Source organism: Bacillus sp. CGMCC 1.60114 (assembly GCF_042676365.1).
Lineage (GTDB): Bacteria > Bacillota > Bacilli > Bacillales > Bacillaceae_G > Bacillus_A > Bacillus_A rhizoplanae_A.
Genome location: NZ_JBHTHG010000117.1, coordinates 56534 through 112650 on the forward strand (window position 1 = coordinate 56534; position 56117 = coordinate 112650).

The 56117-nt window shown below is 36.2% G+C and carries 66 protein-coding genes and 2 riboswitches (1 of these 68 cut by a window edge); of the genes, 41 read left to right on the plus strand and 25 right to left on the minus strand.

Annotated features, from left to right (window positions below; all coding sequences use genetic code 11):
* The 3 genes from ACFQZ1_RS18820 to corA form a co-directional block, all read left to right on the plus strand.
* A protein-coding gene (locus ACFQZ1_RS18820; RefSeq protein WP_377883723.1) for a purine-nucleoside phosphorylase crosses the window boundary here: on the plus strand, positions 1-265 show its end. It extends 557 nt beyond the left edge of the window; 265 of the gene's 822 nt are visible here — the last part of the coding sequence; its start codon lies off the left edge, out of view; the stop codon is at positions 263-265.
* A 7-nt stretch (positions 266-272) separates the two neighbouring features.
* Positions 273-1577: a pyrimidine-nucleoside phosphorylase gene (locus tag ACFQZ1_RS18825; RefSeq protein WP_377883724.1), complete on the plus strand. Its 1305-nt coding sequence runs from the start codon at positions 273-275 to the stop codon at positions 1575-1577.
* 236 nt (positions 1578-1813) lie between these two features.
* Positions 1814-2764, plus strand: coding sequence for a magnesium/cobalt transporter CorA (gene corA, locus ACFQZ1_RS18830; RefSeq protein ID WP_377883726.1), 951 nt, complete (start codon positions 1814-1816; stop codon positions 2762-2764).
* A 31-nt stretch (positions 2765-2795) separates the two neighbouring features.
* Here corA and ACFQZ1_RS18835 read toward each other — a convergent pair whose 3' ends face one another.
* Both ACFQZ1_RS18835 and ACFQZ1_RS18840 read right to left on the minus strand, forming a co-directional pair.
* A complete protein-coding gene (locus ACFQZ1_RS18835; RefSeq protein WP_377883727.1) occupies positions 2796-4085 on the minus strand; it encodes an NCS2 family permease in 1290 nt (429 codons plus the stop codon).
* Positions 4086-4220: 135 nt separating this feature from the next.
* Positions 4221-4880 (minus strand): SIMPL domain-containing protein, encoded by a 660-nt coding sequence (locus tag ACFQZ1_RS18840; protein ID WP_377883728.1) that lies wholly within the window; start codon positions 4878-4880, stop codon positions 4221-4223.
* A 161-nt stretch (positions 4881-5041) separates the two neighbouring features.
* Between ACFQZ1_RS18840 and ACFQZ1_RS18845 the strand changes: the two genes are divergently transcribed.
* Entirely contained in the window at positions 5042-5461 is a 420-nt protein-coding gene (locus ACFQZ1_RS18845; protein ID WP_336481501.1) for a MarR family winged helix-turn-helix transcriptional regulator, read from the plus strand.
* A gap of 124 nt (positions 5462-5585) precedes the next feature.
* Entirely contained in the window at positions 5586-6131 is a 546-nt protein-coding gene (locus ACFQZ1_RS18850) for a hypothetical protein (RefSeq protein WP_377883729.1), read from the plus strand.
* Between the two features lie 73 nt (positions 6132-6204).
* Here the strand turns inward: ACFQZ1_RS18850 and ACFQZ1_RS18855 are convergent, their stop codons facing one another.
* The 5 genes from ACFQZ1_RS18855 to ACFQZ1_RS18875 form a co-directional block, all read right to left on the minus strand.
* Positions 6205-7959, minus strand: a complete 1755-nt coding sequence (locus ACFQZ1_RS18855) for an adenine deaminase C-terminal domain-containing protein (RefSeq protein WP_377883730.1) — start codon at positions 7957-7959, stop codon at positions 6205-6207.
* A gap of 324 nt (positions 7960-8283) precedes the next feature.
* A complete protein-coding gene (locus ACFQZ1_RS18860; protein ID WP_377883731.1) occupies positions 8284-9354 on the minus strand; it encodes an ABC transporter permease subunit in 1071 nt (356 codons plus the stop codon).
* Between the two features lie 52 nt (positions 9355-9406).
* Positions 9407-10492: an ABC transporter permease subunit gene (locus tag ACFQZ1_RS18865; RefSeq protein ID WP_377883732.1), complete on the minus strand. Its 1086-nt coding sequence runs from the start codon at positions 10490-10492 to the stop codon at positions 9407-9409.
* On the minus strand, positions 10482-11363 hold the full coding sequence (locus ACFQZ1_RS18870) for an ABC transporter ATP-binding protein (protein WP_377883733.1): 882 nt from the start codon (positions 11361-11363) through the stop codon (positions 10482-10484). The genes ACFQZ1_RS18865 and ACFQZ1_RS18870 overlap by 11 nt, the downstream gene beginning before the upstream one ends.
* The gene (locus ACFQZ1_RS18875; RefSeq protein WP_377883734.1) at positions 11329-11748 is read right to left on the minus strand and encodes a GntR family transcriptional regulator; all 420 of its coding nucleotides are present in this window, start codon (positions 11746-11748) and stop codon (positions 11329-11331) included. The genes ACFQZ1_RS18870 and ACFQZ1_RS18875 overlap by 35 nt, the downstream gene beginning before the upstream one ends.
* A gap of 165 nt (positions 11749-11913) precedes the next feature.
* On the opposite strand from ACFQZ1_RS18875, the gene ACFQZ1_RS18880 reads away from it, so the two are divergent.
* The 12 genes from ACFQZ1_RS18880 (at position 11914) to ACFQZ1_RS18935 (ending at position 21000) form a co-directional block, all read left to right on the plus strand.
* The gene (locus ACFQZ1_RS18880) at positions 11914-13092 is read left to right on the plus strand and encodes a D-alanyl-D-alanine carboxypeptidase family protein (protein ID WP_377883735.1); all 1179 of its coding nucleotides are present in this window, start codon (positions 11914-11916) and stop codon (positions 13090-13092) included.
* Between the two features lie 244 nt (positions 13093-13336).
* On the plus strand, positions 13337-13687 hold the full coding sequence (spoIIAA, locus tag ACFQZ1_RS18885; protein ID WP_098914605.1) for an anti-sigma F factor antagonist: 351 nt from the start codon (positions 13337-13339) through the stop codon (positions 13685-13687).
* Positions 13688-14128 carry an anti-sigma F factor gene (gene spoIIAB / locus ACFQZ1_RS18890; RefSeq protein WP_377883736.1) on the plus strand — a complete coding sequence of 147 codons (441 nt, stop codon included), beginning with the start codon at positions 13688-13690 and terminating at the stop codon, positions 14126-14128.
* 12 nt (positions 14129-14140) lie between these two features.
* Positions 14141-14899, plus strand: coding sequence for an RNA polymerase sporulation sigma factor SigF (gene sigF / locus ACFQZ1_RS18895; protein ID WP_377883737.1), 759 nt, complete (start codon positions 14141-14143; stop codon positions 14897-14899).
* Between the two features lie 91 nt (positions 14900-14990).
* The gene (locus ACFQZ1_RS18900) at positions 14991-15611 is read left to right on the plus strand and encodes a stage V sporulation protein AA (protein WP_377883738.1); all 621 of its coding nucleotides are present in this window, start codon (positions 14991-14993) and stop codon (positions 15609-15611) included.
* On the plus strand, positions 15604-16020 hold the full coding sequence (locus ACFQZ1_RS18905; protein WP_377883739.1) for a stage V sporulation protein AB: 417 nt from the start codon (positions 15604-15606) through the stop codon (positions 16018-16020). Before ACFQZ1_RS18900 ends, ACFQZ1_RS18905 begins: the two co-directional genes overlap by 8 nt.
* Positions 16021-16031: 11 nt before the next feature.
* Positions 16032-16493: a stage V sporulation protein AC gene (gene spoVAC / locus ACFQZ1_RS18910; RefSeq protein WP_377883740.1), complete on the plus strand. Its 462-nt coding sequence runs from the start codon at positions 16032-16034 to the stop codon at positions 16491-16493.
* A gap of 208 nt (positions 16494-16701) precedes the next feature.
* Positions 16702-17715 carry a stage V sporulation protein AD gene (spoVAD, locus tag ACFQZ1_RS18915; protein WP_377883741.1) on the plus strand — a complete coding sequence of 338 codons (1014 nt, stop codon included), beginning with the start codon at positions 16702-16704 and terminating at the stop codon, positions 17713-17715.
* A 3-nt stretch (positions 17716-17718) separates the two neighbouring features.
* Positions 17719-18069 (plus strand): stage V sporulation protein AE, encoded by a 351-nt coding sequence (gene spoVAE, locus ACFQZ1_RS18920; protein ID WP_377883742.1) that lies wholly within the window; start codon positions 17719-17721, stop codon positions 18067-18069.
* A 5-nt stretch (positions 18070-18074) separates the two neighbouring features.
* On the plus strand, positions 18075-18653 hold the full coding sequence (gene spoVAEA, locus ACFQZ1_RS18925; RefSeq protein ID WP_377883743.1) for a stage V sporulation protein SpoVABEA: 579 nt from the start codon (positions 18075-18077) through the stop codon (positions 18651-18653).
* Positions 18631-20103, plus strand: a complete 1473-nt coding sequence (locus ACFQZ1_RS18930) for a spore germination protein (RefSeq protein WP_377883744.1) — start codon at positions 18631-18633, stop codon at positions 20101-20103. Before spoVAEA ends, ACFQZ1_RS18930 begins: the two co-directional genes overlap by 23 nt.
* Before the next feature lie 90 nt (positions 20104-20193).
* Complete coding sequence (locus ACFQZ1_RS18935; protein WP_377884148.1) at positions 20194-21000, plus strand: Cof-type HAD-IIB family hydrolase; 807 nt, start codon at positions 20194-20196, stop codon at positions 20998-21000.
* A gap of 26 nt (positions 21001-21026) precedes the next feature.
* On the opposite strand, the gene ACFQZ1_RS18940 is transcribed toward ACFQZ1_RS18935, so the two are convergent.
* Entirely contained in the window at positions 21027-21893 is an 867-nt protein-coding gene (locus tag ACFQZ1_RS18940; protein ID WP_377883745.1) for a DUF1002 domain-containing protein, read from the minus strand.
* A 208-nt stretch (positions 21894-22101) separates the two neighbouring features.
* On the opposite strand from ACFQZ1_RS18940, the gene ACFQZ1_RS18945 reads away from it, so the two are divergent.
* From ACFQZ1_RS18945 to ACFQZ1_RS18955, 3 genes are all read left to right on the plus strand, one after another.
* Complete coding sequence (locus tag ACFQZ1_RS18945; RefSeq protein ID WP_377883746.1) at positions 22102-22539, plus strand: peptidylprolyl isomerase; 438 nt, start codon at positions 22102-22104, stop codon at positions 22537-22539.
* Positions 22540-22708: 169 nt separating this feature from the next.
* Positions 22709-22831: a hypothetical protein gene (locus tag ACFQZ1_RS18950; protein ID WP_377883747.1), complete on the plus strand. Its 123-nt coding sequence runs from the start codon at positions 22709-22711 to the stop codon at positions 22829-22831.
* A 179-nt stretch (positions 22832-23010) separates the two neighbouring features.
* Positions 23011-23376 carry a GNAT family N-acetyltransferase gene (locus ACFQZ1_RS18955; protein WP_377883748.1) on the plus strand — a complete coding sequence of 122 codons (366 nt, stop codon included), beginning with the start codon at positions 23011-23013 and terminating at the stop codon, positions 23374-23376.
* A 124-nt stretch (positions 23377-23500) separates the two neighbouring features.
* Here ACFQZ1_RS18955 and ACFQZ1_RS18960 read toward each other — a convergent pair whose 3' ends face one another.
* Together ACFQZ1_RS18960 and ACFQZ1_RS18965 are read right to left on the minus strand one after the other, a co-directional pair.
* Positions 23501-24019 carry a DUF309 domain-containing protein gene (locus tag ACFQZ1_RS18960; RefSeq protein WP_377883749.1) on the minus strand — a complete coding sequence of 173 codons (519 nt, stop codon included), beginning with the start codon at positions 24017-24019 and terminating at the stop codon, positions 23501-23503.
* An 88-nt stretch (positions 24020-24107) separates the two neighbouring features.
* Positions 24108-24203 (minus strand): YjcZ family sporulation protein, encoded by a 96-nt coding sequence (locus ACFQZ1_RS18965; RefSeq protein ID WP_336481478.1) that lies wholly within the window; start codon positions 24201-24203, stop codon positions 24108-24110.
* Positions 24204-24372: 169 nt separating this feature from the next.
* Here ACFQZ1_RS18965 and ACFQZ1_RS18970 point away from each other — a divergent pair, with 169 nt between their 5' ends.
* The 3 genes from ACFQZ1_RS18970 to ACFQZ1_RS18980 all read left to right on the plus strand — a co-directional run bounded on the left by ACFQZ1_RS18970 (position 24373) and on the right by ACFQZ1_RS18980 (position 26745).
* A complete protein-coding gene (locus tag ACFQZ1_RS18970; protein ID WP_377883750.1) occupies positions 24373-25104 on the plus strand; it encodes a segregation/condensation protein A in 732 nt (243 codons plus the stop codon).
* Between the two features lie 88 nt (positions 25105-25192).
* Positions 25193-25765, plus strand: a complete 573-nt coding sequence (gene scpB, locus ACFQZ1_RS18975) for an SMC-Scp complex subunit ScpB (protein ID WP_377883751.1) — start codon at positions 25193-25195, stop codon at positions 25763-25765.
* Positions 25766-25842: 77 nt separating this feature from the next.
* On the plus strand, positions 25843-26745 hold the full coding sequence (locus ACFQZ1_RS18980; RefSeq protein WP_377883752.1) for a ComEC/Rec2 family competence protein: 903 nt from the start codon (positions 25843-25845) through the stop codon (positions 26743-26745).
* A 59-nt stretch (positions 26746-26804) separates the two neighbouring features.
* Here ACFQZ1_RS18980 and ACFQZ1_RS18985 read toward each other — a convergent pair whose 3' ends face one another.
* Positions 26805-27281, minus strand: a complete 477-nt coding sequence (locus tag ACFQZ1_RS18985) for a hypothetical protein (RefSeq protein ID WP_377883753.1) — start codon at positions 27279-27281, stop codon at positions 26805-26807.
* 192 nt (positions 27282-27473) lie between these two features.
* On the opposite strand from ACFQZ1_RS18985, the gene nagA reads away from it, so the two are divergent.
* The 3 genes from nagA to phnF are packed head-to-tail and all read left to right on the plus strand — an operon-like array spanning position 27474 to position 30070.
* Entirely contained in the window at positions 27474-28616 is a 1143-nt protein-coding gene (gene nagA, locus ACFQZ1_RS18990; RefSeq protein WP_377884149.1) for an N-acetylglucosamine-6-phosphate deacetylase, read from the plus strand.
* 4 nt (positions 28617-28620) lie between these two features.
* The gene (locus tag ACFQZ1_RS18995) at positions 28621-29409 is read left to right on the plus strand and encodes a glucosamine-6-phosphate deaminase (protein WP_377883754.1); all 789 of its coding nucleotides are present in this window, start codon (positions 28621-28623) and stop codon (positions 29407-29409) included.
* Complete coding sequence (gene phnF, locus ACFQZ1_RS19000) at positions 29339-30070, plus strand: phosphonate metabolism transcriptional regulator PhnF (RefSeq protein ID WP_377883755.1); 732 nt, start codon at positions 29339-29341, stop codon at positions 30068-30070. Before ACFQZ1_RS18995 ends, phnF begins: the two co-directional genes overlap by 71 nt.
* A gap of 128 nt (positions 30071-30198) precedes the next feature.
* On the opposite strand, the gene ACFQZ1_RS19005 is transcribed toward phnF, so the two are convergent.
* Complete coding sequence (locus tag ACFQZ1_RS19005) at positions 30199-31014, minus strand: HAD family hydrolase (protein ID WP_377883756.1); 816 nt, start codon at positions 31012-31014, stop codon at positions 30199-30201.
* Positions 31015-31179: 165 nt separating this feature from the next.
* Here ACFQZ1_RS19005 and glcT point away from each other — a divergent pair, with 165 nt between their 5' ends.
* The 4 genes from glcT to ptsP all read left to right on the plus strand — a co-directional run bounded on the left by glcT (position 31180) and on the right by ptsP (position 36538).
* Positions 31180-32028 (plus strand): glucose PTS transporter transcription antiterminator GlcT, encoded by an 849-nt coding sequence (gene glcT / locus ACFQZ1_RS19010; protein WP_377883757.1) that lies wholly within the window; start codon positions 31180-31182, stop codon positions 32026-32028.
* Between the two features lie 334 nt (positions 32029-32362).
* Entirely contained in the window at positions 32363-34426 is a 2064-nt protein-coding gene (ptsG, locus tag ACFQZ1_RS19015) for a glucose-specific PTS transporter subunit IIBC (protein WP_377883758.1), read from the plus strand.
* Positions 34427-34562: 136 nt separating this feature from the next.
* On the plus strand, positions 34563-34826 hold the full coding sequence (gene ptsH, locus ACFQZ1_RS19020; protein WP_020059386.1) for a phosphocarrier protein HPr: 264 nt from the start codon (positions 34563-34565) through the stop codon (positions 34824-34826).
* Positions 34826-36538 carry a phosphoenolpyruvate--protein phosphotransferase gene (gene ptsP / locus ACFQZ1_RS19025; RefSeq protein WP_377883759.1) on the plus strand — a complete coding sequence of 571 codons (1713 nt, stop codon included), beginning with the start codon at positions 34826-34828 and terminating at the stop codon, positions 36536-36538. The genes ptsH and ptsP overlap by 1 nt, the downstream gene beginning before the upstream one ends.
* Positions 36539-36679: 141 nt before the next feature.
* Here ptsP and ACFQZ1_RS19030 read toward each other — a convergent pair whose 3' ends face one another.
* The 3 genes from ACFQZ1_RS19030 to ACFQZ1_RS19040 form a co-directional block, all read right to left on the minus strand.
* Complete coding sequence (locus ACFQZ1_RS19030) at positions 36680-36997, minus strand: DUF3915 family protein (protein WP_377883760.1); 318 nt, start codon at positions 36995-36997, stop codon at positions 36680-36682.
* A 223-nt stretch (positions 36998-37220) separates the two neighbouring features.
* Positions 37221-37439, minus strand: a complete 219-nt coding sequence (locus tag ACFQZ1_RS19035; protein ID WP_098310509.1) for a hypothetical protein — start codon at positions 37437-37439, stop codon at positions 37221-37223.
* A 223-nt stretch (positions 37440-37662) separates the two neighbouring features.
* Complete coding sequence (locus ACFQZ1_RS19040; RefSeq protein ID WP_377883761.1) at positions 37663-38280, minus strand: nitroreductase family protein; 618 nt, start codon at positions 38278-38280, stop codon at positions 37663-37665.
* 340 nt (positions 38281-38620) lie between these two features.
* Between ACFQZ1_RS19040 and ACFQZ1_RS19045 the strand changes: the two genes are divergently transcribed.
* The 4 genes from ACFQZ1_RS19045 to ACFQZ1_RS19060 all read left to right on the plus strand — a co-directional run bounded on the left by ACFQZ1_RS19045 (position 38621) and on the right by ACFQZ1_RS19060 (position 42383).
* Positions 38621-39913 (plus strand): GGDEF domain-containing protein, encoded by a 1293-nt coding sequence (locus ACFQZ1_RS19045; RefSeq protein ID WP_377884150.1) that lies wholly within the window; start codon positions 38621-38623, stop codon positions 39911-39913.
* 95 nt (positions 39914-40008) lie between these two features.
* A complete protein-coding gene (locus ACFQZ1_RS19050) occupies positions 40009-41157 on the plus strand; it encodes a serine hydrolase domain-containing protein (protein WP_377883762.1) in 1149 nt (382 codons plus the stop codon).
* Between the two features lie 4 nt (positions 41158-41161).
* Positions 41162-42046, plus strand: coding sequence for an NAD(P)-dependent oxidoreductase (locus ACFQZ1_RS19055; RefSeq protein WP_377883763.1), 885 nt, complete (start codon positions 41162-41164; stop codon positions 42044-42046).
* Between the two features lie 4 nt (positions 42047-42050).
* Positions 42051-42383, plus strand: a complete 333-nt coding sequence (locus ACFQZ1_RS19060) for a DUF3909 family protein (RefSeq protein ID WP_377883764.1) — start codon at positions 42051-42053, stop codon at positions 42381-42383.
* 28 nt (positions 42384-42411) lie between these two features.
* Here ACFQZ1_RS19060 and ACFQZ1_RS19065 read toward each other — a convergent pair whose 3' ends face one another.
* The 6 genes from ACFQZ1_RS19065 to ACFQZ1_RS19090 form a co-directional block, all read right to left on the minus strand.
* Positions 42412-42690 (minus strand): hypothetical protein, encoded by a 279-nt coding sequence (locus tag ACFQZ1_RS19065; RefSeq protein ID WP_377883765.1) that lies wholly within the window; start codon positions 42688-42690, stop codon positions 42412-42414.
* Positions 42691-42933: 243 nt separating this feature from the next.
* Positions 42934-43446 carry a 1,2-dihydroxy-3-keto-5-methylthiopentene dioxygenase gene (locus ACFQZ1_RS19070; protein WP_377883766.1) on the minus strand — a complete coding sequence of 171 codons (513 nt, stop codon included), beginning with the start codon at positions 43444-43446 and terminating at the stop codon, positions 42934-42936.
* The gene (locus ACFQZ1_RS19075; RefSeq protein WP_377883767.1) at positions 43424-44062 is read right to left on the minus strand and encodes a methylthioribulose 1-phosphate dehydratase; all 639 of its coding nucleotides are present in this window, start codon (positions 44060-44062) and stop codon (positions 43424-43426) included. Before ACFQZ1_RS19075 ends, ACFQZ1_RS19070 begins: the two co-directional genes overlap by 23 nt.
* Positions 44059-44718, minus strand: a complete 660-nt coding sequence (locus ACFQZ1_RS19080; RefSeq protein WP_377883768.1) for a 2-hydroxy-3-keto-5-methylthiopentenyl-1-phosphate phosphatase — start codon at positions 44716-44718, stop codon at positions 44059-44061. The genes ACFQZ1_RS19075 and ACFQZ1_RS19080 overlap by 4 nt, the downstream gene beginning before the upstream one ends.
* On the minus strand, positions 44715-45959 hold the full coding sequence (gene mtnW, locus ACFQZ1_RS19085; protein WP_377883770.1) for a 2,3-diketo-5-methylthiopentyl-1-phosphate enolase: 1245 nt from the start codon (positions 45957-45959) through the stop codon (positions 44715-44717). The genes ACFQZ1_RS19080 and mtnW overlap by 4 nt, the downstream gene beginning before the upstream one ends.
* Positions 45960-46024: 65 nt before the next feature.
* Positions 46025-46131, minus strand: a riboswitch (SAM riboswitch).
* 52 nt (positions 46132-46183) lie between these two features.
* Positions 46184-47374, minus strand: coding sequence for a pyridoxal phosphate-dependent aminotransferase (locus ACFQZ1_RS19090; RefSeq protein ID WP_377883771.1), 1191 nt, complete (start codon positions 47372-47374; stop codon positions 46184-46186).
* A gap of 103 nt (positions 47375-47477) precedes the next feature.
* Here ACFQZ1_RS19090 and ACFQZ1_RS19095 point away from each other — a divergent pair, with 103 nt between their 5' ends.
* The 4 genes from ACFQZ1_RS19095 to ACFQZ1_RS19110 all read left to right on the plus strand — a co-directional run bounded on the left by ACFQZ1_RS19095 (position 47478) and on the right by ACFQZ1_RS19110 (position 50111).
* Positions 47478-48257 (plus strand): carbon-nitrogen family hydrolase, encoded by a 780-nt coding sequence (locus ACFQZ1_RS19095; RefSeq protein ID WP_377883772.1) that lies wholly within the window; start codon positions 47478-47480, stop codon positions 48255-48257.
* Positions 48258-48332: 75 nt separating this feature from the next.
* A riboswitch (SAM riboswitch) is annotated at positions 48333-48478 on the plus strand.
* A gap of 87 nt (positions 48479-48565) precedes the next feature.
* Positions 48566-49750, plus strand: coding sequence for an S-methyl-5-thioribose kinase (gene mtnK / locus ACFQZ1_RS19100; protein ID WP_377883773.1), 1185 nt, complete (start codon positions 48566-48568; stop codon positions 49748-49750).
* On the plus strand, positions 49747-49890 hold the full coding sequence (locus tag ACFQZ1_RS19105; protein WP_377883774.1) for a hypothetical protein: 144 nt from the start codon (positions 49747-49749) through the stop codon (positions 49888-49890). Before mtnK ends, ACFQZ1_RS19105 begins: the two co-directional genes overlap by 4 nt.
* Positions 49891-49958: 68 nt before the next feature.
* Complete coding sequence (locus tag ACFQZ1_RS19110; protein WP_377883775.1) at positions 49959-50111, plus strand: YvrJ family protein; 153 nt, start codon at positions 49959-49961, stop codon at positions 50109-50111.
* A 271-nt stretch (positions 50112-50382) separates the two neighbouring features.
* Here the strand turns inward: ACFQZ1_RS19110 and ACFQZ1_RS19115 are convergent, their stop codons facing one another.
* From ACFQZ1_RS19115 to ACFQZ1_RS19130, 4 genes are all read right to left on the minus strand, one after another.
* Complete coding sequence (locus tag ACFQZ1_RS19115) at positions 50383-51159, minus strand: 3-hydroxybutyrate dehydrogenase (RefSeq protein ID WP_377883776.1); 777 nt, start codon at positions 51157-51159, stop codon at positions 50383-50385.
* A gap of 525 nt (positions 51160-51684) precedes the next feature.
* Positions 51685-52302 (minus strand): ImmA/IrrE family metallo-endopeptidase, encoded by a 618-nt coding sequence (locus ACFQZ1_RS19120; RefSeq protein ID WP_377883777.1) that lies wholly within the window; start codon positions 52300-52302, stop codon positions 51685-51687.
* Positions 52303-52356: 54 nt separating this feature from the next.
* Positions 52357-52653, minus strand: coding sequence for a hypothetical protein (locus tag ACFQZ1_RS19125; protein ID WP_377883778.1), 297 nt, complete (start codon positions 52651-52653; stop codon positions 52357-52359).
* A gap of 40 nt (positions 52654-52693) precedes the next feature.
* Positions 52694-53371 carry a hypothetical protein gene (locus tag ACFQZ1_RS19130; protein WP_377883779.1) on the minus strand — a complete coding sequence of 226 codons (678 nt, stop codon included), beginning with the start codon at positions 53369-53371 and terminating at the stop codon, positions 52694-52696.
* Between the two features lie 547 nt (positions 53372-53918).
* Between ACFQZ1_RS19130 and ACFQZ1_RS19135 the strand changes: the two genes are divergently transcribed.
* The 3 genes from ACFQZ1_RS19135 to ACFQZ1_RS19145 all read left to right on the plus strand — a co-directional run bounded on the left by ACFQZ1_RS19135 (position 53919) and on the right by ACFQZ1_RS19145 (position 56113).
* The gene (locus ACFQZ1_RS19135; protein WP_377883780.1) at positions 53919-54212 is read left to right on the plus strand and encodes a DUF3928 family protein; all 294 of its coding nucleotides are present in this window, start codon (positions 53919-53921) and stop codon (positions 54210-54212) included.
* A 130-nt stretch (positions 54213-54342) separates the two neighbouring features.
* Positions 54343-54792, plus strand: a complete 450-nt coding sequence (locus ACFQZ1_RS19140) for an NUDIX hydrolase (protein WP_377883781.1) — start codon at positions 54343-54345, stop codon at positions 54790-54792.
* 145 nt (positions 54793-54937) lie between these two features.
* Positions 54938-56113 (plus strand): acetyl-CoA C-acetyltransferase, encoded by a 1176-nt coding sequence (locus tag ACFQZ1_RS19145; protein WP_377883782.1) that lies wholly within the window; start codon positions 54938-54940, stop codon positions 56111-56113.
* Positions 56114-56117 lie beyond the last annotated feature (4 nt).

Consider the following 56117-nt stretch of genomic DNA (forward strand, 5'->3'; position numbering starts at 1 on the left):
GACAGGTCCTGTATACGAAACACCTGCAGAAATTCGTATGATTCGTACAATTGGCGGTGATGCAGTTGGAATGTCAACTGTACCAGAAGTTATTGTGGCTGGTCATGCTGGTATGAAAGTACTTGGTATTTCTTGTATTTCAAATATGGCAGCTGGAATTTTAGATCAGCCGCTTCATCATGATGAAGTAATTGAAACAACAGAGCGTGTAAAAGCAAACTTCTTAGCGCTTGTGAAAGAAATTGTAAAACAAATGAAGGGGTGAGTTCACAATGAGAATGGTGGACCTAATTGCAAAAAAACGTGATGGTAAAGCTTTAACGACAGAAGAAATTAATTTTATCATTAAAGGTTACACAAATGGTGATATTCCAGATTACCAAATGAGTTCACTTGCAATGGCAATTTTTTTCCAAGATATGAATGAGCAGGAACGTGCTGATTTAACAATGGCAATGGTAAATAGCGGCGATACAATTGATTTATCAGCGATTGAGGGAGTAAAAGTTGATAAACATTCAACAGGTGGTGTTGGTGATACAACTACGCTTGTGTTAGGTCCATTAGTTGCTGCTTTAGGTGTACCGGTTGCGAAAATGTCTGGTCGCGGTCTTGGACATACAGGTGGTACGATTGATAAATTAGAAGCAGTTCCAGGATTTCATGTAGAAATTGAAAATGAGGAATTTATTCGCCTTGTAAATGAAAATAAAATTGCTGTTATTGGTCAAAGTGGCAACTTAACACCTGCTGACAAAAAGTTATATGCACTTCGTGACGTGACGGCAACGGTAAACTCTATCCCGTTAATTGCAAGCTCTATTATGAGTAAAAAAATTGCAGCTGGTGCGGATGCAATCGTTCTTGATGTTAAAACAGGTGCGGGTGCATTTATGAAAACGGACGAGGATGCGAAGCAATTAGCTGAAGCAATGGTTCGCATCGGTAACAATGTTGGACGTAAAACAATGGCTGTTATTTCTGATATGAGTCAGCCGCTTGGTGAGGCAATCGGCAACGCTTTAGAAGTGAAAGAAGCAATTGATACATTGCAAGGAAAAGGACCAAAAGACTTAGAAGAGTTATGTTTAACGCTTGGAAGTCAAATGGTATACCTAGCTGGACAAGCTTCTTCCTTAGAAGATGCGCGCGAAAAGCTAATCGAAGTTATGAACAACGGAAAAGCACTAGAATCATTTAAAACGTTCTTAGCAGCACAAGGCGGTGACGCTTCAGTTGTGGATGATCCTTCTAAATTGCCGCAAGCACAATATAAGATTGAAGTAGAGGCAAAAGAAGATGGATTTGTATCTGAAATTGTTGCAGATGAAATTGGTACAGCAGCAATGCTTTTAGGAGCAGGTCGTGCAACGAAAGAATCTGAAATCGATTTAGCAGTTGGACTTATGCTTCGTAAAAAAGTGGGCGATAGTGTGAAAAAAGGTGAATCACTTATCACAATTTACGCAAACCATGAAAATGTAGAAGATGTAAAACAAAAAATTTACGAAAACATGAAGGTATCTGCAGAACACGTAGATGCACCAAAGTTAGTACATGGCATCGTAGAGAAATAAGATAAAGTGAAACTTTCATCAGTGGGGCTTCATCCCTCACTGATGATTAGTAGAACCAATCGGGCTCTTACGGACAGTTCCCTCACCTATCTTCTTCGCTTTCTCTGAATCTCGTGGAGGATTTACTGTCCGAAAGTAGCGGGATAAAGTGACAATTTGTCCACTAATTGCGAGATAAAAAAGCTAAGGAGTTTTCTCCTTAGCTTTTTTTGCTTATAATAATAACGGGTGAAACTATGATAAGAATTTGTGCAGTAACAAAAGAAAATGAAGTATTATATGATTTGTCATTAGAAGAAACAAAGCGAGAAGATATTGTGTGGTTTTGGCTAGATTTATGTAAACCGACAAAAGAAGAGTATACATATATTTTACAAGACTATTTCAAATTCCATCCTCTTGCGATTGAAGATTGTTTAGAATATGTACAGAGGCCGAAAGTTGACTTTTATGAAGGGTATAATTTTTTAGTTCTTCATGCTTTTAGTGAAGAGGGATTAGAGCCACATGAAATTGATTTATTCGTTAGTGATCATTTTGTTGTATCCTTTCACTTTTCGCATAATAAGGCAATTGAACGAGCGTGGAATAAACTTGGGGAAAAACAGCGAATAAAGAGAAGTACTCTTCATGTGACCCATATGATTATTGACCAAATTGTCGATGATTATTTTGCTCCAGTATATTATATTGAAGATCATTTAAATGCAATTGATGATAATTTAACAGGAAATATAGCAAGTACTGTATTAGAAGAAGTATTTGATATTCGTACTGATTTATCAAAATTACGAAGAACAATTGTACCAATGCGTGATTTATTGTATCGTATTTTAAACTCAACACGTTTTTATGGTGGGAATGATCATGAAATTTATTTTAAAGATATTTATGATCACTTGTTAAAGTTGTCTGAGATGATTGAAACAAGCCGAGAATTAACAGCGGATATTCGGGATAGTTACTTTTCCCTAAACTCTCATCATATGAATAACATTATGAAAACATTAACGGTTTTTTCAACCATTTTCATGCCATTAACATTTATTGTTGGTGTATATGGAATGAATTTTGACAATATGCCAGAGTTAAAGTGGGAGTATGGTTATTATATTTGTTTAGCCATTATGGCTCTTATTGGCGGTGGAATGATGGTATGGTTTTATAAAAAAGGTTGGTTTAAATAAAAAGACGTCGGGAATTCCCGACGTCTTTTTATTAGCCAATGGCAGGTAACACAAACATGACTAAGAAGAGACATGTGATAATATAAAGAGGTTTTGCAACTTCTTTATGTTTACCGAGTGCTACTTTTAAGATTGGATATGCAATGAATCCAAAAGCAATACCATCAGCAATGCTATATGTGAGCGGAATCATAACGATGATTAAAAACGCTGGAAATCCTTCTGAAAAATCGTTCAGAGGAATTTGTTGAATGTTTGTAATCATTAAACCGCCAATAATAATTAAAATTGGAGCAATTGCACTATCTGGAATCAACTTTACAAACGGTAAAGCAAATAAAGAGGCAAAGAATAACCCCCCAGTAACGATAGACGTCAGACCTGTCTTACCGCCCGCTGTAATACCAGCAGCACTTTCTACTGTAGAAACAGTTGGACTTGTGCCAAATAGACCACATGTCATCGCTGAAATTGCATTTGCCTGATAAGCACGAGAGAATTTACGCTGATCTTCTAACAAACCATGCAACAGTCCCATGTTTTCAAAAATGAGTACCATACTCAATGAGAACGTTGCAATTAAAAATGGTAAAGAAGCGAGTTTCCCGAATGACATTGCACCAAAAACATCACCATAGTTAGCAAATGAAAATGAGCTATTGCTAACTTGACTTGTATCAACAAGACCAAATAACCAAGCAATTCCTGTTCCAATTGCGATTGTCCATAAAAAGTTTCCACGTACGTTACGAATAAATAAAACTAATGCAACAATAAGGGTAAGCAGTGTTGCTAAAACAACTGGACTACTTAATTTTCCTAATGCAACAGCAGTATTCGAATTCGCAACGACAAGACCGCCTTTTTGCAAACCGATAAATGCTAAAAATAGTCCGATACCGACAGTAATCGCTTCTTTTAACGACTTTGGAATTGCGGCAGAAAGCGTGCGAGCAATAGGTGTAAACGCAGCAATTGCGAAAATAATACCAGCGATAAAGACAGCTGCTAATGCTTCTTGCCAAGTTAAACCAAGCGTATGCACAGCTGTGTACGTGAAAAACGCATTTACCCCCATACCTGGTACAAGAATCACTGGTGCATTTGCCCAGAATGCCATCAATAAACATCCGACAAATGAGCTAAATACAGTTGCTAAAATCCCTGCTTCAAGGGGAATACCAGCATCTGATAAGATCGATGCATTCACAATCATAATATAAACAATCGTGAAAAATGATGTTACACCAGCAAGTACTTCTTGTTTTGGCGATGTGTGATGTAGGTCTAATTTAAATGTTTTTTCAAGGATTCCTTTCATGTTAAACCTTCTTTTTTATATCCCTCTCCCGCCCGTGATATCCCTATGCAGGATTCACCATTTTTAATTATAACAAAACGCAAGGTTTTTACAATAACTAAAATGAGAACGGTTACTTCTTTTTATTGGATATAATTAAATATAGGTAAAAATAGCACGTACCGTTGAAGTGATTTCCAGTTCGCCTGATTGAATAGGGGGGGAACCACTATGGACAGCGGAATAAGCAACAAATTCCCGCGGCATATGAGAGGATTCTTCAACAAGAGAAATGGGAATAGGATTTATATTTAGGCTATATGTACTAGCAATCGTTCTCGCTTTTTCTTGGGCATTTTGCACAGCAAGTACTAATGCTTGTTTGTAGTAAATGTTAGGATCCGATACGCGAAATACAAGTCCTTTGGCGACATTTGCCCCGTTTGCTACAGCTGCTTCATATACTTCTCCTGCTTTTTGTACATTCAATACAATAATTTCATATAAATGCTCAACTTGATAACCGCGTAAAATAGTCTTTTCGTTCACTTGTTCATATTGCGGTGTAATGGTGTAAGAAAGCGTTTTGATATTTTGCTCTGTAATTCCAAGCTGTTTCAAAGAATCAAGTAATTTAGAAGAAAGAGCAGCATTTTCTTCTTGTGCTTGCTTTACATTTGGACCTTCAGTACGAACACCAATTGTTAACACGACAACATCAGGTTTTGCTTTTACGACACCTTCACCTTGCACAGTAACAGTGGGTTCTTTAGCATTGCGTAATTCATGTATATATGGGGGCATTCCGATTTGCATAGCTGTTCACCTTCCTTTTTTCATTTATATGAAAGAAGTGAGTCCATTTTTTCCTTAAATTTAGAAATATATTGGGAAATCTAAGTAGAAAGAAAATATATACAATTAAGGTATTCATGCATTATAATATGTGTAAATATTATAAAAAAGGGTCGAGAACAGTGAACGAAAAACGAGAAGCACTTATTTTAGACTTATCTATTTCCTTTCGAAAAATGATTCGTTTATTACAAAATGATATTAATGAACTTTTTTCTGAATACATGCCATGGAATGAGTTTTCTGTACTGCGTGCATTATATTGGAAAAGCCCACAAATGGCATCGCAAATTGCAAGTGAAGTGAATGTTACATCGAGTCATATTACAGCGGTTACAGATCGTCTTGTTCGTAAGGGTCTTGTAATGAGAAAGCGCTCTGATTCAGACAGGCGTATTGTTTATTTAGAAATTACGGATAGCGGGAAAGAAGTTGCCGAAAAGCTTGAAAATGTTCGAAAAGAATATTATAGAGAGAAGTTCCAGGACTGGAGCGATCAAGAGATTGAAATGGTATTGGAGCTCTTTGGCAGAGTCCTATAAAAAATAGAAAAGCAACTTTTGCTTTTCTATTTTTTTGTGGCTTTACCATCCTATGGAACTGATGCGTTGCATAAAAATTGACCTAAACTCCTATACTTTAACTATATGGAATAGGAGGCAGACTATGAAACGTATTGTTTCTTTTGGAATTATCGGTATATGTTTACTATGTTACAGTATACAAATAAGCGCAGCATCTCCGAAACAAATTGTACAAAAGGAACTTCAATATATTTCCAACAAAGAACCGGTTTTATATGCACAATTATGGGTGCGTTCCATGCGAAATTCCGTTTTATTTCACCATAGTGATCAGATTCGTCATCAAGATACTTTACATAATGTGAAACATTCTTCTCTTACTAACGTAAAACAAATATCATTGGCTAAAGCTTCAGTGTATATTCCGCGAGTTTCTCAGTATGTGGCTAAATTTGGAAAAGAAAACGTACAAGTGTATTATTTAGCTGTGCGGTATGATGTGAAAAAAGAAAATCCGTATCAACTAAATGGAATGAACTATTTCTTACAAGTATTTGTACAAGAGCGAGGAGACTGGAAAATTGCTGAAAGTGTTGTCGCACCGACAGATCAAATCGTGACAAATGGTGATGGATTTGGAACGGATGAAGAGAAGAAGTATAGTGAAAGACGGAAGAATGTAAAATAGCCTCCTAACTAGGAGGCTATTTTCAACAAGATGAAAATAGAAGTAGTCTATAAAAAAATCCAGAGAAACTTGTTTATCTTACAATATAGTTACTCTTCACTTTCTTAACCGAAGACACAACCGCATTCTCTTTAATAGAATATACTCCTTCAGCTGTTAAGCGTACAGCTGGTAGATGGATCGATGTCAAAAAGAACAGTGTATATAATGGATCGATATGCTGATGGCCTCTCTCCTTTAGAAGTTGCACAAGTCCCATCGTTTTTAAAATGAGTTCATGCATAGGCAACTTGCTCATTTTCCCCCCAAGCGGCAATTCTAAATTGAATAAGGTTTCTTCACCTTCCATTAATATGGTACCGCCACCTTGATCGAGCAGCTGATTTACAGCCTTTACCATGATCTCTTTATTTTGCCCTATAACAACGATATCTTGAGATGCTGTGTAGGTTGTCGCTACAGCATCTAGATGATCGGCAAATCCTTTTAATATACCGTTAGTAACCCACTTCCCCTTTTGATCAATAAGACTGACATAACAATATCCTTTTCTAGCCTCCAACTCAATAATACCTTGCTTTAACGGCAATGCTTCTAGACTGGATTTCGTAATGACCGCATTAAGCATTTCTATTACAGGGACTTCCGAATTTTCGGCGTTCATATCCAGCCACTCCGGCTGAACTCGCCATTCTATGTGCATGGGCTCAAATTGCAATTGTCGCCAATCACATAGAGGAAACGGCTTCAAGAGCTGCCCGTTTGCTATAACCTTGACCGGAGAAGGCTTGCTTATATCCTCGAGAAATAGAATATCTGCGACTCGTCCCGGAGCGATTCCACCGATTTCTTGATCCAATCCATAATATGTTGCAGGATTTAAAGTGGCCATCCGATAAGCAGCATGGAAAGGAACACCATTATCGAGAGAAATCTTAATAAGATAGTCCATCAATCCATGCTGAAGAAACGGGGGCATGGAGCCATCTGTTGTTAACATAAGTCTTGAAGCGGAAGAAAAATCAAATTCGAGCTCTTGTAAATCTCTGATTAAGCCAGGTAAATCAGGACGTATGGAGGAGTGGCGCAAAGTTGCATACATACCTAAACGAAGTCTTCTAATTACTTCCTCTCCATTGATAGCTTCATGACAAGCCGTAACACCGAGTGCTGCCAAAGCATTTAAGGTTTCACTTGAAGCTCCTGGGTTATGCCCCTCAATTCTTTTTCCCAGCCGCCGTGCTTCTGCTATTCCTTCAAGGATTGTTTCATCGCCAGTTAAGGCGGCAGGCCAAGCGGTTAATTCGCCAGCTTGTATAACCCGCTTATGACTAAGTAAACTGACCAAGCGCTCAGTCGTGAATTTTGCTAACATATCCGGGTGGTTACTTTGCGGATCCATCCTTGCCCACCAATAATTTTTGACAGGCAAATGACTGCTGTAGTCCATTAAATATTCCAAATTTTCCTGGCCTGTATTTAAATAAAATATTAGATTATCATTCACTAAAGTTGTTGTACCTAAGCTTAAAGCGAATTCTCCAAATGACGTAGGATTATAATACTGATACGGATGTGCATGAGGTTCGATGTATCCTGGAACTAATGTAAAGCTGGATGCATCTATAATTTGCGTTTTCTCATCAACTTGCGGTTCACGTATTCCTACATAAGCAATGCGATCTTCATACAAAACGATATCTTTTCTTTCCAGCTCTCCTGTGTATACATTAAATACAATTCCTCCGGTAATCCAAACTGTTGCGGGGTGCTTACCCCTTGATACCTCTATAAGCTTCCACAATGTATCTCTTTCAATGGCTCTCATGTAAGTCTCCCCCTTATCTGCTTTTCCGTACTCAGAATTATTTCAGTCTGTATTAAATATCTAAAAATTCAGTCTAATATACTTTTATATTCTACTATAAAGGGGGATCACATTGTAGATTATCTGTTCTTTTTCTATTTTTTGAGCAGGTTAAATCTATGTCAGATTCGCGCAGCAAACGCAGTACAGCTTATTTTTTCAAGTTCTGTTCTACGTAGTACATATGAAAACTTCTCTTTCCATTGTATAGAGGAGGGGGAAAGGCAAGTGTATAATGACAAGTTTATTTTTCGGCACTCTGAAAATAGCCTCCTGACTAGGAGGCTATTTTGCATATAAAGAAAGTTTATGTTTTAACATTCGTTGCAAAATGGCATATGTCAAAATGCTAAACCCTATAAAATACATATAGTGAAGCGGGATAGATTTACTGCCATCAGTGAAAATTTCGCTGCCAAGAAGTCCGAAACAAATGGAAGTACATATTGAGAAATGGACATGAAGTCTTTGATATAGCAGTATTTTTCCATTATGCTCATTTGGTGAGCGTGCATATAAATAGGTTCCTAGTGGAAGAAAAATGAGTATATAAATTGCAGGACTTAGTAGTGTCCAAGCAGACGGGATATGGTGATAAGCAGGTCCCACATGTAACTCTCCATAATCATCATTTATAGCTTCTCGACGTGGATCATAGTCATAGTTAATATTAAAATGGGTAAGAGGAGCTAGGGTACTTATATTTTCTATGTATATGGAACTTTTACGATAGACATCGTGATATTCTTTTTCTGACAGATCAACATGTAATGCAAAGAAAGGAAATACCAGTTGAAAAATGTAAAGAGGGAAAATCATTAAAATATAACTTAACACACTTTGTGAGATGATATTTCCTGTAATTGTTCCAATAAAGAGAGCTAATGTATAGACTGCAATTAATGTTATAATTACATATGCAAAGTATAGATGAAACGGTGTAAATGATTGATATTTGGCGTGTATCGTAGTTTTATAAACAATATACATAAAACCCCAACTTACGCTAAGTGCACTTACGATATGAACCGTACCAAATAACCATTTGGATAAAAACAAGTGTGAGCGTTTAAATGGCATAGACCAAAGAAAATCGATCGATTGGTTATTCCGTTCCCATCCTATTAATATAGTAGTTAATCCAATTAAAATTAGAGCAGGAAATATTATAGGATCACCGCCACTCCAATGATATAAATAATAACTATCTTTTGTATTCATATGAAAGTAATGAACCATGTCTTGAGCACTTACATAATATTTATAAGGTAATACGTATAGTGTACTTAACCAAAAGAGTAAAATAGCATATTTCCCTTGCTTCCAGTTTCGTATCCATAACGCTTTATGAAACATGTAATTCACCTCAATTTATATGTATATTTTTCTAAATTTAAAATAATAATCGCTACCTTCCACCGAAAGAAAATTTCCATTTTAGTAGGCGAGTAAAAACGAAGTAGCTAACAATGCTGGCTATAAAAAAACCGACGTAATAAGCAAGGAACGCATCTCTTCCTCCGAGTAACCTACCACCAAACAAAGCGAAACAAAGAACAGTGCAACCAATAAACCATTTCTGTAATTGTGGAAACAATAGTATTTTTCCGTTTTGTTCGTTTGGAGCACGTGTGTAAAGCAAAGTTCCGATTGGTAAAAAGATAATGATATAAGCAAATGGTGTCAGTAATTTCCACGCAGATGGAACAGGTGTTGTTTTCTTTGGATCGTCTGGTGGTAATGTGGAAATTTCATTTCCTTGCTCATCGAACTTTGCGATAGGATGGTAATTAAAATGAATGTCGAAAGACTCTAACGGTGCAACGATACTTACATGTTGTAAGTATTCATGAGTTTTACGCTCTATTTCTCCTAATGCTTCTACTGAATCTCTCGTATGAGTATATACAAATCCAGATATTAACAATACTAAACCGTATGGTAGAAATAATAGAATTGCAGTTAAGCCACTTTGTGAAAAAATATTCCCGGTAATGGTACCGATAAATAAAGTGAATGTATAGATTGCAATGAGTACAATCGTAGCGTATAAAAAGTAAGTGTGGAATGGAGTAAATATTTGATACTGTTCGTGAAACGATACGTTCTTTATCCTATACATACTTATCCAACAAATGATATTTACTGTAATAATATTCAACACGCCAAATAACCATTTTGTCAAAAAGATATCTTTTCGTTTAAAAAGCATAGAAAAAAGAAAATCAGTTGATTGATTATTTCGTTCCCATCCAATCAAGACGCAAGCAAGTGCAATGAGAATGAGACCTTGGATGAAGACGGTGTCAAATGTATTAAAATAATAGGAATAGTAATATACATAATCATCAAATTTCATTGTTGATTGAGCAAGTTCAGATTGTGCTCCGTTGTAATACTTATAAGGCAGCATATATAAACTACTTAACCAAAACAATAGAATAATATATTTCCCTTGTTTATAAGTTCGCATCCATAACGCTTTATGAAACATGTGACCCCTCCTCAAAAGCTGTAACAAATACGTCCTCAAGCGACATTGACAATTCTTCTAATAAGAGTGGCTGCTCTTTATGAAATTTCTCTAACGTAGCTGCTACATTGCCTTCGATTAAGACGGTATATACTTTTCCTGTTTGGTTTAATACTTTCACATTACATAAATTCATCAGCTTTTGTGGTAGGGAGCGTTCGTAAGCTACTTGAATTTTTGCATAGCGCGATTTTGTATCTTCTAAAGCTGTGATCGCTGCGATTGTATGATCTTTTAAAATGATGACTGTGTCTGCGATTTTTTCCACTTCATCTAGGTGATGCGTAGAAATGAGAATGGTAATTTCTCGCTCTGCTACTTCTTCGATTAAAAACTGAAGAATCTGCCTTTTTGCGATTGGATCTAGTCCATTTGTTGGTTCATCTAAAATAATGTATTCTACGCCAGTAGAAAAAGCTAGGATCATCGCTAGCAATGCTTTCATTCCGCGGGAGTAACTGCGAATTCGTTTCTCTGGTAAGTTAAAGCGCTCTAGTAGCTTATAAAAATAGTCTGCATTGAAATTTTGATAGACTGCTTTATAAAATTTTACGATTTCTTTTACTGTATATCCGCTGAGTACATTTGTAGAGTCTGGAACATATACGACCATTTGTTTTACTTCAGGATGTTTGTGCACGTCAATTTCGTTGTATGTAACGGTTCCTTCATCTGGATTTAAGATTCCAACGAGTGTGCGTAATAATGTTGTTTTTCCAGCTCCGTTTCTTCCAAGTAATCCGACGATGCTTCCTTTTTTTAGAGTAAATGAAATATCTTCTAATATTGTTTGGTTATCAATTGTTTTCTTTACGTTCGTCACCTTCAGCATGAGTATTTCCTCCTAATTCTTTAAAGTATGAATCAATCCAATCATGAATTTTTTCTTTTGAAATACCGAGATAAGAAGCTTCTAGTAATAATTGATGAAATTGTTTTTCCACCATAGCAATTTTCCTTTCATCTTGTGTTGGGGTAATCGATTGGGATACAAATGTTCCTTTGCCGCGCAGCGTTTCAATAATTCCTTGTCGTTCTAATTCTTGATACGCTTTACTCACCGTATTTGGATTAATTACAAGTGAAGAGGCAAGTTCCCGAACGGAAGGGAGTTTATCATTTGGTGCGAGTATCGCTTTTAAAACTAGTTCCTTTACGTTGTGAACAATTTGTTCCCATATCGGAGTGTTGCTTCTTGGATCAAGTTGAATGTGCAAGAGCAATGTCTCCTTCCTGATGAAATTTTAGGTGTACTATTAGATGTAATACACTTAATACAATATATAATACACTTTTGTTTGTCAATTCTATTTCTAGAAAAAGATGGTATAAAAACCCTTCATTTGGAAAAAATAGGTGTGATATAGAATGGAGGGTTAGTCATGAAGCGATTGATTGGAATACTTGTTTGTTTCATGTTAGTGCTTTCCGCTGTTCCAATTGGTTTTGCGCAGTCTGAGAAAAAGGAAGAAGAAACAAAACCAAAGCTAGCGGAACAAGCATCGTCAGCGATTGTTATTGAACAGGATACGGGAAAAGTTTTATTTGAAAAAAGCCCAAATGAAAAGTTGCCACCTGCTAGTATGACAAAAATTATGACCATGCTACTCATTATGGAGCAAATTGAAAAAGGAAAACTAAAATTGCAAGATAAAGTGAGAACGAGTGAACATGCAGCTTCTATGGGCGGATCACAAATTTTCCTTGAGCCTGGTGAAGAAATGACAGTCAATGAAATGCTAAAAGGCATTGCAATTGCATCTGGAAATGATGCATCAGTTGCAGTTGCTGAACATATTGCTGGGTCAGAAGAAGGATTTGTAGACATGATGAATAAAAAAGCAAAAGATTTAGGACTTAAAAATACTCATTTTCAAAATCCAACGGGCCTTCCAGCCAAGAACCATTATTCAACAGCATATGATATGGCAGTTATGGCAAAAGAATTAATGAAATACCCGTTAATTCGTAAATATACAGGTAAATATGAAGATTACTTACGAGAAGATACGGATAAGAAATTTTGGCTTGTAAATACAAACAAGCTTGTTCGTTTCTATCCAGGTGTTGATGGCGTGAAAACAGGCTTTACAACAGAGGCAAAATATTGCTTAACAGCATCTGCAGAGAGAAATGGCATGCGCGTCATTTCTGTTATCATGGGATCCCCAACATCAAAAGAACGGAATGCGGAAGTAACGAAGCTTCTTGATTATGCATTTAGCCAATATATGACGAAAAAAATGTATACAAGAGGAGAAAAAATTCAGACGGTAAAGGTTGGAAAAGGAAAGAAAGAAACTGTCGACTTAGTTGCATCTGACAATGTTTCTCTACTGATGAAAAAGGGAGAAACGATGAAAAATATCAAAAAAGAAGTAGTTGCTGAGGAAAAAGTGAAAGCTCCAATTAAAAAAGGAGATGTCTTAGGCACCCTTGTCATAAAAAAAGATAATCAAGTATTACTCAAACAGACAATTGTTGCGAAAGAAGATGTCGCAGCAGCAAGTTGGTGGGAGTTATTTAAACGAAGTTTTGGGATGTTTTCGACATCGAAATAGCGGCAAATTTGTTGCCGCTTTCTCTTTTGGTGAGTTTATCCCGCTATTCGCGGGCAGTAGACCCCCACTGATGGAAGTTTCACTTTATTGTTAGTTCAATGGTAAGAGATGCTGCTAGAAGGTTCATTTTATGACGAAATAATACTTCTTTTGTCAGGTGGAAGGATTCTACATTTATTTTAGAGAAAAACTTCTTATATGTTTTGCGTGTATGCGCGAATTTTGAATGTAAGGAGGAAATAGAGTGAGTCTTTCCATTCATTTAGAAGTAAAGCGTGATGTCTTATGTGTTCGTTTAGCAGGCGAACTAGATCATCATACCGCCGAAGAGTTGCGAGCGAAAGTCACTGATATGATTGAGACGCATCATGTTCATCATATTATTTTAAACTTAGAGCAATTAGCATTTATGGATAGTTCTGGTCTTGGTGTTGTGTTAGGAAGATATAAACATGTCAAAAGCCTAGGCGGCGAAATGGTTGTATGTGCAATTTCTCCTGCTGTAAAACGCTTGTTTGAGATGTCAGGGCTATTTAAAATTATTCGTTTAGAAGAAAATGAAGCGCATGCGCTCGCGACATTGGGGGTGGCGTAGATGAGAAATGAAATGAACCTTCAATTTTCAGCATTAAGTCAAAATGAATCGTTTGCTCGGGTTACAGTTGCAGCTTTTATTGCGCAGCTTGATCCAACGATGGAAGAGTTAACTGAAGTGAAAACAGTTGTGTCTGAGGCGGTAACGAATGCCATTATTCATGGATATGAAGGACATCCAGATGGCATTGTGTATATTACGGTTATTTTGGAAGATGATATGGTAAAGTTAACGATTCGTGATGAAGGGATTGGAATTTTAGATTTAGATGAAGCAAGGCAACCCCTTTTCACAACAAAACCCGAATTAGAGCGTTCCGGAATGGGATTTACCATTATGGAAAATTTTATGGACGAAGTAGAGGTTATTTCCAATGAATCTTTCGGGACAACGATCCATTTGACGAAGTATCTATCAAAAAGTAACGCTCTATGCAATTAAGGAGAATTGCCTATGGACATAGAGGTCAGAAGTGAAAAAGGAAAAGGACAGTTAAAGGATCAAGAGTTAAAAGAATTAATTCAAAGAAGTCAAGATGGTGATCAAGGAGCGAGAGATTTAATTGTACAAAATAATATGAGACTTGTTTGGTCGGTTGTACAACGGTTTTTAAATCGTGGTTATGAGCCGGAAGACTTGTTTCAAATAGGTTGTATTGGTTTGCTAAAATCTGTCGACAAATTTGATTTATCTTTTGATGTAAAGTTTTCAACATATGCAGTCCCAATGATTATTGGAGAAATTCAACGTTTTTTACGTGATGATGGGACAGTGAAAGTAAGTCGTTCTTTAAAGGAAACTGGAAATAAAATTCGCAAAATGAAAGATGAATTATCAAAAGAGTATGGTCGTGCACCGACAGTTACCGAGATAGCCGAGGCGTTAGAATTAACGCCAGAAGAAGTGGTAATGGCACAAGAAGCAAGCCGGACACCGTCATCTATACATGAAACGGTGTATGAAAATGATGGTGACCCTATTACCATTTTAGATCAAATTGCAGATCGTTCTGAAACGAAGTGGTTTGATAAGATTGCTTTAAAAGAAGCGATTCGTGAATTAGATGAACGTGAACGATTGATTGTATATTTGCGATATTATAAAGACCAAACGCAATCAGAAGTAGCGGAGCGTTTAGGGATTTCTCAAGTACAAGTGTCACGGTTAGAAAAGAAAATATTAAAGCAAATGAAGGACCGAATAGGCGAATAGTCTATTCGGTTTTTTATTTCAAAAAAGTTGTATTAGAAAATTTTCCAATATCCATACTACAACTACGAGGAATAGTTAAGGGGTGATTGGAGTGGAGCAAACGATATATGTAAAGATGAGAAGTCGCTTACAAGTGTCGCCTGCTTATGAGATTAAAGTTGGTGATGTTGCACAAGTAGTTGGAGATTCACATATTGTAGACGAAATAAAAAGCCAGGTTGTATACAAAATTACAAAGAAAGATAAAACGCATGTAGTAATCGATGTGATGAAAGTTATTCAGCGTATTCAACGGTATTCTAGCAGTTTACAAATTAATTTGCTTGGTTCAGCACAAACTATTGTTGAAATCGTATATGAGAAAAAACGAGTAAATCCATTTTTCTTTGGAATGGTTTGGCTATTACTATTTGTGGGAGCTGCCCTTGCAATTATTTATTTTCATGAAGACGTTAGTATGCAACAAGTACATCAACGCTTGTATTACATGATTACAGGAGAAAGTAATAAAAAGCCACTTTTATTTCAAATCCCATATTCGTTAGGACTTGGACTTGGAATGATTCTTTTTTTTAATCATGTTTTTCAAAAGCGCATTAATGAGGAGCCAAGTCCATTAGAAGTTGAAATATTTCAATACCAGCAATCTCTCGATCAATATGTGATGATGAATGAAAACAAAGAAATGATAAAGAAAATCCCAAATGATTGAATATATTGGAGTGATCTTTATTGGATTTGCTGGTGGAATTGCTGTTGGAGGAGGATACGTTGCATTTCTAACTGTATTAGGTATGATTCCAAGGCTCGCTCAGTTAACGAAAAGTGGTCATCGTGCTCAATACTACGAATGGGCTGTTGTGAGCGGTGCATTAAGTGGCGCATGGTGCAGTTTGCGTGATATCACATTGATGGCTTCACCGTATTGGCTTTTACTCCTTGGATTGTTATGCGGCACATTTATTGGAATGCTTGCCGCCGCATTAACAGAAGTGCTAAATGTACTTCCGATATTGGCAAAACGCGTTGGGGTTGATGGGAAAATTGTTATTCTTCTTATCGCACTTGTTCTTGGTAAGGTGGTAGGTTCTTTATTTCATTGGATTTATTTTGTGAAATAGGAGGTATGTCAATGAAAACACGAAAATTGAAAGATGATTATATAAATAACGTAAAAGGCTATCAACCAAAAACTAACTATGTTATGAATTGCATCAAGGCTTTTGTTGTGGGAGGGCTTATTTGTACATTAGGTGAAGCTTTGATGAAGATGTATATACACTATTTCGATTTTACGGAGAAAAATGCAGGAAATCCAGCAATCACAACATTAATATTATTGTCGGCCGTTTTAACGGGGGTAGGTGTATATGATAAACTTGGACAATTTGCAGGGGCAGGGTCAGCAATCCCGGTTACTGGATTTGCAAATTCAATGGTGAGTGCAGCAATGGAACACCGCAGTGAAGGGATTGTTCTTGGGATTGCCACCAATATGTTTAAGATCGCTGGAAGTGTAATTGTATTTGGTGTTGTTGGAGCGTATGTTGTAGGTCTCATTCGGTATACATGGAAGCTGTTTATCCCGCATTAACAGGCAGTAAGACCCCCACCTCAGGATTCAGAGAGAAGCAAAGAAGATAGGTGGGGGATGAAGAACCCCCCCCACTGATGGAAGTTTCACTTTATCTCGCCCTAATAGGCAGGAATCTCCCACATTAAGATTCGGCGAAAACGAAGAGGATAGGTGAGGGGGAATCACTAAGGGAAGTTTCACTTTATGTAAGTAAAGGAGAAGACAGATGAGATTAACTGGGAAACAAACGTGGGTATTTCAAAACGATGTATATGTGAATGCGACAGGAACGGCTGTTGGACCGGAAGAAGCGGAGGGACCGCTTGGAGATAGTTTTGATATTACATATGATGATTTGCATTGCGGAGAAGAGAGTTGGGAGCTAGCTGAAAGACGATTAATGAGAGATTCAATTCAACAAGTATTACGAAAAGAAACGCTGCAAGCATCTGATATCGATTTTTTTTTAGCTGGAGATTTATTAAATCAAACGGTTACAGCAAATTATGTTGCTAGAGAACTTTCGATTCCATTTCTAGGAATGTTTGGAGCATGTTCAACTTCTATGGAGACGCTGGCTGTTGGCGCTGCATTTATTGATGGTGGATTTGCAAATCGCGTATTAGCAACAGTTAGTAGTCATAATGCTACTGCTGAAAGGCAATTTCGTTATCCAACAGAGTATGGAGGACAAAAACCAACTACAGCGACGTTTACTGTTACAGGAGCTGGTACAGCTTTAATTAGTCGTGAAAGAAGTTCAATTAAAGTAACAGCAGCAACCATTGGAAAAGTTCAAGATTTAGGCATAACAGATCCGTTTGATATGGGATCTGCTATGGCGCCTGCTGCAGCTCATACAATTCAACAGCATTTTGAAGATTTAAAAAGAAGTGCTGCAGATTATGACTTAATTGTGACGGGTGATTTATCTGCAGTTGGAACACCAATTACGCGGCAACTTTTGTTAGATGAAGGCTATGACATAGGTAATGTCTATAATGATTGCGGTTTAATGATTTACAGAGATGACCAGCAAGTATTTGCAGGGGGGAGTGGCTGTGCCTGCTCTGCAGTTGTGACATATGGACATTTAATGAAAGAAATGAGAAAGGGGAATTTACAACGGATTTTTGTTGTAGCAACTGGTGCCTTGTTAAATCCGATTATGATTCAACAAAAAGAAACGATTCCAACGATTGCACACGGTATCGTATTTGAAAGAATAAAAGGGGTGTAATAGGTGGAATTTATATATGCGTTTGTAGTTGGAGGTGCGATTTGTGTCATCGGACAACTACTGTTAGATTTTACAAAATTAACACCTGCACATGTTATGGCAACCTTCGTAGTAGCTGGCGCTATTTTAGATGGATTTGGAATTTACGATAAATTGATTCAGTTTGCAGGAGCAGGAGCAACTGTTCCTATTACAAGTTTTGGTCACTCTTTATTGCATGGTGCGATGGAAGCTGCAGAAAAGCATGGTTATCTTGGGATTGGAATGGGAATGTTTAAGTTAACATCTGTTGGAATTTCAGCATCAATTTTATTTGCATTTTTAACAGCACTTATTTTTAAACCGAAAGGATAAACAAGATGAGAAGACGGGTTATTTTGGTGACAGACGGAGATGAATATGCACAGCGAACAATCGAGTTACTGACAAAGGAGTTTGGGGGACGATGTATTTCGGCATCACAAAGTAATCCAACGAAATTAACAGGGAGAAAGATTGTTGAGCTTATCATGCAAACACCACATGACCCAGTTTTTGTTATGTTTGATGATAGTGGATATATTGGAGAAGGTTCAGGGGAAAAAGCGCTAAAATATGTAGCAACGAATAAACAAATTGATGTGCTTGGCGTGCTAGCTGTCGCTTCTAATACGCATCATTGGGAATGGGCTCGCGTTGATGTAAGCATTGATCGAGAAGGACGGTTAACTGAATATGGTGTTGATAAGTTTGGGTTAGCGGATGTTGAAATAGGAAGGATTAACGGTGATACCGTTTACTGTTTAGATGAACTACATGTTCCGATTATTGTTGGAATTGGGGATATTGGAAAAATGTACGGAAATGATGACTGGAAGCGTGGGTCACCAATTACAAAAAAAGCAATTCAAGTAATTTTAGAAAGGAGTGGGTTTTATGACCAACCAAAAAAAGATTAGTATACCAATTTCTTCATTTTTAAGCGATAATGAAAATTATTTAAAGCAAACAGTTGGACTTGGTGTTACGTTTGATGTGGGGATTCGTAAATTTCATATTTTAGATAAAGAAATTGGTGTTTTTTATGTGAACGGTTTGTGTGATACGAACTTCATTATACACATTTTGGACGAAGTTGTTGATACGAATGAAATACAAAGGTATGAAGACAATACCGTAAAGCTGTTAGAAAATCGTCTTATTCATCAGCAAGTAAGTAAAATAAAGACGATGGAAGATGTTATATTTCAAGTTTTGTCAGGTTTAATCGTTATTTTTGTTGAGGGAGAAACAGAAGCATTTGTAATAGATGTTCGTAGTTATCCGGGACGAACTCCGACAGAGCCGGATACAGAGAAAGTTGTTAGAGGGGCCCGTGATGGATTTGTTGAAAATATTATTGTGAATACAGGTCTTATTCGGCGGCGTATTCGTGATCCTCGCTTGCGGCATGAGATGATACGGGTAGGTGACCGATCAAAAACTGATACTTGTATCGCATATATACAGGATATTGCGAATCCAGACTTAGTGAAAATAATAAAGCAAGAGTTAGAAAGTATTGAAATCGATGGTATAACAATGGCTGATAAAACCATTGAGGAGTTTCTTGTTAAACAAGGATATAATCCTTTTCCACTTATTCGATATACAGAAAGACCAGACGTCGCTGCGAATCATTTGCTAGAAGGACATGTTTTGCTATTGACAGATACTTCTCCTAGCGTAATTATTACACCAACAACATATTTTCATCATGTACAGCATGCTGAGGAGTTTCGGCAAAATCCAGCTGTCGGAACGTTTTTACGTTGGACTCGATTTATTGGAATATTGTTTTCACTGTTTTTATTACCACTTTGGCTTGCGTTTGTACTTGATCCTACTTTATTGCCAGAAAAACTTGCGTTTATTGGACCGAATAAAACGACAAATTTACCAATTTTCTTGCAAATTATTTTAGCAGAAGTAGGATTGGAATTTTTGCGACTGGCATCTATCCATACACCAACACCATTGTCATCAGCAGCCGGGTTAATTTCAGCTATATTAATTGGTCAAATAGCAATTGATGTCGGTCTATTTGTACCAGAAGTTATTCTATATACTGCCATTTCTATGATTGGATTATTTGCAACGCCAAGTTATGAATTAGGATTAGGGAATAAAATTGCTAAATTATTCCTCATCGTATGTATAGCTATATTTCGAGATACAGGATTTGTTATTGGAATGACAGTGTTAATTTTATTTTTAGCATCGATTAAAAGTTTGCAAACACCGTACCTTTGGCCATTTCTTCCATTTGATTTGGGAGCATTCATGAAAATTTTCATTCGGCCGTCTATTCCTAGTTTGAAAATGCGTCCAAGTATAGTTCATCCACAAAATATAAGACGACAAAAATGAGCAGAAGGAAACTTCTGCTCATTTTTATTATAAATTTATATGTTTTTAACAAAAACATAACATTTCTTTTGTACACTAGAAGTACATATGTTGTATGGAAGGGGAGATTACATGATTAAGTTATTTGTGAGCGATCTAGATGATACACTCGTTTATAATGTAAATCGTATTCATCAAGATGATGAAAAAGCATTATGCTGGCTAGCAGAGAAGGGAACGGATATTTGTTTTGCTTCTGGCCGTTTTACTCATCGTATTCATGATGCTGTGAAGCAATTCGCTTTCCCTTATTATACAACAGGGTTAAATGGTGCGGTCTTATTAACGAAAGAAGGAGAAATGCTCCACGAATCGACTTTTAATGGTGAAATTGCCCGGGAAATATATAAATATATACATGAAAAAGAGATGGCGGATATTGTATGTGCGAAGGAGCATCGATATACGAAAAAGAAAAATGAGCATCATCGTATGTTTGAAGAATCTATTCAAGTGAAAATCGCAGAAGTGGAGACATTAGATGAAGAGTTTGGACAAACTATTCATCCCTCAAAATTATTTGTATATGGAGAAGAAGCAAAAGTTACAATGTTAGATGAAGAGCTGCGAAACAAGTTTCGAGGCAAAGCAGAAGTAGTGATTTCGGGAAAGAGATATGTGGATATTATGCCAGTTGGAATTAGTAAAGGAAGTACACTGCAACTTTTAATGGAACACTTACAAGTAGAAGCACATGAAGTAGCGTGCATTGGGGATTCCTTTAATGATGTTTCAATGTTTTCTGTGACGCCGCATTCTTTTACGTTGCATCATGCTCATCCATTTGTGAAAGAAAAAGCGAATCATGTTGTTCGTTCTGTAGAAGAAGCAATTATGAAACTTCCGTTGTTAGCATGAAAAAAGCTCGTCAATGACGAGCTTTTTTAGTTAAATAGTGATTTAATAAAGTCAATAAAGCTAGAGAATACACCTTTTAGTTTGTCTAAAAAGCCCTGACCTTGTTCAGAACCTAAAAACGCAGAAACATGGTCTTTCGCTTTATTTAATTGGTTACTAACTTGATTCCAATCAATATTTAAGTTTTTCATTTTATCAAAGAGTGTTACTAAATTATTGAGTTGTTCATCAGTTAATGTAATTCCAAGTTGATCTGCAACCTTTTTAATTAGTGAACGTAAATCTTCTGTTGTTTTTGGCTGCTCTTTTGCTATTTCTTGTTTAACGTTTGCAACAAGTTGTACAGCTTTATCATTCCCGATTTGGTCACCAAGTTTTGCAGTTTGAACCATTTCTTCGTTTGCCACTTTTTTTACTTCGTCTGGAATTTCTTTTTTCGATGTTGTTTCGTAAGCTTTCATTAAACCTGTTAAAGCTGCAGTTCCTGATACTTTAAATGGTGCTGTAATGTGTATATTCGCATCTTTTACACCTGCTGTAATTAATGCGTTAGTATACATTGCATCTGTTACCCAATTAATATTATGTGCTTGTACAACAAGACCAGATCCTTTTTTAGTATACGTAATCATAGAAGAAGAAATTGCTTTTGTGCCGATTTGTGCGTTTGGTACAATCCCATCTAAATATTTATGTTCTTCCGTATTTGATACCGTAATAATTTGCGCATCTTTTGGCGCTTTCATTTCTTCAAGAAGTTGTTGTTTTTGCTGTTCTGTTAAATTTTCTCCTAATGTAACAATAGATTCTCCCTCAATCACGTCTGCATATGAAGCTGTTGGAATTAAAAAGACCATGACAGCTAATAGCAGTGCTAATAGTTTCGTTTTCACGAAAAATCGCTCCCTTTCTCTTTCTGGAATTTTCGGGCAACAAAGTAATTATAGTATATTTTTTGTATTTGTCATCCGTCTTCAGATTGATTTGTTAAAGAAATAGCAGGATTGTCGGATTTTATAAAGGTTTTCGCAATAATATTTTTGTTTATTACAGTGATTGTGGTAATATAAGGCTGAGATTGTTGAAAGGAGCTTATTATACATGAAAACTTTAGGATACATATTAATGGAAAATGGTGAAAAAATCGAATTAGAATTTTTCCCAGAAGAGGCACCAAAAACAGTAGATAACTTTAGAAAATTAGCAAATGAAGGTTTTTACAATGGGGTTACTTTCCACAGAGTAATTCCCGGTTTTGTAAGCCAAGGTGGCGATCCAACAGGAACAGGAGCAGGCGGTCCTGGATACTCCATTCCTTGTGAAACAGATGGCAACCCTCATAAACACGGTGTAGGCGCACTTTCTATGGCACATGCAGGAAGAAATACTGGAGGAAGCCAGTTCTTTCTTGTACATGAACCACAACCGCATTTAGATGGTGTTCACACTGTATTCGGAAAAGTAACAAGCGGTATTGAGACAGTATTAAATATGCGTCAAGGCGATGTTATGAAAGAAGTTAAAGTTTGGGAAGAGTAAAATGTGAAAAGAGAGCAAAACGCTCTCTTTTTTTATAAAAAAAGAATTTATAAGTAAAGAGCAGTAAAAGATACACATAGGAGAATTTATGTCTCTTTTATTCCGCTATTTGAGGGCAGTAAGATACCTACTTCAAGATTGAGTGAGAATCGAAGAAGATAGGTGGAAGATGACTGCTGACATGCACCCAATTGGATGGGCTTTCCGTCAGTGGGGAATAAAAGCACTGATGGAAGTTTCCCTTTATGTGCCATTTAAGCTAGGTACAAGCAATATTCTGCTACTAGCATAATATAAACAAAATATCTACATTTGACTTCCTCTTTCCCTCTTTGTATTATTATAAAGTTGTTTTTGAGGGCAAACCTTCTCAGTTAATTAGAAATATTGTAAAATAGACATGATGTAAGATTTAAATTGCTGGTTGAGGGGATATATGATTTGTAACTTTTGTAAGAAGGGATAAATTTCATGTTAATTCGTTTTAAAAAAAGTTATGAAAAAATTGCAATGGGACTGCTTTCTTTTATGCCAATGGAAAAAGATATAAAGCGATTACAAGCAACGATGAAGGATTATGAAAAAAATGATAATTGGCAGCTCTATTTATGGAAAGAGGACGATGCTATTGTTGGGATTATTGGTACGATAAAACAAAATGAAGGTGTATTAGAAATACAGCATATTAGTGTGAACCCTTCGCATCGTCAAGTGGGAATTGGAACAAAAATGGTACAAGAATTACAAACAATGCTGCCGAATGTTACGATATGTGGCAATGAACAAACTTCTAGATTTTGTGAGAAATGCAAAGAAGTTGAACATAATGTGCATTAATAAAGTGAAACTTCCATCAGTGGTGGGGGGGGTTTACTGCTCGTTAATGCGGGATAAAGTAAACCTTCCCTTAGTTGAGGGAAGGTTATTGTCCAAAAGTAGCGGGATAAAAGCAGAGATAATGTTATCTCTGCTTTCTTTTTTGTAATTGTATATTTCTCTCGGCAATCACATCTTCACGATTGCGGCGAGAATGTTTGTGAATAATATCCTCACTTGGAGTGGAAGAAGTCTCTTTCCAAGAAAGTCCTTTGTCTTTACATAATTGTATGCATATATTTTCTAGATTCGGATTAGAAAAAGGAAGAAATAGTGTTGCATAAGGCTTATGATTTTGAATGATATGCAGTCGTTCCTCAAGAAGCAATAATAGTTTTGGATAGTCTAAATCTAACGCCTTAATGTGCTGTTTTTCATTTTGTAAAATGAATAGTGCACTCTTGATCATTCGCTCAGCGCCATTCCAATTACAACGTCTATGATGATATAAAGCGACAGCAATTTGAATGAGACCTACCCAATGTTGCTCACGCTCTCCGCGTGGTTTTGTTTTCCAATGTTCTTCTAAAATTTCGTGACATTCAAAGTAGTCGTAATCACTATGAAAATGAATTAAAAACTGTATGTATGCTTCATGATACATGTTTTTCACCCCTATTTTAAGCAGTGTATATATATAGTGTATCATAAATATAAAGCGACTAGAGATTGTTCTAGTCGCTTTATGTCAGTTAGCAGAAGCAAGCTGCACCGACAATAATTAATAAAATAAACAACACAACCAGTAGAGCGAATCCGCCGTGGAAACCTCCAATATGTCCTCCCATAGTTTGTAACCTCCTACAATGTACTCATTACACTGTTATCATATGAACACGGTGGGCATTGTGGCATAGGTATACGTCTATTTTTGATTAAATTTCTGAAAAAGGTTGGATAGTGTATGAGGATGCTCTATACTTATGGAGTGACAGAAAAAATGTGGTGGGATGATTTGTGCAATATAATTTTAAAGTTGAGGCATTTGAGGGCCCTTTAGATTTGTTATTACATCTAATTAATCGTTATGAAATTGATATATATAACATTCCTGTAGCGGTCATTACAGAACAATATTTATCATATATCCATGCGATGAAAGAATTGCAGCTTGATGTTGCAAGTGAATATTTAGTTATGGCCGCGACGCTATTACAAATTAAAAGTAAAATGTTACTTCCAAAGCATGAAGAGGATGAACAGGATAGCAGTGAAGAATTTATAGAAGATCCTCGGCAAGAGTTAATGGAACGTCTGATTGAGTACAAGAAATATAAGCAAGTCGCTACCCAATTAAAAGAAAAAGAGCAAGAACGAGCACAGTTATATACACGTCCTCCTCTTGATTTTATGATGTTTCAAAAAGAGGATGATGAAAAGCTGCCGATTGATGTTACGCTATACGATATGCTGGCAGCATTTCAAAAACTAATGCGTCGAAAGAAAATACAACGTCCGGTAACAGCTACAGTTGCTCGGCAAGAGATCCCAATTGAACAACGAATGGGTGCTGTTTTAAAACAATTAGAAATGGCAGGAGGTCGTCAAAGTTTTTATGATTTATTTGCAGATGATGACCGGGAAATGGTTGTTGTTACATTTTTAGCGATTTTAGAGCTTATGAAGCATCAGCAAATTCTCATTGAGCAAGAGCATAATTTTGATGAAATTTTCTTATTGAAACCATAGTTGTACAGTTTGACCGAACCCAATATATTGCTGTTCGGTCTTTATGACGTATACGGATACAAGGAATGTGAGAAAGGAGCTTTTATCGTTGGATAGACAAGAACAAAAGGCAGTTATAGAAGGACTGCTGTTTGTAGCAGGAGATGAAGGGATTTATCCGGAACAAATTGCAAAAGTGTTAGAGATAGACGAGGGAGCTGTAATAAAGCTTGTAGAAGAACTGCAGACGGAATATGAGCAGTTGCATCGAGGCTTGCAAATTGTTCAATTTGCAAAGGTGTATCGTTTTACAACGAAGAAAGAACACGCCTCGTATTATCAAAAATTGATGGATGCACCAACAGCTGCATCTTTATCGCAAGCGGCATTAGAAACATTAGCAATTGTTGCCTATCGCCAGCCAATTACAAGAACAGAAATCGAAGAGATTCGCGGTGTAAAAACAGATCGCGCTTTGCAAACGCTTGTTTCTCATTTGTTAATTAAAGAAATAGGGCGGGTAGAAGGACCGGGACGTCCCATTTTATACGGTACAACAAAAGAATTTTTAGATACATTTGCATTACAAACATTAGATGAATTACCTGCTTTGTCAGAAGAAGGTGAAGGAATGAATGAAGCGGATCTATTCTTTGGCTCTTTACAAGGAATTTCGAAATAAAAGCTTGGCATTTTGCCAAGCTTTTTTGTATATGAAATGAAAGCTGCGTCATACTAAATAGAAAAAGGAGAAGGTGTATGAAAGATGTGCGTATTGCTCTTTTTCTATTTTCAATTGTATTATGTGTAACTTTAAATAGTGCATCTCCTATACGTCAGCATACTTCTATACATACGGTTTCTTCCTTTTCAAGTCAGCGTACGCATTTAGGTAAGATGACTGTAAATTTTTTAAGAGTTGGGCAAGGAGATGCAACAATTATTTCTTTACCGAACGGGAAAACAATTTTAATTGATGGTGGACCGTATGAAGCGGGAGAGCCTATTATTGATACATTAATTAAAAAAGGGATTAAACGTTTAGATGTTGTCATTGGTACACATCCTGACATGGATCATATCGGGGGATTAATTCCAATTATTGAGCAAATGCCGGTTTCACTTGTGTTAGATAGTGGAAAACAATATAGTTCATTTACATATCACACGTACATAAGGAGTATTAAAAAAAGAGGAGTGCCATTTCTACGAGTAAAAGAAGGGCAATACATCCCTCTAGACCCTCATATTTCTATTCAAGTGTTAAATGATGGGAAAGCAAAACGAGAAAATAATGAATCGTCTATTGTATTGAAATTTCGTTATGGTAAGACTGATTTTTTATTTATGGGAGATGCAGATACAAATACAGAAGAAGAAATGATAAAACGATATGATATGCATGCAGATGTATTAAAAGTTGGTCATCACGGCTCGTATACATCAACAAGTGAAAAGTTTATAAGGGCTGTCGCGCCGCAGTTTGCTGTTATTTCATATGATAAAAAGAATCCATATGGTCATCCACATCGAAGTGTGATGAAACGGTTATATCAGCACGGCGTCAAAGTATATACTACGATAAAACAGAATGTTGAAATTGAGACAGATGGTGAGCATATTGTTATTCAACATCAGTTACCTTTACCGTTGTTAAAATAGTGTATGTATAAGCTAATTTCAGCAGCGAGATATATAAGCTGCTGAAATTACAAATATAGTTAATTACGTTTATATACAGTAGCGTTCCAAAGCTTTTCTTGATATCCGTTTAATAAAATATCTAAGTCGTGCATAATACGATGTATTTCTACAAGTGTAGTTGCTTTTTTTTCTTTACGGGCTTGTTTCGTGTAAGAAACAATATTTTGAAAGTCTTTTTGTAAATCCCCTTCAACTGACGATGTGTATTGTAAAAATTGTTCTTCGATTTTCTTTAAATCAGCATCATGCTCAGCCCAGAGAGAAGACGAGGGAGTCCAGTTTTTATATTGATCATAACAAACCAACTTGTTTAGCAATTCATGATTTTCATGAATTGATTTGTAAATAGCTGCAGTTTGTGCATCTTTTGGAGGTTCTGGAGGCGATGAGACTTGTTTAGATATATTCATTTTTGTCATAATATAATATGTTCCACAGCCAATAAGAACTACTGTTATAAGGGCAATGAATGAAATAATTGTTGACTTCTTCATGAAATTGTTAATCTCCCCTTTTGAATAAAATGAATATTATATATTATAATTAGAGAAGAAAAGTGAATTACCTTTTTCTTTTATCAAAAATTCGTTTGTAATGTATAGACAACTACTCATGTGTATATTATGATGGAAATAGGCAAATAGGTAATAATACAAGTAGTATTACATGGGAAAGGATCGATGGAAATGAAAACGCAAGTTGTCATCAATGCCAAAATTTATACAGGTTATGAAGTTCTAGAAAACGGTTTTATTCGTTACACAGATCAAATTCAAGAATTGGGATTGATGGCTCAGTATGTACCACAAGAAAATGAAGAGATTCATGATATAAAAGGGAATATTATCATTCCAGGAATGATTGATATTCATATTCACGGTGGATACGATATTGATGCAATGGATGCAAATAGCAATGGATTGGTAACTCTTGGGAAACAGATGTTGCAAGAAGGAGTTACAACTTTCTTCCCAACAACAATGACACAGTCTCCTGAAGCAATTGAAGCAGCACTAAGTGCTGCAAAAGAAGCAAAGGAAAAGGGTGCGCATTTTGAATATATTCATTTAGAAGGACCGTATGTTTCCAAAAAGCGTGCAGGTGCACAGCCGCTTGAATACATTGTTCCTGCAAATATTAAACAATTTAAACAATGGCAAGAAACAAGCGGAAATTTAATTAAATTGGTAACTTATGCTCCAGAAGAAGAAGGTGCGCGTGAATTTGAACAATATCTCGCAGAAACTGGTGTTATCGGTACAATTGGACATACAGATGCAACTGATGAGCAATTAACAGGTAGAAACATTAAACATGCAACACACCTTTATAATCAAATGCGTGGTTTGCATCATCGTGAGCCCGGTGTAGTTGGTCATGTGTTATTAAACCCAGATGTAATGGTTGAAGTGATTACAGATGGTATTCATATTCATCCGGACATGGTGAAATTGGCATATAAATTAAAAGGTCCTAAAAAAGTAAGTGTTATTACTGACGCAATGCGTGCAAAGGGTCTAGAAGATGGATTATATGAACTTGGCGGACAGCCTGTACATGTAAAAGATGGTAGTGCTCGATTAGAAGATGGAACATTAGCTGGTAGTATTTTAAAAATGGACCAAGCGTTCCGAAATGTAATTGAATTTACAGGATGTTCAATTGAGGATGCTGTACTCATGACATCAGTTAACCAAGCGGAAGAATTTGGATTAAATAGCAAAGGTGCATTAGCAGTAGGTAAAGATGCAGATTTTGTTGTCATGACAAAAGATTTACATGTATATGATACAGTTCGATTAGGAATCCATATGAAAGTAGGGAAGTAAATAAATGAATATCCTTGTTGTAAAAACTCTAGAAGAATTAGCAGAAGCAGGCTATAAAATAATTGAAGAAATTGTAAAATCAAAAAAAAATCCAGTGCTAGGAATGGCTACAGGAAGTTCCCCATTAGGGATTTATGCATTAATGAGAAAAAATAAACTTGATACAAGCCGTGTAACCACTGTAAACTTAGATGAGTACGTAAATTTACCACACGAAGACAAAAACAGCTATCATTACTTTATGCAAGAACAGTTGTTTGATCATCTTCCATTTAAAAAAACTTATGTACCAAATGGAATGGCAGACGATTTACAAGAGGAATGTAAACGTTATGAAAGCATTATTGATGCCAATCCAGTTGATTTGCAAATTCTTGGAATCGGTGAAAACGGTCACATCGGATTTAATGAGCCGGGAACACCACTTGATTCTGCAACTCACATTGTTGAGTTAACAGAATCTACTCGTCAAGCCAACCGTCGTTTCTTCGAAAAAGAAGAAGATGTGCCAACTCATGCCATTACAATGGGAATTGGTAGCATTATGAAAGCGAAACAAGTTTTACTTATTGTTTCTGGCTTGAAAAAAGCAGAAGCGATTAAGGAAATGCTACAAGGGAACGTAAACGAAGGTTGTCCGGCTACAGTTTTACAACGTCATCCAAATGTAACCGTAATCGCAGATCAAGAAGCTCTATCTTTATGCAGTGAGGCGATTGCTGATGAACATCGACAAGTATTCACCATTTCCGATCTATTATCAGATTCAAGAATGGGTGAAACAACTAATTGAAGACGGTGAATGGAAGCCGGGAGATAAAATTCCATCTGAAAATGAATTATGTGATAAGTTTGAAGTAAGTCGAATGACAATCAGACAGGCAATTAATAACTTAGTTGAACAAGGATATTTATATCGAAAGCGTGGAATTGGAACTTTTGTACAGCTTCCGAAAGTGGAACAAAAGCTACAAGGCATGACTGGATTTACAGAGGATATGCTCTCTCGTGGAATGAAACCTAGTAGTGAGTTATTAAGCTTTCGCCTTGTTCCGGCTACTGCTAAAGTAGCAGACAGACTTAGAATTCAAGAGGGAGAATCAGTTTATGAAGTGAGACGTATCCGCTTAGCTGATGAAGAACCAATTGCGTTTGAGACAACGTATTTGTCACCATCTCTTGTAAAAGATATTAACGAAGAAATTTTGCAGCAATCATTGTATGAGCATTTAGAAAAAAAACTAGGTTTTAAGCTAGTTCGTGCTACGCAATCTATTGAAGCATCTATTGCAACGGATGCAGAGGCTGAGCATCTTCATATTCCAAAGAAAGCACCTGTGCTTGTAATGAGACAATGGTCGTATGCAGAAGGTGAGTTGCCGCTGGAATATGTAAAATGTATTTACAGAGGAGATCGTTATAAGTTTATTACAAATATTTCACGCAATAAGTAAAACCAAATGTTTTATCTAGTGGAATATAATGAAACTTCCATCAGTGGAGGGCATCCTTCACTAATGGTTATTTGATCCAATCGGGCTTTTACTGCTCGCGAGTAGCGGGATAAAAATACGACCCATCCTTATAGGGAATGAGTCGTATTTTTATGTTCTTCATTATAATGAAGAACATATTCAATTGCATCTTTAACGGAAGAAACGGTATGAGTTGCATGTTGCCTAACTTCATCATCTGCACTCGCCATTGCAAAGCTATGAGGTGTTAAAGCAAACATTGGAATATCATTGTAGGAATCACCAATACAAGCTATTTCTTTAGGCTGAATGTTAAACTCCTCTAATAAGACAGAAATCGCAGAGCCCTTACTAATGTTAGGTGGCATAACATCTAAACACTGTTCGGCAGAAATAAAGGTGCTTACTTTTCCTTTGAAATTTCCCTCAATTTGTTTTTGAAGAATAACTAAATCTTCTTTGGTGCCCCCAACTGAAATTTTATTTGGAAAAATTGTTTTATCGATTTTTTCGAGCAAATTTGGTTCTGCAATGGAAGTCATTTTTACTTGTTTTTCAAGCTCATGAATAAACGGTGTTTTCTCCTCGATATAATAGTTATATTCATCACTTACATAACGAAAGAAAGGTTCTTTATTTGTTATAGACAACAGCTCTGGTAAAATAGTAGAATCAAATGTTGCTGATAACAATTGTTTGTTTTCGTGTGTATATACAAATACACCATTTACACTAATACGATGAAAATTCATGTCAACTTTATTCATTAACTCGGCAATTTCATTATCAAGTCTTCCGGAAGCGAAACAAAGGATTACATTTTGGTCAGCAAGGCAACGCAGTGCATCTATATCTTGTTCATCAATTACACCTCCGTGTTGCATCATTGTGCCATCAATATCGCTTATGAACATTTTAATCATGGTGTTGCTCCTTTCTACTAGACGTATATCTTTACATTATACGCATCTCATACAATCATGTCTAAAAAACGACATTTTCAAAATGGTAGATGTTTTACATTGACGAAAAATAAGATTGTTCTGTAACATGAAAGCAGACGTTTTTACACGCAAGGGTGGTGTTGAATGAATAATTGTCTCGAAATTAAAAAAGTTTTAAATAATAATGTTATTATTGCTGCTCATCCAGAACATGAAGAAGTAGTTGTCATTGGAAAAGGAATTGGGTTTGGCAAAAAAGCAAAAGAAATGTTACAAGTAGAACAGATTGAAAAAATGTTTGTACTTACAAATGAACGTGATCGTGAACAATATAAACTTCTTGTTCCGCATGTGAGCGAGAAGCTAATTGAATTAATGAATGATATTATGTTTTATATCCAAGATCGAGTAGATACACCGTTAAATGAGCATATTCATATTGCTTTAACGGATCATATTGCTTTTGCAATTAAGCGATTAAAGCAAGGATTTACAGTAGACAATCCATTTTTGGTGGAAACAAAAGTACTGTATCCAAATGAATATAAAATTGCAGAGGAAGTTGTAGAATTAATTAATTCTCGCTTAAATATTCATCTTCCAGAAGGGGAGATTGGATTTATTGCATTGCATATTTATAGCTCTATTACAAACTCTGAAGTGTCTTCTATTAATCAAAATTCTAGATTGATTGCTCATCTCGTCTCTTTAATTGAAGAAAATTTACAGATCGTGTTAGACAAAGAGAGCATTCATTATTTACGTCTTGTTCGGCATTTGCAATACGCGATTGAACGTGTGAAAAATGGTGAACAAGTGGAAGAATCACAAAATTTTGCAGACCTTTTAAAAGCTGAATTTCCAGAGTGCTATAATTTAGCATGGAAACTTGTCAAAGTAATGCAAAAGCAGTTGCAATTGCCTGTGTATGAAGCTGAAACGATTTATTTAACAATGCATTTACAGCGTTTAGTGAAGATAGAACAAACGTAGAAATTGTTTAGTTTTGTCGAAAATGTAAACGTTAAAAAAGTTGTTGAATCGCTTACATGACTTATGTATAATAAACTTACAGAAAGTTATTATTTTCGACAAATGTTGCGTATCGATAAACGGAAACGTTTGCGTGAACTGAATATCGCACTTATTTCATTACGATTCGACACGTGTTACTGATTCGATCAGGCATGAGTGAAGAAGAGGTTGGAATGGTAGCTGTTGAAAGGGACATACTACTCCTTGACAGCTATTTTCTACCTTTTTTTAACTCATGCCTTTTTGCATTTGCCGAAAGTAAAAATAAAAAAGAAAGGGAGGAAGAATCCAAATGTTTAAAAAGATTTTTGGTGTTCTTCAAAAAGTCGGAAAAGCATTAATGCTTCCAGTTGCTATCCTTCCGGCGGCAGGTATTTTACTTGGATTTGGTAATGCATTTCAAAATCCACAGTTAACAAATCTAATCCCTGCTTTAAAAGCAGACTGGTTTGTTCTAGTTGCAAAAATTATGGAACAATCTGGTGATATTATTTTCGCAAACCTTGCATTATTATTCGCAGTAGGGGTTGCCATCGGGTTAGCGGGTGGAGACGGAGTAGCCGGGTTAGCAGCCTTCGTTGGATACTTAATTATGAACAAAACAATGAGCGTCTTCTTAGGAGTAGACAAGCTGGTTAAAGTAACAAGTGCCGCTGGAGCTCCAGTTAAAGTTGGATTTACAGATCCATCGTATGCTAATGTTCTAGGAATTCCAACACTGCAAACAGGTGTATTTGGCGGTATTATAGTAGGTATACTAGCAGCGTATTGTTATAATAAGTACTTTAATATTGAATTACCACCTTATTTAGGATTCTTTGCAGGTAAACGCTTTGTGCCAATTGCAACAGCAACATTCTCTTTAATTTTAGGGATTGTAATGTGCTTTATTTGGCCAACAATTCAAGGCGGTTTGAATACATTCTCGCATCAAATGATTGATACAAATAAAACATTAGCAGCGTTTATATTCGGTTTAATTGAACGCTCCTTAATTCCGTTTGGACTACATCATATTTTCTATGCACCATTCTGGTTTGAGTTTGGTTCATATACAAATGCAGCAGGTGAAGTTATCCACGGTGACCAAAAGATATTCATGGCACAATTAAAAGACGGTGTAGAATTAACAGCTGGTACATTTACAACAGGTAAATATCCGTTCATGATGTTCGGTCTTCCAGCAGCAGCGTTAGCGATGTATCATGAAGCACGTCCAGAAAATAAAAAAGTAGCAGCTGGTATTTTAGCTTCTGCTGCGTTAACATCTTTCTTAACTGGTATTACAGAACCGATTGAGTTCTCATTCTTATTCGTAGCACCTGTACTATTTGGAATACATGCAGTATTTGCTGGTTTGTCATTTATGACTATGCAACTTTTAAACGTTAAAATCGGGATGACATTCTCTGGTGGTTTAATTGACTTTATTTTATTCGGGGTATTACCAAACCGTACAGCATGGTGGTGGGTAATTATTGTTGGTCTTGTATTAGCAGTAATTTACTACTTCGGATTCCGCTTTGCGATTCGTAAATGGGATTTAAAAACACCAGGTCGTGAGATAGTAGCAGACACTGATGGAGCAGAAAAAGTAGAAGCAGGCGAGCTCCCAGGTGAAATTTTAGTAGCACTTGGTGGAAAAGAAAACATTGCTTCTTTAGATGCTTGTATTACACGTTTACGTGTTCAGGTAAATGATCAAAAGAATGTAAATAAAGATCGTTTAAAAGGGCTTGGAGCAGCAGGTGTTCTTGAGGTTGGTAACAATATTCAAGCGATTTTCGGTCCAAAATCTGATACGTTAAAATCACAAATTCAAGATATTATGGCAGGTCGTGCAGTGCATGTTCCAAAAGAAGCGCCTGCAAAAGTAGAAGAGCCTGTACAAAAAGTAGATGTAAATGAAGTAATTGCTATTCCGATTGAAGGTAAAATTTTACCGATTACAGAAGTACCAGACCAAGTATTTTCTGGGAAAATGATGGGAGATGGCTTTGCAATCGAACCAACGGAAGGTACAGTGTTATCTCCAGTAAATGGTGAAATTGTGAATGTATTCCCAACAAAGCATGCGATCGGTATTCAATCAGAAGGCGGAAAAGAAATTTTAATCCACTTTGGTATTGATACAGTGAAATTGAACGGAGAAGGCTTTGAAGCGCTAGTTTCTCAAGGTGATAAAGTAACGCAAGGCCAGCCTTTATTAAAAGTAGATATAGCATTTGTAAAAGAAAACGCACCTTCAATCATTACGCCAATTGTTTTCACAAACTTACAAGAAGGACAGCAAGTTGAAATCAAAAAGCAAGGTAATGTCAAAAAAGGTGAAACAAACGTTATTGACATTCATTAAAATTTGGACGCAAAATGTTTATAATTATAATAGGCGATGTAGTTGACCGAGCATCGCCTATTATATACAATAGAGTGTGTAGTACTAACGTCTATACAACTTAAAATATACTGTAGTTTAAAGGAGATAGATTATTATGGAAAAAATCTTTAAAGTAACTAGTGACTCAGGAATTCATGCTCGTCCAGCAACTTTACTTGTAAACACAGCAAGCAAATTTGGTGCTGATATTAACTTAGAATATAACGGCAAAACTGTAAACTTAAAATCAATCATGGGTGTTATGTCTTTAGGTATTCAACAAGGCGCAGAAATCAAAATCACTGCAAACGGTGATGATGCAGCTCAAGCAGTAGCAGCTATCGAAGAAACTATGAAAAACGAAGGATTAGGAGAATAATGACTCTTAACATTAAAGGGATCGCCGCGTCAAGTGGTATTGCAATTGCAAAGGCGTTCCGTCTAGAAAATCCTGAATTTAACATTGAAAAGAAAACGATTACGGATGAAGCTGCGGAAATCGCACGCTTAGAAGCTGCGCTTGAGAAATCAAAGTCTGAATTAGAAGCAATTAAAAATCATGCTTTTGCTGAGCTTGGTGCTGATAAAGCAGCTATCTTTGAAGCACATTTACTAGTATTAAATGATCCAGAACTAGTAAACCCAGTAAAAGATAAAGTGAAAAACGAAAAAGTAAACGCTGAATTTGCGATGGATGAAGTTGCATCAATGTTCATTACTATGTTTGAAAGCATGGACAATGAATACATGAAAGAACGTGCAGCGGATATTCGTGACGTGACAAAGCGTGTTATTGCACACTTACTTGGAATTAACTTCTCAAATCCAAGTACAATCTCTGAAGAAGTAATCATCATTGCAGAAGATTTAACACCGTCTGATACAGCGCAGTTAAATCGTAAATATGCAAAAGGTTTCACAACTGATATTGGCGGACGTACATCTCACTCTGCAATTATGGCTCGTTCAATGGAAATCCCAGCTGTTGTTGGTACAAAAGTTGTTATGGAACAAATCCAAAACGGTGATATCGTAATCATCGACGGTTTAGATGGAGAAGTAATTGTAAACCCATCTGAAGAGACTCTTCGTGTTTATGAAGAAAAGAAAGCACAATTTGAAGAGCAAAAAGCAGAATGGGCAAAATTAAAGAATGAAGCGACAGTTACAGCAGATGGACATCATGTTGAGCTTGTGGCAAACATTGGTACACCAAAAGATGTAAAAGGTATTATTGACAACGGTGGAGAAGGCGTTGGTCTATATCGTACAGAATTCTTGTATATGGGCCGTGACAACCTTCCAACAGAAGAAGAGCAATTTGAAGCATACAAAGCTGTTCTTGAAGGTGTAGGAGAAGGTCAGCCGGTTGTTGTTCGTACACTTGACATTGGTGGCGATAAAGAGCTTCCATACTTACATTTACCAAAAGAAATGAACCCGTTCTTAGGCTACCGTGCAATTCGCTTATGCTTAGAAGAACAAGATATCTTCCGTACACAACTTCGTGCATTACTTCGTGCGAGTGTATACGGTAATTTAAAAATTATGTTCCCGATGATTGCAACTCTTGATGAATTCCGTCAAGCAAAAGCAATTTTATTAGAAGAAAAAGAAAAACTTGTGCAAGCTGGTACAGTTGTGTCTGATAGCATTGAAGTTGGTATGATGGTAGAAATCCCAGCTTCTGCGGTGTTAGCTGATCAGTTTGCAAAAGAAGTAGATTTCTTCTCTATCGGAACAAATGATTTAATTCAATACACAATGGCAGCGGATCGTATGAATGAACGCGTATCTTACCTATACCAACCATATAACCCAGCAATTTTACGTCTTGTAAAAATGGTTATTGATGCAGCTCATAAAGAAGGAAAATGGGCTGGTATGTGCGGTGAAATGGCAGGAGATGCTCTAGCAATTCCGCTATTAGTTGGATTAGGATTAGATGAATTTAGTATGAGTGCAACATCTATTCTTCCAGCGAGAACACAAATTCGCAAGCTTTCAAAAGCACAAATGGAAGAATTAGCACAAAAAGCTTTAAACATGTCAACTGCTGAAGAAGTAGTAGAACTTGTAAAAAGCATTTAATGAAAAAACCTGAGCCGAGTGAAATCGGTCTCAGGTTTTTTTATAACGTAAAAAATTTTGTAGGTAGATATTTTTTCTCGCAAGTAACAAAATAAATAAAACCAGGAAAGCAATAGCTTTCCTGGAAGGTAATGACTTCTATTAGAAAACGATAGCTACAACATCTTCTGGGCAAACACGTAGTAAACCTCCACCAGGTATACTGCCTCCTGAGAAAAGTGCTACGCCATTTGAGAAGCCTTCAAATACAACGTTAGTAAAAGTACCGTTATCTCTAACTGTTAATAGAGTAATTCTAGTACCGACTGCAAGATTTCTAAGAACGTTGCAAAAACGATTTCTATGACCAGTACGTACACCGCTACGGCAGTCGCTACGGACACGGCGGTCGCTGCGGACACGGCGGTCACTACGGAAACCGCTACGGCAGCCATCAAATCCAAAACATCCTCCGAACATAATTCTCACCCCCTTCACATTAATAAGATATGCTCTAGGTACATGCTTTGTTTGGACACAGTGGAAAATTTTTTTAAGATTTTTTCCTATTTTGTAGGAAAAGAATAAATGTTTTAGGTAGACTGTTCCGATTCTCCTTATAACATATGATGAGAGGGAAATGAGAGTTTGGACAAAAGCTGATATGGATATAAAAAAGACTGCCCCTTTTTAAAGGCAGTCTTTATATTTTTTTGCTTTTATATAAAACAATGATATATACAGGAAGTGCTAACAGTAATGGTGCAAAGGAGCGAGAGGCATATTGACCAATTTCTGATTGAAGCGCTGTTTCTTTTGAAAACTGTAGCATCGCAATATTTGTCATATCTCCAACGAAGTACAGAAGCAGTACTGTGACTAGATAGCACAATATCGCGATAAAGCTTCCATATAAATTCAATGAAAATCCCTCACTTGTTATCAATTTGTTACTATTGTATCATAATTGTAACAAAAAAGCATCTTTAGAGTACAGTCTGCTATTCCTAGGTAGTAATCCCCTCTTAATATTTAGAGAGAAGTGAAGAAGATAGATGGAGAATAACTGCTGTCACGTGCCTGATTGGTGAGAGCTTTCCATTAATGAGGAATGAAAAAAAACCTCCACTAATGGAGGTTTCATTTTATTTTGCCCATTCTGTTACTTGTTCTACGCTCATGCGTGGCGCTGGGTGCCCCTCTAATGTAGATTCACCAATTGTAATTAACATAATTGGAAGGTAACGAGAAGACACGTTAAACTCTTCCATTAATGCTTGCGGGTTAAAACCTCCAATTGCACATGTGTCCCAACCAGTTGCTTTTGCTGCAAGCATAAGTTGCATTGCTGCTAAAGATGCATTAGAGAATGCAGCATCACGTGGGTATTGTTCACGTTGATATGCACCTTCAATGTTTTGTGCCAAACGATTTTTTGCTTCTTCTTGCATAAGTCCTTGTTCTACAAGTGGACTGTATACAGCATCAACATTTTTATATGCTTCTAAGTCACCTAATATAGCGACAACTGCAGATGCATCAAGAATTTGTTGTTGGTTATATGCAATTGGATGTAAGCGACGTTGTACATCTTCTCCTTGGAATACAAGGAATTTCCAGTGTTGTAAATTCCATGCTGATGGTGCTTGACCAGCCGCCTTTAAAATATCAAATAGTTCCTCTTTTGAAATTTTTTTTTCAGGATTGAAAGCACGATTAGATGTACGGTCGTATAAAACAGTAAAGAAATCTTGCTGTGTCATTATAATTCCTCCAAGCTTTGTTTCTATTTGTAAATGAATTAAATATAAAAATGTTCTTAACTTACATTTTGTAAGTTCATACTGTAAAAGGATATAATATATGTAGTTCTATTGTCAAGTGTTTAAAAAAAGATATGAATAACAGAAGATATTCGCACAGACGTCTCACTTATTGTTGTCATACAATAAAAAGATGATACAGGGCTTCAAAAGTTTATATAACGTGAAACTGCCATGTGATGGTTTGTGGAACAAATCAAGTTCTTATAAGTGACGAACTCTATAAGGGCATCCTTAAGCTTGTAAGAATGGGATAAATGAAGTGAGTGAAAGCCTAGTGGTGAACATTCTGCATTTTTTATTAGAACATACAGTTTTTCAAAATGTATTACAGGATCTCGATATGAATGTATTGTATATTGAAGAAGGTCATAATCAAGAACATACAGTTGCAACGTTAAAGCCAAAGTGCTTGTTTTTAGCACATAGTTTTAAGGAAGGGAAAATATTGTTTGAAAAAGTTCAACCACAAATCGTAATTATATATATTTCTCACTCCTCTCAAATCGAATTTGTAAAAGAATTATTTACTTCAGATATTTCTTTTATCATTATATGGAGTGAACAAGTTACAGCTCAAATTGTTGACCTTATTAAACTTGGAGTACGAAACATTGTGTTACCTCCAATTACGCCTCAATCTATACTTGCTGAAGTGCAAAAGAGTGTGTATGAGTTGTCCTTATTAAAACAAGTTATATTGCAACAAGAGCTACTTCAAATGATGTTTGATTTTCAAAATGATTTGTTATTTATTCTAGAAGATGATGAAATTATAGATTGCAATACAAATTTTTTACGTTTTTTCGGATATGAAAATCTTATGTCATATCATGAGCATCACATGACTTTTGCTGAACATTTTGTAGAGGAGAATGGGTATTATATTGCAGAAAATGATATGATGTGGATTGACGATTGCTTAGCACAATCAAGAAAAATAAAAATGTATAACGACGCTGAAGAAGCAACTGTGTTCTTGTTACGTATTGCTCCTTTGCCAGATGATCTATCGAGATTCATCGTTACGTGTACAGATATCACAGAATTAGAAGAAGAATATAAAGAGCAAGAGCGCTTAGCAACCATTGATTCCTTAACAAACATTTATAATCGGTTGAAGTTTCAAAGACTATTTTCAGAAGGTTGGGAAACTGCTGCTCGGATGAGACAATCATTTGCTCTTATTCTATTTGATCTTGATGATTTCAAAAAAGTAAATGACACATATGGTCATGATTTTGGAGATTTAGCACTAGTACAACTAGCGGAACTTGTGACAGCAAAATTACAGCCGCATCATGTTTTTGCTAGGTGGGGCGGAGAAGAATTTATTCTTTTTTTGGCTCATACAACAGAAAAAGAAGCATTTCAAATTGCAGAATCGCTTCGTTTTTTTATCGAAACAAAAAATTTTTCTGGAATTTCAAAGATTACAGCGAGCTTTGGTGTTGCTGCATACGAAAATGGAATTACGAAAGAAATATTGATGCATCGAGCAGATGTTGCATTATATGAAGCGAAGAACAAAGGAAAAAATCAAGTGTGCTTATATAGAAAAGAAAAAATGTAACATTTTTTCGCAACAAATTGTTGCGATTTTTTTTTATTGTCGGATAATGGGGAAGGGGGAATAATTATTTAGGATGCGATGGAGGATTTTTAGAAATGAAGACGTTATGGAGTACAATTATTTTTTTACTTTCTCTTTTATTAGTTGGAAGCTATTTCTTTTTTAAAGTACCTGCTAAAAAAGAAGCGAAGTCAATAAAAACAATATCCTCTACTGATACAATAAAAGAAAAAGAAAAAGAAAAAGAAAAAGAAAAAGAAAAAGAAAAAGAAAAAGAAATTGATTATACTGCTGTTGCACAAAAACTAGAACAATACTTAAAAGACAAACAATTTAATGGCTCAGTTCTCGTTTCGTATCAAGGCCGCACAATATTAAATAAAGGGTATGGTTATGCGGATGTACAAAAACAAATTGAAAATACACCGCAAACAAAATATCGAATTGGTTCTATTACGAAAACGACAGTTGCGGTATCAATTCTACAGCTGCAAGAACAAGGGAAGTTAAATATACAGGATAACGTGAATACATACATCCCGTCTTTTCCTGCTAATAAAAATATTACATTATATCATTTATTAACACACACATCAGGACTCCCTGAACATGGGAAAGGGAAAGTTAATGCATCATCCCGTCTTAGCTTAATGACCTGGCTTGGACGACAGCCAACTGCTTTTCAGCCTGGAAGTGGCTGGTTATATTCGGATTATAATTATATGGTGCTAGCTTATATTGTAGAAAAACTCTCGGGTCAATCCTTAGCACAATATGTTACAAATCATATCTTTATTCCCGCAGGAATGACAGAGTCGGGTATGGGAGAGACACCAACAGGAGATGCGAATTTTTCAAAAGGCTATAAAAAGAAAGAGAATGAGCTTGTACTAGCGCCTAAATTAGCGATGAATTGGTTATATGGATGCGGAGAGATGTATACAACGGTGAATGATATGAAAAAACTAGATGAAGCAATTATGACAGGTAAGCTTATTTCTGCTGAAAGTTTGAAATTAATGTTAACACCATCCTCAGAAAAAAAATATGCATTTAGTTTATATATATATCCAGATTATTATCATAATCATGGTGTGCTTCCGGGATGGAATACATTTAACAATCTTAATTGGGATAAACAATTATTTGTCATTGCGTTTTCAAATGTGCAAAATGGAATTGATGATGGATTTAATAATGAGTTTCGTAAACTTGTGAGTGATTTATTAGAGAAAAGGGGATGAGAAGATGAAGCAAATATTGCCACCGGCTTCTATTGGTTTTGTTGGTACAGGTGTTATGGGAAAAAGTATGGTGCGTCATTTATTAAAAGCTGGTTATATTGTTTATGTATATAATCGTACAAAAGAAAAAACAGCAGCTTTGATTGAAGAAGGTGCGAATTGGTGTGATTCTCCTATGGAAATTGCAAAAAAAGTAGATGCTGTAATGACTATGGTTGGTTATCCACATGATGTGGAAGAAGTATACTTTGGTGCAGAGGGGATTCTTACTCATGCCAAGCGAGGGACGATTACGATTGACTTTACAACATCAACACCGACTCTTGCAAAACGTATTTATGAAGAAGGGAAGAGCAAGGGAATTCATGTGTTAGATGCCCCGGTATCGGGAGGAGATATCGGAGCAAAAGAAGGGCGCCTTGCGATTATGATCGGTGGGGATGAAGAAGTATATGAAGCATGCTTGCCGTTATTTGAACTATTAGGTACAAACATTATGTTGCAAGGAAATGCAGGTAGTGGCCAACATACAAAAATGTGCAATCAAATTGCGATTGCATCTAATATGCTTGGTGTATGTGAAGCGCTTGCTTATGCTAAAAAGGCAGGTTTACATCCAGAAAAAGTGTTACAAAGCATTTCTACTGGTGCAGCAGGTAGCTGGTCATTAAGTAATTTAGCACCTCGTATGTTACAAGGTAACTTTGAACCAGGGTTTTATGTGAAACATTTTATTAAGGATATGAAAATTGCGTTAGCAGAAGCAGAACAGCTAGGATTATCTGCACCGGGCTTAGCTCTTGCACGAGAATTATATGAACAATTGATGCAAGACGGTGAAGAAAATAGTGGAACACAGGCATTATATAAACAATACATAAAGGAGTGAATGTATGGGTTTAGAAAAATTTGATAATATCATTGATACGGTACAGCGCACAAAAACGATTAATATTCATGATAAGCAACTGGCTGCGTTTAAAAAGAAATATAATTTTGAACCCGTATTTGAATATGGTAGAGATGAAACAGGTCGTTATGTCATTCGAACAACGAAAGAAATGCTAGAAGAGATGGAATTTTATTTAGCGTTAAAGTACGAACGTGATCTCATTGATTTATATATGGAAGCAGAAGTAGACGGGAAATTTTACGTTTCAGTCAGTTATGGAGAGGATGCACTTCATTTACAGGAACTATTTCAATTTTTAGAAGAAAATAAATAAAAAAGTCCTCATATGAGGACTTTTTTATTTAGGAAAGGCCTGATGCCCGGCGTGCTTTTTCAATTGGAAAGGGAATGACTTCAGCCATTCTAGTTCGAGTAAATCGCTTTGTGCGAGAATGACGTAGTATATATAGTGCGAACAGTATACTAACAGGAATTGCACCATATAAACCGAAAAATAAAGCGCTTACAGAAGATGCAACAAAACCAATCATGCCAACTTCTAATTCCTCCATAGTAGCTCCCACAACAGCAGGTATAAACCCGCAAACGACACCGAAAAGAATGGCTAAAATTAACTCCATGTATTCCCTTCCTCCTTTTTACAATTCCACTTGTTTTTTCTATTATTTGTATTATAACACATTTTAAACAGAATATTCAGAAAAAATTCACAAAATGTTCATAAAATTGTAAAAAATTATTCAACAAAAAATGCAGGTTTATCTCCTGAATAGAGATAAACCTGACCATAGGAGGATGTATATATGTAGAGTGAATAAAAGGAAGAAAAAGGGGAATCCATTCCTTTTATTCAACGTACTACCTTAGTAAATAGGAACCCAACCTTCAGTTGTCACAAAAATACGAATTGCGACAACTTGACGATCATTTTGAAGCGTAAAGTAATGTCTCGTGTTTTCAGGAACCGAAATTAAATCGCCTGGTTCAAGTTCAACATCAAAGAAACGACCGTCTTTTCCTTGAATAGCAAAAATGCCATGCCCGCTAACAATAAAGCGAACCTCATCATCAATATGATGGTGCTCTTGTTTAAAGTTTACTAACAATTCATCTAGATTCGGTGTTGCATGAGAAAGTGAGATAACATCGCTTGTTTGATAGCCGCGTCGTCTAGAAACATCAGCAACTTCTTCCGCGAACACAGCTAAAATTTCTTTCTTACTTTCATCAGTTAATGCATAGTTTTCTTGTAAATGAGCAGGAAGTTTTGTGATATCCCATTTCTCATACAAAACACCTTCAGTTTGTAAAAACTGTTGTACTTCTATTTCTTTTTCAATACGAGTATTAACTTCATGAATACGAATTTGCGCCATTTTGAACGCCTCCTTTAATTGATAACAGTTTAATATGAAATTGGAATAAAAACTCGTATGCTTCTAATCTCTTTTTTGTATCAAAGCTATCTTTTCCCCATACTGTAATACCGTGATTGCGAATTAAAACAGCTCCTGCATCTTCGTAAATATGATTGCGAAAGCTCTCACCTAACGTTGGAATATGAGCGTAATTTTCAATAATCGGAATTCGAATGGAGGCGCCTTCTTCCCAAATATTGAGTGCTTTAATAATTTCTTGATTACAAAGCACAACTTCTTTGTCGTATACGTTTGTAATTACATTATTATCGGTTGTATGGACGTGTAAGACGCATGCAGCGTTTGTATGATTATAAATGTGAGTATGCAACAATGTTTCTGCAGAAGGGCGTAAATCTGTTTCTAAAACAGGGTTTCCATTTTGATCGACTAACAGAAAATCGTCGGGTGTTGTTTTTGTTTTATCTCTTCCGCTTGCTGTAATGAGAAAGGTAAGGGGATTGTCACTCACTTTTATTGAGATATTTCCACTTGTTGCTGGAAACCAATTCCGATCAGTTAATTCTTTTTTTAGTTCACTCAGTTCTTGCCATTGACGAAATAGTTGTTTCACTTTATCACCTCCAACAATTGCTTCACTTCGCTTTGTATATCGTGAAATGTTTCAAACGGTGTATAAGTAATGTGATGTTCTTTACATTTTGTAATAAGAAAGTCACGAGCAAACACTTTATCAGCAAGTTTTGCGGCTTGTAAATCTGTAATAGAATCACCAATTACAATTTTAAAATTACTCTGTGAACTTAAATTGCGAATAAGCGTTGATTTACAAAGACCACATTCATTTTCACAATGTTCATCACACAGATGTGGCCAATTTACTTGAATTGTTTCATTAGAAAAATCAGTTGTATTACAGTAAATTTGCTCAAAATCAACAAGTCCTTCGAGAAGAGGATAAACAAAAAAGTCCATTCCTCCTGATATGATATAAAGTGGTATATTATTCCCTCGTAAAAACTGTACAAATTCTATAAAACCAGTACGAATAACTGCGGTTTCTTTAATGAAAGCTATAATCTGATTTTGTAGACTTGTAGGTAATAGAGAAAAAAGTTTTCCAACACCTTCTTGAATAGAAAGTTCTTGTGATAAAATTTTTTGTTTAATTGTTTCCGCTTCTGGCGGTGCAAACTTTTCCATAATGGCAACAATATTATCGTTATTTGTAATTGTGCCATCGAAATCGCAAAAAATTTGAATACTCATGCCTTCACCTCTCCAGAAGGATTGCCCCATAAACGCAAGGCGGCTTGTAAATTAGGATCATTAACCTCATGAAGAGGCGTGTTTGTTAGCGTTGCATCGATGGCAGATCGAAACGCTTTTCCGCCTCCCTGTGCGCCAGAAGGGTGTCCGTGAATACCGCCACCAGCATTAATAACACATTGTCCACCAAAATCACGGATAAGAAGAGGAACAAGTCCTGGATGAATCCCAGCAGATGGAACTGGAAAGCTGCGTTTAAATGGTTCATTTTCATCTGTAAGCGCTTTTGATAAATAAAGTGCCTCTTCTTTTTTTAAAGCGACAGTTCCATAAGGTGATGGAAATAGTGAGAAATCTGCACCTGCATAGCGAAGTAACTTGCCAAGTAACAAGGATGAGGAAAATCCGTATAATTCAGATGCTATGTAAGTACCGCTTACTGCTGGATGTGCCATGATTGGGGTAGAAATATCATCGTCTTCAGCTAATGCTTGTAAAACATCAAGTCCATAAGCAAATACATTGAAGAGTAATATATCAGCCCCAGCTGTAACTGCTTGTTTTGCTTTTTCTTTTAAATCATAAGTACGTCCAGATAAATTAACAGCATATAACGTCTTATGACCATATGTTTCGTATACAGATTGTAATACTTCTTTTCCAGCTCGAATACGTTCTGACAGTGGTGTTAACGGATTATCAAATAAAATTTCATCATCTTTTACAATGTCTACACCGCCGCTTGCTTGATCGCGAAGCTGTGTTTTTAAATAACCGATATTACGGCCAATCATCCCTTTGAAAATACTCATAAGAAGTGGGCGGTCGTGGACATTTAAATTGTTTCGTATTCCATCGATACCGAATTTAGGACCTGAGAAGCGTTCTTTTAGATCATCAGAAAATGTCAAATCAATTAATTTAATTTCTCCATCCAGTGATAATTTTCCGAAAACAGTTGTAAAAATCGCTGGTAAGTCATTGCTAAAATTAGCAGATGGATAATGAATTTTAATAAGACCGCGTTTTACTTTTTTATCAAGGTATATATTTATTTTTTCATCGTCTTCTAATTCTTCTACACTAATGACTGAACCTTTATGCTGTTTTAATTGTTCTTGTAGTAAGTGTGGTAAGTGTGTCCATGAACCAACTGTTAAGCCGAGGGCGATTTGCTCTGCCTTTTGAATTAAATTTTGAGAATCATCATGAATTAAATATGTCGCTGTTATTCCGCTCATTTTCATAACCTCCTAGTTGAATAAAAAAAACCTCTCAGCTAAGGAGAGGTTTTTTTACAACCAGCTCCTTATCTGTCAGCTTAATGCTGCGAGAATTAGCACCGTGCCTACAAAATGTAGATCGGTTGCCGGGTTTCATCGGGCTCGTCCCTCCACCTGCTCTTGATAAGAAGTATTCGGAAATGTTTTAATATTTTTGATAACTGAATTCTGACAGAGAATTTTTATGTTGTCAATGTTTTTTTGAAAATTTTTAATTGATCAATTCTATGAACTGCTTCCTGAAGGCGTTCCTCTGTATGTAATAAGCCGACGCGAATATAGCCTTCACCGTTTTCACCAAAGCCGATGCCTGGAGCGACCGCGACGTGTGCTTGCTGTAATAATACATCAGCAAATTGTTCTGAAGTATATCCATCTGGAACGGGAAGCCACGCGAAAAAAGATCCTTGTGGTGCAGCAACATTCCAGCCGATAGAACGGCATGCTGTAATGAAAGCATTTCTTCGAGATTCATAGCGTTCTACTAGTTCATCTACACAAGTTTGCGAACTTAATAACGCATTGCAAGCAGCTTCTTGTACGGCACCAAAGATACTGACGTACATATGATCTTGTAATACGTTTATTGTTTCAATAACACTTGCATTCCCAACGGCAAATGCAATGCGCCATCCCGCCATATTATATGTTTTTGATAACGTATAAATTTCAATGCCAACATCTTTTGCTCCATCAACTTGTAAGAAACTAATTGGCTTTTTAGCATCAAAACCAATGGCACCATACGCGAAATCATGACAAACTAAAATGTCATGTTTGTTTGCAAATGATATAGTTTCCTTAAAGAATTCTGTTGTTGCAATGGCTCCTGTTGGATTGTTCGGATAGTTTAAAAACATTAATTTTGCTTGTTCAGCAGTTTGTTTATCAATCTTTGTATAATCAGGTAAAAATCGATTTTCTGCTAATAATGGCATTGTTGAAAACTTTGTTTTCGCTAAGGCAACACCTGATAAATAATCTGGATAACCAGGATCAGGAACGAGAATTGTATCGCCTGGATTTGTAAAACAAAGCGGTAGTTCAACTAACCCGGCTTTTCCGCCAAATAAAACAGCTACTTCGGTTTTTGGATTTAACTGTACACCGTATTCACGCTCATAGAACGTAGCGACAGCTTCTTTTAAGCTTTCGTGTCCGCGAAATGGCGGATATTTATGATGAATGGGTTGTTCTGCTGCACGCTGTAGTGCTGTTATGATATGCGTTGGCGTTGGCTGATCTGGATTTCCTTGTCCTAAGTTAATAACATCATGACCAGCTTGCACGGCTTTGTTGACTTTTGCGACAAGCGTAGCAAAAAATTGTGTTGGTAATGATGTTAGTATCTCAGAAGGTTGAAAATGTTTCATACTTTCCACCTCTTTTTGAAAATTGTTGCAATTATAGTGACAAATGATATAATCTTTCCAACTTTTTGTAAAGGAAAAAATAAAAGGGAGTAGGGAGAAATCAATGAAAATTGCTTGTATTCAAATGGATATCACTTTTGGTCATGTAGAGAAAAATATAGAGCACGCTGAGAAAAAAATAAACGAAGCAATGAAAGAAATGCCAGATGTTATTGTATTACCAGAGCTATGGACGACAGGTTATGACTTGGGTCGACTTGCTGAGATTGCTGATCCAGATGGGAAATACACGAAACAACTATTATCGAAGTGGAGTAAGCAAAATAGTGTAAATATTGTTGGAGGATCGATTGCTAAGCAAACAGAGAAAGGTGTTACAAATACAATGTATATTAGTAATCGAAGCGGGAAAATCGTGGCTGAATATAGTAAAGTCCACCTGTTTCAACTGATGGATGAGCATAAATATTTAATTGCTGGAAATGAAACTGGGCATTTTCTATTAGAGGATATGCCGTGCGCAGGAACAATTTGCTATGATATTCGTTTTCCAGAATGGATACGCATTCATACTGCACACGGGGCAACAGTATTATTTGTTGTAGCAGAGTGGCCACTTGTTCGCTTAGCACATTGGCGGTTATTACTTCAAGCAAGGGCGATTGAAAATCAATGTTATATTGTGGCGTGTAATCGAGCTGGACGTGATCCAAATAATATATTTGCAGGCCATTCCCTTATTATTGATCCTTGGGGAGAAATCATGACTGAGGCAGATGAAACAGAAATGATTTTGCATGGAACATTAGATGTAAAGAAGATTTCTGAAGTGCGTAAAGGGATTCCTGTTTTTTTTGATCGTCGCCCAGAATTGTACAGATGAAAAAGTATTGACAAACAATTTTTATTCTTGGTATAGTCAACAACAGAAACTGAAAAATTCAGACAACTATATATACTCTTATCAAGAGCAGGTGGAGGGATTTGGCCCGATGAAGCCCAGCAACCGACCGTAATACCATTGTGAAATGGGGCGCATAATTTGCGCCTAGTAAGGCACGGTGCTAATTCCAACAGAAAGATTGACTTTCTGATAGATAAGAGGGGAGAAGTGAATCTTCAAACCTCTTTCGTCATTGAAAGGGGTTTTTCTTATGATGAAAAACCCCAATATAGTAAGGGGGAATTAGAGTGGAATATAAAAAATTAACAGAAGAAACAGCCGTTACATATGCGAAAGAAAATGATTATTTTTCAGAAAAGGCAGTAGTTACTTGTGAAGAAATTGGTGATGGAAATTTAAATTATGTGTTTCGGTTACATGATGGGAAGAAGGGATTGATTCTTAAGCAAGCTCTTCCATATGCAAAGGTAGTAGGAGAAAGTTGGCCGCTATCTTTACGCCGTGCAACCATTGAAAGTCATGCATTGCAAATCTTTGCAAGGTATGTACCAGAATATGTACCGAAAGTATATGGGCACGATGAAATATTAGCGATTAGTGCTATAGAAGATTTATCAGCATTAATGATAACGAGAAAAGGATTGATAAACGGGGAAGATTATCCGTTATTATCCAAACATATCGGGCGTTTTTTAGCCCATGTTCTTTTTTACACATCCAATTTCGGACTACAAGCAGAAGAAAAAAGAGTGCTAGAAAGTCAGTTTGTAAACTCTGATTTATGTAAGATTACAGAGGATCTTGTATTTACTGATCCATTTGCAAATTATGAAACAAATGAGTATGAAGAAGAATTACAGGATGTTGTTGACGAACTTTGGTGTGATAAAAATTTGAAGCTACAAGTAGCGCAGTGTAAGTATAAATTTTTGACGCGAAAAGAATCATTAATTCACGGTGATTTACATACGGGAAGTATATTTTCATCATCTTCAGAAACGAAAGTGATTGATCCAGAATTTGCGACATTTGGTCCGTTAGGATTTGATCTAGGTCAATTTATTGCGAATTTATTATTAAATGCACTATCGCGTGAAGAAAACAAACGCAGTGTATTATTTTATCATATTGAGCAAACATGGAGCGTTTTCGTAGAAACATTTACGAGGTTATGGATGCTTGAAGGCGTAGAACTGTATACGAGAGAAAAGCAATGGCTACCAATTGTACTGAACAATATTTTCACTGATGCAGTTGGATTTGCAGGATGTGAGATCATTCGCCGTACAATTGGTTTAGCACATGTTGCAGATTTAGATGAGATTTCTCAAAAAGAAATACGGTTACAAGCAAAAAGACACGCATTACGGTTAGGAAGAAAATTACTTCTACATAAAACAGAAAATGCAGATGCACGTTTGTTCCATATCTTATTTAATTCTATTGTTTTGGGTAAGGAAGTAAAAGCATGAGTGTAAGTGTGGCAGTACCTCATTCTATTAATTGGAAGGGAGACTCCATCGCTCTTTTGAATCAAACGAAGTTGCCGACTATTGTTGGATATAAGGCATTAACTACAATTGAAGGTGTTTGGAAAAACAAGCTAAAATGATTTAGCTTGTTTTTATTTACCACTTTTTTGGAGTCTCACTTATTTATAATAAGAAAGGAGGAGAGACTATGGAGGAATGGATATCGGTTATTGGCAATGTTGGCTTTCCAATTGTTGTTACACTATACTTACTGCATAGAATTGAAAGTAAGTTAGATAGTGTTATTGTCGCGATTGAGAAGTTACCAAAGCAGATGCAAAGATATGACGCTCCAAAATAAAGTGAAACTTCCCTTAGTGGGGAGCTTCATCCCCCCACCGAGGGTTAGTTGAACCAATCGGGCTTTTACGGGCAGTTATCCCCCACCTATCTTCTTCGCTTTTCTCTAAATCTTGAGGTGGGGTCTTACTGCCCGTTAATGCGGGATAAAGCGAAACTTCCATAAGTAGGGGGCTTATTGTCTAAAAGTAGCGGGATAAAATATGTGATGAAGACGGATTGTGTAGTAAAGGCACAATCCGTTTTATATATCTTTAATAGAAGAAAAATTTTTACTGTGCGGTATAACCACCATCAATGACAACAGCTTGTCCTGTAATGCCTTTTGCCTTTTCACTTGCCAAAAATAAGGCGTAGTCTGAAATTTCTTCCACGCTGAGCAATCTTTTTTGAGGTACAAGCGGGTAAATTACATCTTCTAATACATGTTCAAGTGGAACATTTCTTGTTATCGCTAAGTCTTGAAGCTGATTGCGAACAAGAGGTGTATCAACGTAGCCAGGGCAAAGTGCATTTACTGTAATACCATGCTCGGCAGCTTCTAATGCCGCTACCTTAGTGAGCCCAATTACCCCGTGTTTGGCGCTGTTATATGCAGATTTTCCTGCAAAGCCAACAAGACCATTAATAGAAGCAATATTAATGATGCGTCCATATTTTTGTTTTTTCATAATAGGAAAAGCATGTTTTATCGTAATAAAGGGTGCAATTTGCATAATCTTTATAAGCATTTCAAACTTTTCAGTTGGAAAGTCTTCAATCGGAGAAACATATTGCACACCTGCATTATTAATTAATATATCAAGTGAGCCAAAACGTGTAACTGTTTCAGAAATAGCTTGTACAATCTCTTGTTCTACTGTTACATCACATTGCATTCCAAACACTTTATATCCTTCATTCTGTAATTGTTTCGCTGCCTCTTGTGCTTGGTCCTCTAAACGATCTGTGATCATTACAGTTGCGCCCTCTTTTGCGAAGGCTTTTCCCATTTCGTATCCAATTCCACTTGCAGCACCTGTTAAAAATACAACACGATTTTTAAACATTTTTTATTCCATCTCCTTCGTGAATATAGTTAGCTCCACTGCTCTATTTAGAGAAATAAATATGGAAATCCTTCAATTATTCGGAAAAAATCCTCCTTCGTTGGGTAGGAGTACTTACAACAGTTTTATCAATCTCTGTTATGTTTGTATTTGAAGGGTTAGCAAAACAAAGTCTATATTGGAATATTCTTCAAACGTTTTTGGTGTATGGAAGCTTAGCTTTGCTTTTCCTTTGGTATAGCAAAATGGAAGGTAAAAAGAGTAAAAATTAAAGAGGATTATGTAATGTTTGTTTTTGTAATTTTATTTTTATTATATTCAGGATGGGTATTACAGAAAAAGAAGAACGATTTAAAAATTTTGGTTACTTGTATTTTGGGTTGCATTTTTATTTATAGTGCAGATCTACTGTTAATTTGATAATGATCGTGTGAATATGAAATTTTTTTGTTCTTCTTCTTTCTGTTTTGGTTTTGTAGTTGGATAGGGATTTTAATATTTACAAAGAAAAAGTAACTGCAGCGGTTACTTTTTTTCTTTGCGCAATAAGGGACTTTTTAAAGATAATTCTCTTTGGGTATTTGTTAATAAGCAATCTATTTGCGATTTATGAGGGGGAGGAATGATGTAATGCATAAGATTTGTAGGAGAAGGATGATGCTCGGAACCGTTTGGACATTCGGGATCTGCATTTGTAAGCTTGTCCTGTTCACGGCGCGTGAATAAAATGTGACCAAGTTCATGTGCAAGTGTGTACATGTTCTTACAAGTTGAAGCGGCATTTGTTAATACAATGTAACCTTTAATTTGTTTATTAGTCGATAAAGAATAGGCACAAGCAATAACAGACTGCTCTTGAAAATAATCACTGCCGATATAACAAATATAAATATCACTTTGCGATGCGCGTTCAGCACATTCAGCAAATAAAGAAGTCACCTTTGGTTGTGACTTTAGTGATGACATGTAACTAATTTCACCGTTATGAAAGCGATATGCTTCATCTAATATGCTAATATCATCAATTTTAAACGTAATAGGATGCCAAATATATTCGGAAATTGCAATATCTCTAGCGATCCGGTCTTCATCAATATTCGCTCCAGGAGCAATGTAAACACATATGTTAACGTAAGGACACATATGAGACACCTCAAATATAATAAATTTTTATGACGAGGTAAAAAGCAAATATCTTTATCGTTTGAAAAAAGGAGGAATAAATGTTTTTAATGTATCTACAGTATTTTTTGACCGCATCATGTATGGGGAATATTCTTTATTTGATAAAAGATGCGGCAATATATTATCATCTTTGTTAAGTAGATTTCCAAAATTTGTTAGCATATGAGTAAATTGTTCATCCGTAATCATACCGCTCGTGTGCCAATAGCACATCATCGCATAGGCAATGGAGCTTGTGTCGACGTTTACGTTTACATTAACATGGGAGTTTCCGCTGTTTGAAATATTTGAGCCGTTTTTTGGTAACATGATAAAACCTCCTTACAAAAATAGGCTACGTTTTAGTAGCCTAATCGTATATGTCTCGATTATTGTAATTCTGATTTTGGTAATTTTGATTTGGGTAATTTTGATTTGGGTAATTTTGATTTGGGTAATTTTGATTTGGGTAATTTTGATTTGGGTAATTTTGATTTGGGTAATTTTGATTTGGGTAATTTTGATTTTGGTAATTCTGATTTTGGTAATTTTGATTTTGGTAATTCTGATTTGGGTAATTTTGATTTGGATAATTTTGTGGGGATTGAGCCGCATTACTTAATGCATTTGTTAAAAATGGGAGCAAAGCCGCTAATAGTTGGTTTGTAACATCTGTATTCAACTGTCCTTGTCCTTGTGATTGTCCTTGTGGTTGTCCTTGTGATTGTCCCTGTCCTTGTCCTTGACCCTGTTCCTGTGATTGTCCCTGACCCTGTTCTACATCAGTAGACTGCTGATTCGAAGAAGCTGTTTCAGAATCTAAATCAGAGTCTACATTTAAACTTACGCGGGAATTTCCACTATCTGAAATCTGAGCAACATTGTGATTGTGTGTATGTTTTTTTGTAATTTCTTCTTGTGAGTCAGATCCAGATTCACCAGATCCACCCGATCCACTAGATCCACCAGATTGAGATTCAGATGATTCAGATCGGTTTTCAGTGTATTGGGATTTTCTTCGATAACGATCATAATAATAAAAACACAACAATACCCTCTCCTTTATAAACTATAGAAAATGTCTATATCAATACTTTATGTGAAAATAGAGAATATGCATGGACAAATTAACTATCATTTAATATAGTTTTTTATCATGTCACAACAGAAGTTGATAAGAAATTATTATATTTGCATTAGGGTGATTTGTGGGAAATTACAGTATCAAGGTATGTATATGCAGTGTGCATATTGCAGGATTTTTTTAGCAATGTGATTGTATGGAATGAGATGAGTAGAAACGCAGCAATTATAAGTACTTTCTTTGAAATCATTTGTTCACCTCTTGACTGATGGGATGCATTTTATCCCGCTATTCGCGGGCAGTAAGCCCTTCACCTCAAGATTGAGAAAAAAGCGGAGAAGATAGCTGGGGGATAACTACTGGCATGCGCCCGATTGGGTGGCTTTCCCTTTATTAGCAGCTGTGTGTTAGCCGCGAAAAGAATTGTTTGAAAGAAGTCAGAAAATAGTCACACTTCGACACGTTTATATATTCATTTTTTGTTATAGTAAAAAGAAAAGGGGGAAAAAACATGTATACATTTAAAATTGTTTCAGATCGTGAAGCTATTTATCAATTTGCAAGTTATGCTCAAGTTGTACAAGGGGTAGAAAATGTATATGTGGAAGTAGGTGAACCTTTGTATGAGCGTCCCTTTATGAAGTTTTATGTTCATATCTCTATAAAACAAGAGTATGAACAAGCAAAAGCATTGCGTGAAATTGCACGCTTAGTAGAATTAGGACGTTTTACATACGTACATTATCAAGATGAAGAAATTGAAAGAGCATTTGAAGAAGTAAAATATGAGAGCCGTGTAGGCTAAATAATAGGTAGGAAAGGAGCTAATGCGAATTAGCTTCTTTTTTTGTTTATAAAATATTTTTATATGCATCAAACAAATAAAGAAGGAATTTTGCTATGATAGGAGGGGGAAAAGAAAGGAGAGCTATTTAATGGGGTATATACAGGAATTAAGGGAATTAGTTGGAACAAAACCACTTATTATAGTAGGCGCAGCAATTATTGTTTTAAATGAAAAGAATGAAGTATTATTACAACTCCGTTCTGATACGTATGATTGGGGATTGCCAGGAGGAGCAATGGAGCTAGGCGAAACAATCGAAGAAACAGCGGAGAGAGAATTAAGAGAAGAAACAGGTTTAAAAGCAGATGTCTTACAATTTCTTGGTGTGCTCTCTGGGCAGGAATTATATTATCGTTATCCGCATGGAGATGAAATTTATAATGTAATCAATGTATTCCAAGCACATCATGTATATGGTGAAATAGAATGCGATGAAGAAGGATTGGATATTCAATATTTTCCAATTGATAAGTTGCCGAAATTAAATACAACAACAGAAAAAATTCTTCAAAAATTTTTATTAGCATTAACAGAGTAGAAAGAAGAAGAAACCTTCTTTCTATTTTTATTATATTAAATATTTTGATTTTTTAGTTACTTGATAATATAATAGAAATAGATATGCATCTTATGTTATTCCATCCAAAATTTACTAGGGTACATAGGAGAGGGGAAAGTACACGATGCGCAATGTAGTCATTACAGCTGCAGTTCGTTCACCAATTGGAACATTTGGGGGAGCTTTTAAAAATGTAAAACCGACTGAACTAGTGGTTCCTGTATTGCAGGAAGCTGTAAAAAGAGGCGGTGTTCTGCCGCACGAAGTAGATGAAGTGATTTTAGGTCACTGTATTCAACGAACAGATGAAGCAAATACAGCAAGAACAGCAGCGCTTATGGCGGGATTTCCTGATACAGTTACAGGTTATACAATTCAGCGTCAATGTGCTTCAGGTATGCAGGCATTAATTTCAGCAGCAATGCAAATTCAATTAGGTGTAAGTGATGTTGTTGTTGCAGGTGGAGTAGAAACGATGAGCTCCAGTCCATATGTATTAAAAGAGAACCGCTGGGGACAACGACTACAGCACGGAGAAATTCGTGACATGGTATGGGAAGTGCTAGAAGATCCAATTCATCATATTATGATGGGTGAAACTGCGGAAAATCTTGCTGAGCAATATGAAATTTCTCGTGAAGAACAGGATGAAGTAGCAGTGTTAAGTCATCAACGTGCTCTTCATGCAATCGAAGCGGGTTATTTTGATGAGCAAATTGTACCGATTACGCTAAAGGAACGTAGAAAAGAAACAGTTGTTTCCAAAGATGAACATCCTCGTGCGGATATTACGTTAGAAAAACTTTCAGGTTTAAAAGCAGCTTTTCGTAAGGGTGGAACAGTAACTGCAGGAAACTCATCGGGTATTAATGACGGAAGCGCAGCGTTAGTACTAATGAGTGAAGAAAAAGCGAAAGAAAAAGGGCTGCAACCGTTAGCGAGAATTGTTGGATACTCTATGGCAGGGGTGGATCCTAAAATTATGGGAATCGGTCCAGCACCAGCGATTCGAAAAGGATTAGAAAATGTAAATTGGTCAGTAAATGATGCAGATTTATTTGAAATTAATGAAGCATTTGCTGCACAATATTTAGCAGTAGAAAAAGAATTAGGCTTAAATCGTGAAAAAGTGAATGTAAATGGTAGTGGAATTAGCCTCGGACATCCGATTGGATGTACAGGTGCACGTATTACGGTAAGCTTAATTCATGAATTAAGAAGAAGAGGATTAGAAAAGGGAATTGCTTCTCTTTGCGTCGGTGGCGGTATGGGAGCAGCGTTATTTATAGAGGCATTATAAGAAA

Excerpts from the sequence above, each read along its gene's own strand:
- ACFQZ1_RS19095 (WP_377883772.1), top strand. The coding sequence starts at position 47,478 with ATGAAAATTGCTTGTATTCAAATGGATATCACTTTTGGTCATGTAGAG.
- sigF (WP_377883737.1), top strand. The coding sequence starts at position 14,141 with ATGGACATAGAGGTCAGAAGTGAAAAAGGAAAAGGACAGTTAAAGGAT.
- ACFQZ1_RS18880 (WP_377883735.1), top strand. The coding sequence starts at position 11,914 with ATGAAGCGATTGATTGGAATACTTGTTTGTTTCATGTTAGTGCTTTCC.
- ACFQZ1_RS19125 (WP_377883778.1), bottom strand. The coding sequence starts at position 52,653 with ATGTTACCAAAAAACGGCTCAAATATTTCAAACAGCGGAAACTCCCAT.
- ACFQZ1_RS19070 (WP_377883766.1), bottom strand. The coding sequence starts at position 43,446 with ATGGCGCAAATTCGTATTCATGAAGTTAATACTCGTATTGAAAAAGAA.
- ACFQZ1_RS19135 (WP_377883780.1), top strand. The coding sequence starts at position 53,919 with ATGTATACATTTAAAATTGTTTCAGATCGTGAAGCTATTTATCAATTT.
- ptsG (WP_377883758.1), top strand. The coding sequence starts at position 32,363 with ATGTTTAAAAAGATTTTTGGTGTTCTTCAAAAAGTCGGAAAAGCATTA.
- glcT (WP_377883757.1), top strand. The coding sequence starts at position 31,180 with ATGAATAATTGTCTCGAAATTAAAAAAGTTTTAAATAATAATGTTATT.
- ACFQZ1_RS18950 (WP_377883747.1), top strand. The coding sequence starts at position 22,709 with ATGACTGCTGACATGCACCCAATTGGATGGGCTTTCCGTCAGTGGGGA.
- ACFQZ1_RS19140 (WP_377883781.1), top strand. The coding sequence starts at position 54,343 with ATGGGGTATATACAGGAATTAAGGGAATTAGTTGGAACAAAACCACTT.
- ACFQZ1_RS18865 (WP_377883732.1), bottom strand. The coding sequence starts at position 10,492 with ATGTTTCATAAAGCGTTATGGATGCGAACTTATAAACAAGGGAAATAT.
- ACFQZ1_RS18835 (WP_377883727.1), bottom strand. The coding sequence starts at position 4,085 with ATGAAAGGAATCCTTGAAAAAACATTTAAATTAGACCTACATCACACA.
- ACFQZ1_RS18905 (WP_377883739.1), top strand. The coding sequence starts at position 15,604 with ATGATTGAATATATTGGAGTGATCTTTATTGGATTTGCTGGTGGAATT.
- mtnW (WP_377883770.1), bottom strand. The coding sequence starts at position 45,959 with ATGAGCGGAATAACAGCGACATATTTAATTCATGATGATTCTCAAAAT.
- ACFQZ1_RS19080 (WP_377883768.1), bottom strand. The coding sequence starts at position 44,718 with ATGAGTATTCAAATTTTTTGCGATTTCGATGGCACAATTACAAATAAC.
- nagA (WP_377884149.1), top strand. The coding sequence starts at position 27,474 with ATGAAAACGCAAGTTGTCATCAATGCCAAAATTTATACAGGTTATGAA.
- spoVAC (WP_377883740.1), top strand. The coding sequence starts at position 16,032 with ATGAAAACACGAAAATTGAAAGATGATTATATAAATAACGTAAAAGGC.
- ACFQZ1_RS19120 (WP_377883777.1), bottom strand. The coding sequence starts at position 52,302 with ATGTGTCCTTACGTTAACATATGTGTTTACATTGCTCCTGGAGCGAAT.
- ACFQZ1_RS19105 (WP_377883774.1), top strand. The coding sequence starts at position 49,747 with ATGAGTGTAAGTGTGGCAGTACCTCATTCTATTAATTGGAAGGGAGAC.
- ACFQZ1_RS18965 (WP_336481478.1), bottom strand. The coding sequence starts at position 24,203 with ATGGGAGGACATATTGGAGGTTTCCACGGCGGATTCGCTCTACTGGTT.
- spoIIAB (WP_377883736.1), top strand. The coding sequence starts at position 13,688 with ATGAGAAATGAAATGAACCTTCAATTTTCAGCATTAAGTCAAAATGAA.
- ACFQZ1_RS19055 (WP_377883763.1), top strand. The coding sequence starts at position 41,162 with ATGAAGCAAATATTGCCACCGGCTTCTATTGGTTTTGTTGGTACAGGT.
- ACFQZ1_RS19110 (WP_377883775.1), top strand. The coding sequence starts at position 49,959 with ATGGAGGAATGGATATCGGTTATTGGCAATGTTGGCTTTCCAATTGTT.
- ACFQZ1_RS18960 (WP_377883749.1), bottom strand. The coding sequence starts at position 24,019 with ATGTATCATGAAGCATACATACAGTTTTTAATTCATTTTCATAGTGAT.
- ACFQZ1_RS19050 (WP_377883762.1), top strand. The coding sequence starts at position 40,009 with ATGAAGACGTTATGGAGTACAATTATTTTTTTACTTTCTCTTTTATTA.
- spoVAEA (WP_377883743.1), top strand. The coding sequence starts at position 18,075 with ATGAGAAGACGGGTTATTTTGGTGACAGACGGAGATGAATATGCACAG.
- ACFQZ1_RS18855 (WP_377883730.1), bottom strand. The coding sequence starts at position 7,959 with ATGAGAGCCATTGAAAGAGATACATTGTGGAAGCTTATAGAGGTATCA.
- ACFQZ1_RS18840 (WP_377883728.1), bottom strand. The coding sequence starts at position 4,880 with ATGCAAATCGGAATGCCCCCATATATACATGAATTACGCAATGCTAAA.
- ACFQZ1_RS18955 (WP_377883748.1), top strand. The coding sequence starts at position 23,011 with ATGTTAATTCGTTTTAAAAAAAGTTATGAAAAAATTGCAATGGGACTG.
- ACFQZ1_RS18825 (WP_377883724.1), top strand. The coding sequence starts at position 273 with ATGAGAATGGTGGACCTAATTGCAAAAAAACGTGATGGTAAAGCTTTA.
- ACFQZ1_RS19060 (WP_377883764.1), top strand. The coding sequence starts at position 42,051 with ATGGGTTTAGAAAAATTTGATAATATCATTGATACGGTACAGCGCACA.
- ACFQZ1_RS18985 (WP_377883753.1), bottom strand. The coding sequence starts at position 27,281 with ATGAAGAAGTCAACAATTATTTCATTCATTGCCCTTATAACAGTAGTT.
- ACFQZ1_RS19030 (WP_377883760.1), bottom strand. The coding sequence starts at position 36,997 with ATGTTCGGAGGATGTTTTGGATTTGATGGCTGCCGTAGCGGTTTCCGT.
- ACFQZ1_RS19040 (WP_377883761.1), bottom strand. The coding sequence starts at position 38,280 with ATGACACAGCAAGATTTCTTTACTGTTTTATACGACCGTACATCTAAT.
- ACFQZ1_RS19115 (WP_377883776.1), bottom strand. The coding sequence starts at position 51,159 with ATGTTTAAAAATCGTGTTGTATTTTTAACAGGTGCTGCAAGTGGAATT.
- ACFQZ1_RS18870 (WP_377883733.1), bottom strand. The coding sequence starts at position 11,363 with ATGCTGAAGGTGACGAACGTAAAGAAAACAATTGATAACCAAACAATA.
- ACFQZ1_RS18850 (WP_377883729.1), top strand. The coding sequence starts at position 5,586 with ATGAAACGTATTGTTTCTTTTGGAATTATCGGTATATGTTTACTATGT.
- corA (WP_377883726.1), top strand. The coding sequence starts at position 1,814 with ATGATAAGAATTTGTGCAGTAACAAAAGAAAATGAAGTATTATATGAT.
- ACFQZ1_RS18945 (WP_377883746.1), top strand. The coding sequence starts at position 22,102 with ATGAAAACTTTAGGATACATATTAATGGAAAATGGTGAAAAAATCGAA.
- ptsP (WP_377883759.1), top strand. The coding sequence starts at position 34,826 with ATGACTCTTAACATTAAAGGGATCGCCGCGTCAAGTGGTATTGCAATT.
- ACFQZ1_RS19065 (WP_377883765.1), bottom strand. The coding sequence starts at position 42,690 with ATGGAGTTAATTTTAGCCATTCTTTTCGGTGTCGTTTGCGGGTTTATA.
- ptsH (WP_020059386.1), top strand. The coding sequence starts at position 34,563 with ATGGAAAAAATCTTTAAAGTAACTAGTGACTCAGGAATTCATGCTCGT.
- ACFQZ1_RS18995 (WP_377883754.1), top strand. The coding sequence starts at position 28,621 with ATGAATATCCTTGTTGTAAAAACTCTAGAAGAATTAGCAGAAGCAGGC.
- phnF (WP_377883755.1), top strand. The coding sequence starts at position 29,339 with ATGAACATCGACAAGTATTCACCATTTCCGATCTATTATCAGATTCAA.
- ACFQZ1_RS18860 (WP_377883731.1), bottom strand. The coding sequence starts at position 9,354 with ATGTTTCATAAAGCGTTATGGATACGAAACTGGAAGCAAGGGAAATAT.
- ACFQZ1_RS18930 (WP_377883744.1), top strand. The coding sequence starts at position 18,631 with ATGACCAACCAAAAAAAGATTAGTATACCAATTTCTTCATTTTTAAGC.
- ACFQZ1_RS19090 (WP_377883771.1), bottom strand. The coding sequence starts at position 47,374 with ATGAAACATTTTCAACCTTCTGAGATACTAACATCATTACCAACACAA.
- ACFQZ1_RS19005 (WP_377883756.1), bottom strand. The coding sequence starts at position 31,014 with ATGATTAAAATGTTCATAAGCGATATTGATGGCACAATGATGCAACAC.
- spoVAD (WP_377883741.1), top strand. The coding sequence starts at position 16,702 with ATGAGATTAACTGGGAAACAAACGTGGGTATTTCAAAACGATGTATAT.
- ACFQZ1_RS19145 (WP_377883782.1), top strand. The coding sequence starts at position 54,938 with ATGCGCAATGTAGTCATTACAGCTGCAGTTCGTTCACCAATTGGAACA.
- ACFQZ1_RS18980 (WP_377883752.1), top strand. The coding sequence starts at position 25,843 with ATGAAAGATGTGCGTATTGCTCTTTTTCTATTTTCAATTGTATTATGT.